This window comes from Vibrio chemaguriensis, assembly GCF_012275705.1.
GTDB lineage: Bacteria > Pseudomonadota > Gammaproteobacteria > Enterobacterales > Vibrionaceae > Vibrio > Vibrio diabolicus.
On sequence record NZ_SHOE01000004.1, the window covers coordinates 173,015 to 230,685 of the forward strand.

Annotated in this window: 49 protein-coding genes and 1 pseudogene (2 of these 50 running past the window's edge); 23 read left to right on the forward strand and 27 right to left on the reverse strand. The window is 45.4% G+C overall.

The window, feature by feature from the left end:
- The 9 genes from EX191_RS06290 to katE2 form a co-directional block, all read left to right on the forward strand.
- Positions 1-209 carry the 3' end of a putative capsular polysaccharide synthesis family protein gene (locus EX191_RS06290; RefSeq protein ID WP_006742218.1) on the forward strand. It extends 625 nt beyond the left edge of the window, so 209 of the gene's 834 nt are visible here — the last part of the coding sequence; its start codon lies off the left edge, out of view; it ends in the stop codon at positions 207-209.
- On the forward strand, positions 206-1,237 hold the full coding sequence (locus EX191_RS06295) for a glycosyltransferase family 4 protein (protein WP_193447364.1): 1,032 nt from the start codon (positions 206-208) through the stop codon (positions 1,235-1,237). Before EX191_RS06290 ends, EX191_RS06295 begins: the two co-directional genes overlap by 4 nt.
- An 8-nt stretch (positions 1,238-1,245) precedes the next feature.
- Entirely contained in the window at positions 1,246-2,553 is a 1,308-nt protein-coding gene (locus EX191_RS06300) for an oligosaccharide flippase family protein (RefSeq protein ID WP_193447365.1), read from the forward strand.
- 2 nt (positions 2,554-2,555) lie between these two features.
- Entirely contained in the window at positions 2,556-2,954 is a 399-nt protein-coding gene (locus tag EX191_RS06305) for a VanZ family protein (protein ID WP_193447366.1), read from the forward strand.
- A 64-nt stretch (positions 2,955-3,018) separates the two neighbouring features.
- On the forward strand, positions 3,019-3,339 hold the full coding sequence (gene yqfB, locus EX191_RS06310; RefSeq protein ID WP_047008452.1) for a N(4)-acetylcytidine aminohydrolase: 321 nt from the start codon (positions 3,019-3,021) through the stop codon (positions 3,337-3,339).
- Between the two features lie 50 nt (positions 3,340-3,389).
- Entirely contained in the window at positions 3,390-3,989 is a 600-nt protein-coding gene (locus EX191_RS06315) for a TetR/AcrR family transcriptional regulator (RefSeq protein WP_193447367.1), read from the forward strand.
- A 149-nt stretch (positions 3,990-4,138) separates the two neighbouring features.
- Positions 4,139-5,173, forward strand: coding sequence for an NADP-dependent oxidoreductase (locus tag EX191_RS06320; protein ID WP_006742222.1), 1,035 nt, complete (start codon positions 4,139-4,141; stop codon positions 5,171-5,173).
- A 15-nt stretch (positions 5,174-5,188) separates the two neighbouring features.
- Entirely contained in the window at positions 5,189-5,806 is a 618-nt protein-coding gene (locus EX191_RS06325; protein WP_006742223.1) for a glutathione S-transferase family protein, read from the forward strand.
- Positions 5,807-6,095: 289 nt separating this feature from the next.
- Positions 6,096-7,535 carry a catalase KatE2 gene (gene katE2, locus EX191_RS06330; protein ID WP_193447368.1) on the forward strand — a complete coding sequence of 480 codons (1,440 nt, stop codon included), beginning with the start codon at positions 6,096-6,098 and terminating at the stop codon, positions 7,533-7,535.
- 166 nt (positions 7,536-7,701) lie between these two features.
- Here the strand turns inward: katE2 and EX191_RS06335 are convergent, their stop codons facing one another.
- Both EX191_RS06335 and EX191_RS06340 read right to left on the reverse strand, forming a co-directional pair.
- Entirely contained in the window at positions 7,702-8,580 is an 879-nt protein-coding gene (locus EX191_RS06335) for an NAD(P)-dependent oxidoreductase (protein ID WP_193447369.1), read from the reverse strand.
- A gap of 180 nt (positions 8,581-8,760) precedes the next feature.
- On the reverse strand, positions 8,761-10,632 hold the full coding sequence (locus EX191_RS06340; protein ID WP_193447370.1) for a fructose-specific PTS transporter subunit EIIC: 1,872 nt from the start codon (positions 10,630-10,632) through the stop codon (positions 8,761-8,763).
- A 267-nt stretch (positions 10,633-10,899) separates the two neighbouring features.
- Here EX191_RS06340 and EX191_RS06345 point away from each other — a divergent pair, with 267 nt between their 5' ends.
- Both EX191_RS06345 and EX191_RS06350 read left to right on the forward strand, forming a co-directional pair.
- Positions 10,900-11,202 carry a PTS fructose transporter subunit IIB gene (locus tag EX191_RS06345; RefSeq protein WP_005463048.1) on the forward strand — a complete coding sequence of 101 codons (303 nt, stop codon included), beginning with the start codon at positions 10,900-10,902 and terminating at the stop codon, positions 11,200-11,202.
- Between the two features lie 8 nt (positions 11,203-11,210).
- Complete coding sequence (locus EX191_RS06350) at positions 11,211-11,987, forward strand: PTS sugar transporter subunit IIA (protein ID WP_193447371.1); 777 nt, start codon at positions 11,211-11,213, stop codon at positions 11,985-11,987.
- A gap of 34 nt (positions 11,988-12,021) precedes the next feature.
- On the opposite strand, the gene EX191_RS06355 is transcribed toward EX191_RS06350, so the two are convergent.
- Positions 12,022-12,864: a helix-turn-helix transcriptional regulator gene (locus EX191_RS06355; RefSeq protein WP_193447372.1), complete on the reverse strand. Its 843-nt coding sequence runs from the start codon at positions 12,862-12,864 to the stop codon at positions 12,022-12,024.
- Between the two features lie 385 nt (positions 12,865-13,249).
- On the opposite strand from EX191_RS06355, the gene EX191_RS06360 reads away from it, so the two are divergent.
- Complete coding sequence (locus tag EX191_RS06360; protein WP_193447373.1) at positions 13,250-15,157, forward strand: PTS fructose transporter subunit IIABC; 1,908 nt, start codon at positions 13,250-13,252, stop codon at positions 15,155-15,157.
- Positions 15,158-15,248: 91 nt separating this feature from the next.
- Positions 15,249-16,466: a mannose-6-phosphate isomerase, class I gene (gene manA / locus EX191_RS06365; protein ID WP_414718285.1), complete on the forward strand. Its 1,218-nt coding sequence runs from the start codon at positions 15,249-15,251 to the stop codon at positions 16,464-16,466.
- 129 nt (positions 16,467-16,595) lie between these two features.
- Here manA and EX191_RS06370 read toward each other — a convergent pair whose 3' ends face one another.
- From EX191_RS06370 to norV, 3 genes are read right to left on the reverse strand one after another with little or no spacing between them, the layout of a single operon-like run.
- Entirely contained in the window at positions 16,596-16,934 is a 339-nt protein-coding gene (locus tag EX191_RS06370) for a TehB family protein (RefSeq protein ID WP_006742231.1), read from the reverse strand.
- Between the two features lie 44 nt (positions 16,935-16,978).
- Positions 16,979-18,127 carry an NADH:flavorubredoxin reductase NorW gene (gene norW / locus EX191_RS06375; protein WP_193447375.1) on the reverse strand — a complete coding sequence of 383 codons (1,149 nt, stop codon included), beginning with the start codon at positions 18,125-18,127 and terminating at the stop codon, positions 16,979-16,981.
- 9 nt (positions 18,128-18,136) lie between these two features.
- Complete coding sequence (gene norV, locus EX191_RS06380; protein ID WP_193447376.1) at positions 18,137-19,639, reverse strand: anaerobic nitric oxide reductase flavorubredoxin; 1,503 nt, start codon at positions 19,637-19,639, stop codon at positions 18,137-18,139.
- A 190-nt stretch (positions 19,640-19,829) separates the two neighbouring features.
- Between norV and norR the strand changes: the two genes are divergently transcribed.
- From norR to azu, 3 genes are all read left to right on the forward strand, one after another.
- Positions 19,830-21,362 carry a nitric oxide reductase transcriptional regulator NorR gene (norR, locus tag EX191_RS06385; RefSeq protein ID WP_193447377.1) on the forward strand — a complete coding sequence of 511 codons (1,533 nt, stop codon included), beginning with the start codon at positions 19,830-19,832 and terminating at the stop codon, positions 21,360-21,362.
- 88 nt (positions 21,363-21,450) lie between these two features.
- The gene (locus EX191_RS06390; RefSeq protein WP_193447378.1) at positions 21,451-22,101 is read left to right on the forward strand and encodes an HAD family hydrolase; all 651 of its coding nucleotides are present in this window, start codon (positions 21,451-21,453) and stop codon (positions 22,099-22,101) included.
- A gap of 362 nt (positions 22,102-22,463) precedes the next feature.
- Positions 22,464-22,916 carry an azurin gene (gene azu, locus EX191_RS06395; RefSeq protein ID WP_005392455.1) on the forward strand — a complete coding sequence of 151 codons (453 nt, stop codon included), beginning with the start codon at positions 22,464-22,466 and terminating at the stop codon, positions 22,914-22,916.
- A 67-nt stretch (positions 22,917-22,983) separates the two neighbouring features.
- Here the strand turns inward: azu and EX191_RS06400 are convergent, their stop codons facing one another.
- The 7 genes from EX191_RS06400 to EX191_RS06425 all read right to left on the reverse strand — a co-directional run bounded on the left by EX191_RS06400 (position 22,984) and on the right by EX191_RS06425 (position 31,310).
- Positions 22,984-25,029 carry an EAL domain-containing protein gene (locus tag EX191_RS06400; protein WP_193447379.1) on the reverse strand — a complete coding sequence of 682 codons (2,046 nt, stop codon included), beginning with the start codon at positions 25,027-25,029 and terminating at the stop codon, positions 22,984-22,986.
- 402 nt (positions 25,030-25,431) lie between these two features.
- On the reverse strand, positions 25,432-25,782 hold the full coding sequence (locus EX191_RS06405; protein ID WP_193447380.1) for an ethanolamine utilization protein EutQ: 351 nt from the start codon (positions 25,780-25,782) through the stop codon (positions 25,432-25,434).
- Positions 25,779-27,095, reverse strand: coding sequence for an NAD(P)/FAD-dependent oxidoreductase (locus EX191_RS06410; RefSeq protein ID WP_074189840.1), 1,317 nt, complete (start codon positions 27,093-27,095; stop codon positions 25,779-25,781). Before EX191_RS06410 ends, EX191_RS06405 begins: the two co-directional genes overlap by 4 nt.
- Before the next feature lie 12 nt (positions 27,096-27,107).
- Positions 27,108-27,671, reverse strand: coding sequence for an FAD-dependent oxidoreductase (locus tag EX191_RS23105; protein ID WP_341480768.1), 564 nt, complete (start codon positions 27,669-27,671; stop codon positions 27,108-27,110).
- A gap of 31 nt (positions 27,672-27,702) precedes the next feature.
- Complete coding sequence (locus tag EX191_RS22885) at positions 27,703-28,542, reverse strand: FAD-dependent oxidoreductase (protein WP_479688054.1); 840 nt, start codon at positions 28,540-28,542, stop codon at positions 27,703-27,705.
- Positions 28,543-28,684: 142 nt separating this feature from the next.
- Complete coding sequence (locus EX191_RS06420) at positions 28,685-30,121, reverse strand: aldehyde dehydrogenase family protein (protein ID WP_134646016.1); 1,437 nt, start codon at positions 30,119-30,121, stop codon at positions 28,685-28,687.
- Position 30,122: 1 nt separating this feature from the next.
- Positions 30,123-31,310, reverse strand: coding sequence for an aromatic ring-hydroxylating oxygenase subunit alpha (locus tag EX191_RS06425; RefSeq protein ID WP_104973070.1), 1,188 nt, complete (start codon positions 31,308-31,310; stop codon positions 30,123-30,125).
- Between the two features lie 319 nt (positions 31,311-31,629).
- Here EX191_RS06425 and EX191_RS06430 point away from each other — a divergent pair, with 319 nt between their 5' ends.
- Entirely contained in the window at positions 31,630-33,366 is a 1,737-nt protein-coding gene (locus EX191_RS06430; RefSeq protein ID WP_074189837.1) for a BCCT family transporter, read from the forward strand.
- A gap of 95 nt (positions 33,367-33,461) precedes the next feature.
- Here the strand turns inward: EX191_RS06430 and EX191_RS06435 are convergent, their stop codons facing one another.
- From EX191_RS06435 to EX191_RS06460, 6 genes are all read right to left on the reverse strand, one after another.
- The gene (locus tag EX191_RS06435; RefSeq protein WP_005392445.1) at positions 33,462-34,388 is read right to left on the reverse strand and encodes a LysR substrate-binding domain-containing protein; all 927 of its coding nucleotides are present in this window, start codon (positions 34,386-34,388) and stop codon (positions 33,462-33,464) included.
- A gap of 248 nt (positions 34,389-34,636) precedes the next feature.
- Complete coding sequence (locus tag EX191_RS06440; protein ID WP_193447381.1) at positions 34,637-36,001, reverse strand: TrkH family potassium uptake protein; 1,365 nt, start codon at positions 35,999-36,001, stop codon at positions 34,637-34,639.
- Position 36,002: 1 nt separating this feature from the next.
- Positions 36,003-36,656: a potassium channel family protein gene (locus EX191_RS06445; RefSeq protein ID WP_193447382.1), complete on the reverse strand. Its 654-nt coding sequence runs from the start codon at positions 36,654-36,656 to the stop codon at positions 36,003-36,005.
- A gap of 151 nt (positions 36,657-36,807) precedes the next feature.
- On the reverse strand, positions 36,808-37,506 hold the full coding sequence (locus tag EX191_RS06450; protein WP_053394728.1) for a response regulator transcription factor: 699 nt from the start codon (positions 37,504-37,506) through the stop codon (positions 36,808-36,810).
- Positions 37,503-38,537 carry a sensor histidine kinase gene (locus EX191_RS06455; protein ID WP_193447391.1) on the reverse strand — a complete coding sequence of 345 codons (1,035 nt, stop codon included), beginning with the start codon at positions 38,535-38,537 and terminating at the stop codon, positions 37,503-37,505. The genes EX191_RS06450 and EX191_RS06455 overlap by 4 nt, the downstream gene beginning before the upstream one ends.
- A 236-nt stretch (positions 38,538-38,773) precedes the next feature.
- Positions 38,774-40,627 (reverse strand): ABC transporter ATP-binding protein, encoded by a 1,854-nt coding sequence (locus EX191_RS06460; RefSeq protein ID WP_193447383.1) that lies wholly within the window; start codon positions 40,625-40,627, stop codon positions 38,774-38,776.
- 145 nt (positions 40,628-40,772) lie between these two features.
- Here EX191_RS06460 and EX191_RS06465 point away from each other — a divergent pair, with 145 nt between their 5' ends.
- Genes EX191_RS06465 through fhuB form a run of 4 tightly spaced genes read left to right on the forward strand, consistent with a single transcriptional unit; the run spans position 40,773 to position 46,600 of the window.
- Positions 40,773-42,878: a TonB-dependent siderophore receptor gene (locus EX191_RS06465; RefSeq protein WP_193447384.1), complete on the forward strand. Its 2,106-nt coding sequence runs from the start codon at positions 40,773-40,775 to the stop codon at positions 42,876-42,878.
- Between the two features lie 52 nt (positions 42,879-42,930).
- Positions 42,931-43,716, forward strand: coding sequence for an ABC transporter ATP-binding protein (locus tag EX191_RS06470; RefSeq protein WP_193447385.1), 786 nt, complete (start codon positions 42,931-42,933; stop codon positions 43,714-43,716).
- Positions 43,707-44,636: an iron-siderophore ABC transporter substrate-binding protein gene (locus EX191_RS06475; RefSeq protein WP_193447386.1), complete on the forward strand. Its 930-nt coding sequence runs from the start codon at positions 43,707-43,709 to the stop codon at positions 44,634-44,636. The genes EX191_RS06470 and EX191_RS06475 overlap by 10 nt, the downstream gene beginning before the upstream one ends.
- Positions 44,633-46,600 (forward strand): Fe(3+)-hydroxamate ABC transporter permease FhuB, encoded by a 1,968-nt coding sequence (fhuB, locus tag EX191_RS06480; protein ID WP_193447387.1) that lies wholly within the window; start codon positions 44,633-44,635, stop codon positions 46,598-46,600. Before EX191_RS06475 ends, fhuB begins: the two co-directional genes overlap by 4 nt.
- Before the next feature lie 99 nt (positions 46,601-46,699).
- Here the strand turns inward: fhuB and EX191_RS06485 are convergent, their stop codons facing one another.
- From EX191_RS06485 to EX191_RS06520, 8 genes and pseudogenes are all read right to left on the reverse strand, one after another.
- Complete coding sequence (locus EX191_RS06485; RefSeq protein ID WP_139059203.1) at positions 46,700-47,548, reverse strand: mechanosensitive ion channel family protein; 849 nt, start codon at positions 47,546-47,548, stop codon at positions 46,700-46,702.
- A 96-nt stretch (positions 47,549-47,644) separates the two neighbouring features.
- Entirely contained in the window at positions 47,645-48,985 is a 1,341-nt protein-coding gene (locus tag EX191_RS06490) for an HlyD family type I secretion periplasmic adaptor subunit (RefSeq protein WP_047008476.1), read from the reverse strand.
- A pseudogene (locus EX191_RS06495) lies at positions 48,960-50,679 on the reverse strand (type I secretion system permease/ATPase). The gene EX191_RS06490 and the pseudogene EX191_RS06495 overlap by 26 nt, the downstream one beginning before the upstream one ends.
- Before the next feature lie 152 nt (positions 50,680-50,831).
- Complete coding sequence (locus tag EX191_RS06500; RefSeq protein ID WP_005392412.1) at positions 50,832-51,422, reverse strand: calcium-binding protein; 591 nt, start codon at positions 51,420-51,422, stop codon at positions 50,832-50,834.
- Positions 51,423-51,629: 207 nt separating this feature from the next.
- Positions 51,630-52,286 (reverse strand): LuxR C-terminal-related transcriptional regulator, encoded by a 657-nt coding sequence (locus tag EX191_RS06505; protein ID WP_080619247.1) that lies wholly within the window; start codon positions 52,284-52,286, stop codon positions 51,630-51,632.
- 228 nt (positions 52,287-52,514) lie between these two features.
- Positions 52,515-53,183 (reverse strand): LuxR C-terminal-related transcriptional regulator, encoded by a 669-nt coding sequence (locus tag EX191_RS06510; protein ID WP_150917684.1) that lies wholly within the window; start codon positions 53,181-53,183, stop codon positions 52,515-52,517.
- Positions 53,184-53,431: 248 nt separating this feature from the next.
- Positions 53,432-53,632 (reverse strand): restriction endonuclease subunit S domain-containing protein, encoded by a 201-nt coding sequence (locus EX191_RS06515; RefSeq protein WP_047008479.1) that lies wholly within the window; start codon positions 53,630-53,632, stop codon positions 53,432-53,434.
- Between the two features lie 56 nt (positions 53,633-53,688).
- Positions 53,689-55,605 (reverse strand): methyl-accepting chemotaxis protein, encoded by a 1,917-nt coding sequence (locus tag EX191_RS06520; RefSeq protein ID WP_193447389.1) that lies wholly within the window; start codon positions 55,603-55,605, stop codon positions 53,689-53,691.
- A gap of 310 nt (positions 55,606-55,915) precedes the next feature.
- Here EX191_RS06520 and EX191_RS06525 point away from each other — a divergent pair, with 310 nt between their 5' ends.
- Together EX191_RS06525 and EX191_RS06530 are read left to right on the forward strand one after the other, a co-directional pair.
- Positions 55,916-56,872, forward strand: coding sequence for an AAA family ATPase (locus tag EX191_RS06525; RefSeq protein ID WP_182034045.1), 957 nt, complete (start codon positions 55,916-55,918; stop codon positions 56,870-56,872).
- 14 nt (positions 56,873-56,886) lie between these two features.
- On the forward strand, positions 56,887-57,671 hold the 5' portion of the coding sequence (locus EX191_RS06530) for a DUF58 domain-containing protein (RefSeq protein WP_053808320.1). It continues 142 nt past the right edge of the window; the window shows 785 of its 927 coding nt (coding positions 1-785); it begins with the start codon at positions 56,887-56,889; the stop codon falls past the right edge of the window.

Genomic DNA, 57,671 nt, shown 5'->3' on the forward strand with positions numbered 1-57,671 from the left:
TCGGGCTGCAAGACTTCGTGCTGAAAAACAGCAATGAAGCGAAAAACAAGTGGTACTCCAATATCCACCAGCACTTTAAGCATCACTACGACTTTTCAAAGCTGTTCTATATGTACGATCTTCCCTTATATCGCCACGTTTATTCAGAACAAGAACGTGATGCTTTCAAGCATAAATGGATGCAGACAGCAGGAACAAAATCATCATGAAAAAAGTGCTCCATATTACAGAAGCCTTCGGAGGTGGCGTTCAAACCGCCCTCTATAGTTATGCTCACTCCTCTCGAGATGAGCCCTATCAACATTTCTTGCTAGCCAGAGCTCGAGAAAACGACTTAACCAATGAAAACAACCATCATATTTTCACACAGACCAAATGGGTGGAAGGCGGCTTACTTCAATTTGTTCGCGATGCAAACCACATGATTGCATCACTTGCGCCTGACGTTGTGCATTTGCACTCGAGTAAAGCGGGATTTCTCGGGCGATTTCTAAAACTTGGCAAGGCGCGCTTGGTTTACACTCCGCACTGTTATGCTTTCGAACGTGAAGATATCTCCGAATTCGCGCGCCAGCTCTATAAAGCGCTAGAGAAAGTAAAACTAAGCAAAATTGATGTGGTGGCAGGCTGTAGCCAACGAGAATGTGACCTAGCCATTAGCATTGGTGCGAAACGTGCCGAGCTGCTCAACAACTACGTGTCCTATCAAAGTGAAGAGCGTTTATTGCGAAACAGACAAGAAGCGCTGCGACTTGTTGTGCTTGGTCGTGTCGCGCCCCAAAAGGATCCGCAATTTCTCATCGACACATTGCAACACCTTAATCGATATGCGCTTAACCGCCCATTAGATATCACTTGGATAGGTGGCGGTGACCACACACTCGAACAAAAATTGCGTACAGAAAATGTGGATGTGACTGGCATGTTGCCTCGTGATGAAGTGGTTAAAAAGCTCAAGGGTTCAGACCTTTACTTACATACTGCAGCATGGGAAGGGATGCCGTTAACTATTCTAGAAGCAGCCAAATTACATCTTCCTATGGTAATTCGAACTATCGGCGCGACCAAAGATCTCAACTACCCATTTTTAGCGCTAACACCTGAAGAAATGGCCAAGCAGATCGCGCACTGTGTCAATTATTATGATGAAATTGATTTTTGCCAATATACAACAGCGTTAAACGACGCCTTCAGTGAAGAAAAACAGCGCCTCGCACTCAATAATATTTACGGTTAAATACCTCTATGTTTCACACTATTCAACAAAAATTACTGTTGATGCCCAGCGGTAAAAAAAGCTTGCTATCTACTGGATTGAAAACCGCAATCACGCGTGTGTTGAGTGCGCTATTTGCTTTTTTACTGACACTGATTGTATCGAAGGCCAGTGACGCTTCGACTTCCGGTCAATTTTTCTTTTTATTCAACCTAGTCTCACTACTCGCGATCGTTTCTCAGCTAGGTTTTGATGTCTCATTAGTTCGCTACAATGCGATCGCCTTTAACAACAAAGAGACACTTCAACAAAGCCACAACTATAAAACGGCACTTTATCGAAGTATGGCGTTTTGCTTGCTAGCCATGGCCGTTTTGTTGGTAGGATTTAATCTGTTTCCTGAACAGCTAAACCAGACCCAATCGCCAATGCATGCGATTACTTTAGGCTTGTTCTGCATACCGTTTTTGGTGCTTGCACAGACCAACAGTCGTGTGCTTCAAGCATGTAGAAAGGTCGTGTCATCACTGTTTGCTTTACAGCTTGGCGTGAGTATGTTGATGGTCTTTTTTGTCTTTGGCTTGGACTATATCGGTCAGCAAAATATCAACAATCTGATGACCGCACTGCTTCTGGCGAGTGTGGGCGTCGCGGTAATATCCAGTGTTAATTGGCTAGGTTCAGGTCAGTATCAGACATCAGCTTTCGTACCAAACAAAAAAATGGTCGCTTCTGCCAAGCAAGTCTGGATTGGCAGTATCTTCACGAACGTCCTTCAATGGGGAAGCCTTGTCATTGCGGGCTTTTTTATCTCAACAGCGGAACTCGGTTTATTAGCCGCAGCTCAACGTACATCACTGCTGATTGGCTTTGTGCTGATTACCATTAACTTTGTGGTCGCTCCTATGTTTGCCTCTCTCTACAAAGAACGTCAAATGATCAAACTGCAAAGCCTTAGCCGTTTAGCTTGCCGGGCCAACGTTGGTTTGGCCATTGTGCCCGTGATTATTTGCACTCTATTCCCAGAGTTTGTGATGCGGTTTTTTGGTGAAGAGTTTCTTGCTGCTGCGCCACTGTTAGTCGTCCTGTCTTTAGGGCAGTTAGTCAATGTTGCGACTGGCTCTGTAGGATTTTTATTACTCATGAGCGGTCACGAAAGAACCATGAAATACATTACAATTTCCTCCGGCACAATTTCTATCTGCTTGCTCATTGCGCTTTGCCAAACGTTCGGTGTTATTGGTGCAGCATGGGCGATGGCAATTGGCATGGCAATTCAGAATCTAGCAGCGTTGTACTTTGTAAAACGTTACTTAGGCTTCTTTCCAATAGGTTAATTATGGTTTCAATACTGACACGGATAAGTTTTGTTTTCGTTCTGACGCTTACGGCTTCACTCTCTTTGTGGAAAAGCTCTGACTTACACCATGCCACTTACCTGCAAATGGAAACCTACTTAGGTGGATCGAGTACGCTTCACTTTACTTTCAGTTTATTGATCGGCTTTTTATCGGTCTTCACCTTCCCCTCTTTAGTAAGTTCAAGTAAAGCCGACGTGTTTGGCACCCGCCTTTTGCTACTGCTGTTGGCTATCGTTTCAATGGAAGAAATAAGTCAACTTTTTATTCCAAGTCGCTCGTTTAGTTTTGATGATCTCAGCACCAACTGGATAGGCATTATCTCGGGTTACTTTAGTGCCAAGTTGATTCGCGTCCTGCGCACTCGCTCGTTCTCTTGAAATAAGCACCTCAAGGTTATTTGGGTATATAATTACGCCAAACAATCAGACTAACGAGTACATCATGTCATCTCACCCAACCAAAATTACTTTTTTTGAATTCTTAACCCCGTTGATCACATCAGGCAAAAAAACGATTACGATTCGAGATGAATCAGAAAGCCACTACGTTCCAAATACAGAAGTCGAAGTTTTTACCTTAGAAACGGATCGTAAAGTCTGCGATATCAAAATACGCTCTGTAGAACCACTCAACTTTGAAGATATCAATGAGTTTCATGCTGAACAAGAAGCCATCGAACTACCAAAACTCAAGCAGTTAATTCGAGAAATCTACCCAAATACCGACACGCTATTTGTGATTGAGTACGAGCTAATCAAATAACCCACAACAAAAACTAGACGACTGGTCTAATTCATTCTATAGTACGCTTCATGAACGCAAAGACGAACGACACACGCCAACATATTCTCGACGTCGGATACGAGTTAATCGTAAACCGAGGGTTTACGATTGTTGGCCTTTCAGAGCTTTTAAAAAAGGCCGCGGTGCCGAAAGGCTCGTTTTATCATTACTTCAAATCCAAAGAACAATTTGGTGAAGCGATGATTCAAGACTACTTTACTAAGTATTTTGAGCGTTTAAACGCACGCTTTACCAATACCGATCTGAATGGCTACCAACGCCTAATGAGCTACTTTGAAGAAATGGTCAAAGTAGAAGACGACGTATGTAATGCGAACAAATGTTTGTTGGTCAAGTTAAGTGCGGAAGTCTCCGATCTCTCAGAGTCCATGCGTCTAGCGTTACGCCAAGGTGCAGACAAAACCATTCAAGCAATGGCGGATTGCATTGACGTAGGCATTCAAGATGGCTCTATCCCAAATGGTGACAGTGCTTTATTGGCAAGGCAGATATACTACCTTTGGAACGGCGCAAGCTTGCTGAACAAACTGTATCAAGATCAGGCAGCATTAACGCAAAGTCTGACCTATACTCAACATCTACTGCAAAACACGCGAACTTGCCCATAGTAGGTAGCGTAAAAGTAAGATGAACACCCTACATGTGTTTCACAGTTGGTAATAACTCCTGTGATTGCACAATACACCTTCCCGCTCTATGAGCGGGATATTTTGAAATCAAAACTAGACGACCGGTCTAATCAATAAGTGAGATAAATATGACTAACGCAACAAATCGCAGAATCGTACTCGCGTCACGTCCCCACGGTGCCCCAACAAAAGAAAACTTTCGTCTAGAAGAAGTGGCGAAACCGACTCCTCAAGATGGTGAGATGCTACTGAGAACCGTTTACTTATCTCTCGACCCATACATGCGCGGTCGCATGAGCGATGCCGAGTCATACGCCGATCCTGTTGCGGTTGATGACGTAATGATCGCTGGCACAGTTTGTCAGGTAGAAGCATCGAACCACCCAGATTATGAAGCGGGTGAATGGGTTCTTGCATACACTGTTGGCTGGCAAGACTACGCCATCTCAACTGGTGAGATGGTGATTAAACTTGGCAAAGAACCACAAAACCCATCATACGCTCTAGGTGTTGCTGGCATGCCAGGTTTTACCGCGTATATGGGCTTGCTCGATATCGGTCAGCCAAAACCAGGTGAAACCATTGTGGTAGCGGCCGCGACAGGCCCTGTGGGCGCGACCGTTGGTCAAATTGGCAAAATCAAAGGTTGCCGAGTTGTTGGTATTGCAGGCGGAGAAGAAAAGTGCCGTTACGCCAAAGAAGTCCTTGGCTTCGATGAATGTATTGATCACAAAGCTGACGACTTTGCAGAGCAGTTGAAAAACGCCTGTGACCAAGGTATCGATGTTTACTTCGAAAACGTAGGTGGCAAAGTATTCGAAGCTGTAATGCCACTTCTGAATACCAGCGCACGTATCCCACTTTGTGGTTTGATTTCTCAGTACAACGCAACAGAACTGCCTGAAGGTACCGACCATCTTCCATTATTAATGGGTAAGCTGCTGACTAAACGAATCAAGGTGCAAGGCTTCATCATTTTTGATGACTACGGACATCGTTACGGTGAATTTGCGCAAGATATTAATCAATGGTTGGCAGAAGGAAAGATCCAATACCGTGAACATCTAGTACAAGGACTGGAGAATGCACCAGAAGCATTTATCGGTCTGTTGGAAGGTAAGAACTTCGGCAAGCTTGTAGTACAGATTAACGACCCATTATAAGGAAGGGATAAATAAATGATTAAACTTCACCATCTCAATCAGTCTCGCTCAAAGCGCATCATTTGGTTACTTGAAGAGCTAAATGTGGATTACGAAATCGTGCCTTATGTTCGTGACAAAGTGACTTTCATGGCACCGCCTGAGCTAAAGAGCGTTCATCCGCTCGGTAAATCGCCCCTGCTTGAAGATGATGGCGAGTTCATCATTGAATCAGGCGCGATGACCGAATATTTGATTGAGAAGTACAGTGATGGTGCGTTGGCTCCTGAGCGTGGGACGAAGGCGCACACTGAGTACCTACAATGGATGCACTTTGCTGAAAGTTCAGCAATCTTACCAATGTTGTTAAAAATCTTTATTAGCAAAGAGCCAAACGAAACTCAATTTCTATCAGGCTATGCTGACAAAGAAGCGATGAACGTTCTGGGTTATTTCGAGCAATCGCTAGAAGGCAAAACTTACCTAGTAGAAGAACGTTTAACTGGCGCAGACATCATGATGTCATTTATTGTCGAGCTCGTGCATAAGTTCGGTTTGGCTGGTCACTTCCCGAATATTGAGCGCTATGGAAAACAACTCGCAACGCATCCAGCGTTTGAAAAAGCTGAGCAAATTGAAGTGAAGTACTCCTAATCATTCCGCCCCTTTGATGTTCAGTAAAGCGATATCAAAGGGGCGATTTCCGACATTAGCCTTGTCAACAAAGCGCAGTTCATGCAAATGCCAGCGTGCTCTTTTTACCCTTTTCGCCAATACGTTAATAAACCAATCATAAAAATCAGCTAAGAATTTGATTCTAAGTTACTTTTCATCATCGTTACCACCTATTGAATTGATAAGCAGTATCAGTTTTTGCTTCCAGCTTTTCCGTAATAATCTTCTCTTCAGTTGCTAAGGTATTGATCCCTGGAGGGGAAGAAAAATGACAAATAAGAAATTAACCACCGCCGCAGGCTGTCCTGTCGCCCATAATCAAAATGTGATGACTGCAGGTCCTCGTGGTCCCCAACTACTGCAAGACGTTTGGTTCCTTGAAAAACTGGCACACTTTGACCGCGAAGTGATTCCTGAGCGTCGTATGCACGCCAAAGGCTCAGGCGCTTACGGCACCTTTACTGTGACTCATGACATCACCAAATACACTCGCGCGAAGATCTTCTCGGAGATTGGTAAAAAGACCGAACTATTTGCTCGCTTTACCACCGTTGCGGGGGAGCGCGGTGCCGCCGATGCAGAGCGCGACATCCGTGGTTTTGCGCTAAAGTTTTACACCGAAGAAGGCAACTGGGACTTGGTTGGTAACAACACGCCAGTGTTCTTCCTCCGTGATCCACTAAAATTTCCAGATCTAAACCACGCGGTGAAACGCGATCCACGCACCAACATGCGCAGCTCGACAAACAACTGGGATTTTTGGACATCACTACCAGAAGCATTCCACCAAGTTACGATCGTTATGAGTGATCGTGGTATTCCAGCGTCTTACCGTCATATGCACGGCTTCGGTAGCCACACATTCAGCTTTATCAACGCAGAAAACGAACGTTACTGGGTGAAATTCCACTTTAAAACTCAGCAAGGCATCAAAAACCTGACTGACCAAGAAGCAGAAGCGATCGTAGGTAAAGACCGCGAAAGCCATCACCGTGACCTTTACGAAGCGATTGAGCGTCAAGACTTCCCTAAATGGAAGATGTACGTACAGATCATGCATGAGCTAGAAGCGGATGAAGTGAACTTTAACCCGTTCGATCTAACAAAAGTATGGTCACAAAAAGATTATCCATTGATCCCAGTAGGCGAGTTTGAACTGAACCGTAACCCAGAAAATTTCTATGCGGAAGTTGAGCAATCCGCGTTTAACCCGGCAGCTATCGTTCCTGGAATTGGCTTCTCGCCAGACAAAATGCTGCAAGGCCGTCTGTTTGCATACGGAGACGCGCAGCGTTACCGCCTAGGTGTAAACCATCACCAAATTCCAGTTAACGCGCCTCGTTGTCCGGTACACAGCTACCACCGCGATGGCGCAATGCGCGTTGATGGCAACTTTGGTTCAACACTAGGTTACGAGCCAAACTACAAACAAGAATGGGCAGAGCAACCAGATTACTCTGAGCCACCTCTACGCATCAACGGCAATGCTGATCATTACGATCACCGTGTAGACGAAGACTACTTCAGCCAAGCGGGTGACCTATTCCGTCTTATGAGCGAAGAACAGCGTCAAACTCTATTCGACAACACCGCTCGTGCAATGGATGGTGTGCCAGACTTCATCAAAGAACGTCACGTTAACCACGCCTACCAAGCGGACGAAGCTTACGGCAAAGGCCTTGAGATTGCGCTAGGCTTAAACAAGTAAACGGACACTGCACCAGCAAATGCTGTGATAAGAAGACATAAAAAAGGAGGTGCCCCAAAGCACCTCCTCATTCAAGTTCGTTAATCACACACTAATGCTCAAGGGGAACGATCATGATCAACTTAAATTTCTTCAAGCTCTTTGATACTAAAGAACTGTTTATCTACTACTGATTCTTAGCAACGGCTTTAATCAGAACAGACGTATCCATGCGGCCTAAACCATCGCGTTGAAGGTCTGCGTATTGCTCATCCACTTTCTTAGTCAGTGGGAGCTCTAGACCCACTCGCTCTGCTTCTTGCAGACAGAAGCCTAAGTCTTTGCGCATCCAATCAATCGCGAAGCCAAAATCAAACTTATCTTGCGCCATTGTCTTGGCGCGGTTTTCCATTTGCCATGACCCTGCAGCACCGTGCTTGAGTGTTTCAACTACTTGTTCAATATCCAAACCGGATTTCTGCGCGAGTAACAACGCTTCGCTCAAGCCTTGAAGCACACCACCAATACAGATTTGGTTTACCATTTTACAACGTTGACCTTGGCCATTTTCACCCAGAAGCGTCATTTGCTTTGCATATACGTCCATCACTGGAGACACACGATCAAAAATGTTCTGCTCGCCACCACACATGATGGTTAGTACACCATTTTCTGCGCCTGCTTGACCACCAGATACCGGAGCATCAATGAAGTGATTGCCATATTTGGTACAAGCATCGGCCAATTCAACGGCTAAATCAGCGGAAGTCGTGGTGTGATCAACCAGTACCGCGCCTGCTTTTAGACCGACTAGAATCCCTTCTTCACCGTATACAACGCTGCGCACGTCATCGTCATTACCGACACAAGTAAATACGATATCGCAACCTTCTGCCGCTTCTCGCGGTGTCTCACACGCAATGCCGTTGTATTCTGCAGCCCATTTATCAGCTTTGGCTTTAGTGCGGTTGTATACTTTGGTTTCATACCCCGCTTTGCTCAAATAGCCCGCCATTGGGTAACCCATAACACCCAAACCAATAAATGCTACTCGTTGTTTTTCCATTGCACGCTTCCCTTAGTTCACCTGACTGAAATGTTTTGTAACATGCTACTAAAGAATTGAAAACATTACTCGTGATTTATCCTTCACTCGCGGCACAAATAAAAGCGAACCGCGATGTCGGAGTAAATACCAAAAGCATTCATCAGGGTCATCGAGGCGACATTTCTCAGAAGTTAAATGTTAAGACACTCTACGAGCTTGCAACAAAGCCGTGGCGTTCAACATGGCATCCTTGGTACTGACATCCAAGACTTGGATTTTTCGAAAACGTTCCGGTTCTTTAATCGCCACATCGTGAGCAAAAATCACAAACTTCGCTTTCTCGATGTCTTTCTCGGTAATTCGGTTGATGATGCCATTCGCGCCTTGGGTTTCGACTTTAATCTTAATGCCGAGTGCACACGCTGCTTTTTCCAATGACTTAGCCGCTAAGAACGTATGTGCCACTCCTGATGGACAAGATGTGACCGCCAAAACATCCGCCTCACCTTCGCCTTGAACGGAACCATATACTTGAGAATGACCAGTGTAGCTTTCATCTTCGGTGACGGTTTTCTTTAGTGCAATCACGATCAACGCCGTGGTAACAGAGCCCGCAATCGTGCCGATGATGTAACCAATTTTTCCATCCACAACAGGGAGAACAATCCAACCGCCCCACGGTGCATGGTTCATTACGTGGAACATAAAGCCAATCACGTTACCAACGATGCCACCCGCCACAATAGCGGGTAACACTCGCGCAGGGTCACCAGCGGCAAAAGGAATCGCACCTTCGCTAATACCGATCATCCCCATAATACCTGCGGCTTTCCCCGCTTCGCGTTCATCTCGCTTGAATTTACTCGGCGCCAAAAACGTGGCTAGTGCCATACCCAATGGCGGCGTACAAATCGCAATACCGACCCCGCCCATCAGCCATGGTTGCGTGTTCACTTGGGTTTGAGCAAACAACGTCGCCACTTTGTTGATTGGGCCGCCCATATCAAACGCGGTCATTGCCCCAAGCACAGTTCCGAGCATCACTTTGCCTGACCCCGCCATGCCCGTCAGCACCTCGTTCATGGTGGTCATTGCGCTGGCTATCGGAGCACCTATCACCCACATCACCGCGCCGCAAGTAACAAACGTACCGACTAGCGGATAAATAAAAATCGAGCCAAGCGAACTCATGCTGTCTGGTAGCTGAATTTTCTTTAATAGCCAAACGACAAAGCCAGCAAAAAAGCCGACCACAATCGCACCTAAAAAACCCGTATTGTAATGACTGACCGCAATCCAAGATCCAATCATACCCGGCGCAAGGCCCGGCTTGTCGGCAATGGAATAAGCAATGTAACCACCAAGCACGGCAGTAAACAATGTCAGGCCAGCAATCCCCATTTGGGCAATATCGGCCAAAATGCCCTCTTGTGGTACACCACCGTGACCAGAGATCATCACCGACAACGACAACAACACACCGCCCGCAACGATAAACGGGATCATGTGGGATGTGCCAAACAGCAGGTGCTCTTTAATGCGACCAAGTTTTTGCGCCCAAGGGCTTAGGGGTTCTGATGTAAATTCTAAAGAAGTTGGGAGAAATTCATTGGATTGAGTTTGAATATCAGTCAGCATCTCAAGCGCTTCTTCTCGCGATTGAGCCAACTTGAGCTTTTCAACAAAGCCGTCTTCGATAATTTTGGTGGAAATTTGTGCCAATACTTCAATGTGATGATGATCATCACCATCTGGAGACGCCAGCATGAAAAACACATCGGACAGCTCGCCATCTTCGGCGCCATAATCAATCCCATTACGGCTGATCCCGACCGCGACAGCTGGTTGCGCTACAGCATCACTTTTGGCATGAGGGATCGCAATACCATCATCAAATCCTGTGTTACCGATCTCTTCTCGTTTCCAGATATCTGCCAAGAACTGGCTTTGACTATTGAGCTTGCCGGCGGCCTCTAGCATCTCGACCAGCTCTTTGAGCGCTTCATCTTTGGTTTGAGCTTTTAGATCTAAACATATCGTTTCCAGCTCAATTAGGTTTGTGATGTCCATTGTTTTACCTTCCAATATTCACGCTCGAATATATACCCAAGTGAGTTTGAGATATAGGATCCCCTGGCTCGTATGCGTTCCTACTCATTTGACTTGGGCATAGATTAACCAGTGCCTACCCTTTGATATATAGGACTAAAAGTGCATTAACTGGATTAATGTAACATGAGATTCAAACTGTGATAGAGCTCTTGCGTTAATCCAGCTCAAATCAATTCAATCTGCGGTGGCTGTGCTAATATCCACAAAAAATAAAATGGATAGAACATGAAAATCGTAGCGGTGACAGCATGCCCTACAGGCATCGCTCATACTTATATGGCAGCAGATGCACTAATGAAAGCTGCGCCAAAACATAACGTGCAAATTAAAGTAGAAACGCAAGGTGCGATGGGGATAGAAAATCAGCTCACTCCTCACGATATCGCTCAAGCGGATCGGGTTTTGATCGTGTCGGATATTGAGATAGAACAACCTGGCCGATTCGAAGGGACGCGTAAAATTCAAATCCCCATTGAAGAGGTTTTGCTGAACGTCGACAAAGTATTCCTCGTTCACTGCCGCGACTAAATTTGCAGATGAACGAATACCAAATCACCTTTTTCGTCGATAATGCAAATGCCAGTGCGCACCTTGCTCAGCCACTCAATCGAGTGGCAAAAAAGTTCAAAAGTACCTTACATATCATTAATGTAACGCAAAATCGTGTTGCGGAACTCACAAAGTCCGTGGCGACTTTGCAAGCAGGTCTACAACAAGGTGATTTGTGTCAAATCACAGCGATTGGCATTGACGCAGAGCTGGCCTGCTTCGTCATCAAAGACATGATTGCTGAACACTTTACGGTGGTGGGATCTCATATCAACTATGAGTTTTCTAGCCAACTGGCCGAGCGTTTACCGCAAATTTGCCCACCTTGTGAAATCAAATGGCAATACGCCAAAGCGCATACCGAGCTCACCAAGTTTGAATGCCTTAAAGGATTAGCTCAGCTGATCCACCCCATTCATCCTGACGAGCTGATTCTTGCTTTTATTAAACGCGAAGAACGCTCATCAACTTGCGTGACTCCGGGGATCGCTCTACCACACGTGATGTTTTCAGGTGTTGACCATATTTCTATTGCTGTTATTGCGAATGAAAAGTCGATGGATTGGGCTTCGAAGATGGGTGATGTTCATCTGGCTATAGCACTGGTGATGCCAGAAAAGCCGACCCGAGAACAGATCATTGCGGCCACTAACCTCACAAGAAATCTGCTTACCGATCAAATGGCGGAACGCCTACTACTAACAAAAAGCAGCGTCGACTTACAAGCGCTGCTGATGTACGCCATGTCGAGGCTGCTCGCCTAAACTTATCTATGACTTACGCACTTAGAGTGAAGGCTTAAATCGAACCGCGATATTCCGTCGGCGTTCTACCTGTACGGTTCTTAAATACTCGGCAGAAATAGTTCACGTCTTTAAATCCACAGCGCACTGACACGTCATTGAGTTTGAAGTTGTATTTCTTGAGCATAAACTTCGCGCGATCCACGCGTACCCAAGTAATGTAGTCTGCCAAGGTCATGTGCCCCTGCTGACGGAACAAGCGCGACAAATGGTTCGAGGAAATACTGAATCTCGACGCAATGCTGTCACGCGTGATTGGGCGATGGAAGTTCTCTTGAATGTAGATGCAGATCCCTTGATAGAGATCTTGCACACGGCTATGTGACTGCTGCTCGACTGGCGCATCCAACATCGTCTTCGAGTATTGCAGCAATGCTTGCAGTAAAAGCTCATCCATTGGTTTTTTAGTGTTCTCACGAGCCAGTGAGCTCAGCGCTTCTAAGATGTTATCTATCGCAAATCCTGAACGCGTTTGGATGCTATGCTTTTGAATATCGTAAAAGTTTGCCTCACCTTTGTGTTTACTCACCAAACTTAACCCAAGTTGTCGACGCCCAAACAAAATACTTAACACTGAGCAATTGGTATCCCAGTCTGGTTTATTCCAACAGTTAGGTGGAATAAATATCGCATCACCTTTTTTAGCAACGATGTGCGTTACTTTTCGATCATGGCTTTCCATTTCATTAATATATTCCCCATCCAGAACTAACTCTAGGCGAGGAAAATTAACTTGATAGCTAAATTCAGGCGGCGTATGAAAATCTCCTGCAAACCAAATATTATGAAATGGCTCTCTTTCATTTAATACCGCTGAAATTAAATCATGAAAAATCATTGTCTCACACTCTATATATGCATCAATGATGCTATTTACTATAGATATACACCGGACTGGACTTTTGTGCTATTGAGCAAAATCACACTTCCATTTTAATGTTACAAAAATCCAGTTAACGCATCAAATTTCCAGTAACAAAAACTCTATCAACAACACTCAACCCCTTTTCAAGTGGGAGCGAGGCCACATTTCACTTATCGTTTAGCTTCTTATCCATCATGTTACAGATATGCAGCTAGATTTGTCCAGTGAACGATCTAAATCACACTATAGTTAGTCGGTTACAATCCTCCAGTAAATGCATTTTTTCTTCACTACAGTCTTTTTCTCACTAATTTAAAAATATCCCTGAAATAAAAATTATATTTATAGGGGTTCTACAATGATCACCAAACTAATAAATGAAGACTTAATTAAGCTTGATCTTAAAGCGTCTTCAAAAGAAGACGTATTTAAAGAACTGGTTGCCGTTCTTCATGCCCAAGGTCGTATTTCTGACCAAACACAATTTCTTGCAGATATAAAAGCACGTGAAGAATTAGGAAATACTGGATTTGAAGATGGCGTGGCAATTCCACACGCGAAAAGCGCCGCTGTGATTGAACCAGCGGTTGTGATCGGCGTAAGCAAATCAGGTATCGAATACGGCGCGGAAGACGGCTTGCCTTCAAAACTGTTCTTCATGATAGCTTCTCCAGACGGTGGCGATAACCACCATATCGAAGTACTTGCAGAACTGTCTTCAAAATTGATTGAAGATGGTTTCATCGATGCGTTCTTAGGCGCAGCAAACAGCCAAGACGCACTGGCACTCCTTCTTGCTAAAGAAGAGCCGCAACCAGTGGCGGACGCTCCAGCAAACCAAGGTTTCGTCATTGGTGTTACCGGTTGTCCTGCGGGCGTTGCGCACACCTACTTAGCAGCAGAAGCACTGGAGAAAGGTGCTGCGGCGATGGGTTACGAAATCAAGGTTGAAACGAATGGTTCAATCGGTGTGAAAAACAGCCCAACCGCAGAAGAAATCGAGCGTGCAGATGCCATCATTGTCGCCTGTGACAAACAAGTCGACATGAACCGCTTCGCGGGCAAACGCGTGGTTAAAACCAACGTAAAAGCCCCAATCCGCGATGCTCAAGGACTGATTAATGAAGCGTTAAACGCACCGACCTACCAAGCTGAGTCCAATGGCAATACGCAAGCATCGGTTGCCGACAAAGCTTCTCAAGCTCGTTCTGACTTATATCGCTACTTGATGAATGGCGTATCACACATGATCCCATTCGTCGTAACTGGTGGTCTGTTGATTGCCCTTGCTCTTGCTGTAGGCGGTCAGCCGAGTGAAGCAGGCATGGCGATTCCTGAAGGCAGCATGTGGAACCAAATCCTCAACGTCGGTGTGGTTGCCTTTACGCTGATGATCCCAATCCTTGCCGGTTACATTGCTTACGCGATTGCTGACCGTCCTGCTCTTGCTCCTGGCTTGATCGGTGGTTGGATTGCAAACAACGGTTCTTTCTACGGCGCAGACGCTGGTACAGGCTTTATCGGTGCCATCATCGCAGGTCTGCTTGTGGGTTACTTCGTGAAGTGGATTACGTCGATTAACTACCACAAGTTCATCCAACCTTTGGTGCCAATCATGATCGCACCAATCACAGGTTCGCTATTCATCGCTGGTCTATTCATCTTCGTTATCGGCGCGCCAATCGCAAGCCTAATGGACGGTCTGACTGCGCTACTCACTAGCATGAGTACAGGTAACGTCGTTCTATTGGGTATCGTACTTGGTGGTATGGCTGGCTTCGATATGGGTGGTCCATTCAACAAGGTCGCATTCCTATTCTCTGTGGGCATGATTGCGAGCGGTCAAACTCAATTCATGGGTGCGATGGCGTGTGCAATCCCTGTTGCTCCTCTAGGCATGGCACTGGCAACGGCGCTTGGTCGTAAGTTCGACCTGTTCGAAGAATCAGAAACCGAAGCGGGTAAAGCCGCAGGTGCAATGGGTCTGGTGGGTATCTCTGAAGGTGCGATTCCGTTCGCAGCGCAAGATCCAATGTCAGTGATTCCTGCAAACGTACTTGGCTCAATGGTGGCGGCAGTAATGGCGTTCTCATTCGGCATCACCAACAGCGTTGCTCACGGCGGTCCCGTGGTCGCTTTACTTGGCGCGATGAACCACCCAGTCCTTGCTCTGATTTGTATGGCAGCTGGCGCAACGGTTACCGCAGTAACGTGTGTAACGTTGAAGAAAGTACGTAAAGCAAAAATGATGCAAGCAGCTGCTTAATCCCCCCTCCCCCAAATGGCTCCTATGGCTTGGGCAATGTCGCTCAAGCCATGATTTTCTCGCATGGTGACACTCTATGTCTGATTTAACGATGTCCGATACACAAACGATTCAAACTCAAGCTACGCATCCGACGTTCTTCCTGATGAACAACGTGATTCAAAACTACGCTTGGGGCAGTACTACTTCTGTTAACCAACTGTTTGGCATTGAAAACCCAACGGGCGAACCGCAAGCAGAAGTATGGATGGGTGCGCATCCAAACGGTTGCTCAGTGGTGATGGTAAACGGCGAGGAGACCAAACTCTCTTCACTGATTGCTCAAGACATGAATGCTTTTCTGAGTGAAGAAGTCGCAAACCGTTTTGGTGAACTTCCGTACCTGTTTAAAGTGCTTGCCGCTGAGAAAGCGCTGTCGATTCAGGTGCACCCAAACAAGCAACAAGCAGAACTGGGGTTTGCACTGGAAGAAAAACAAGGCATTCCCCTGACCGCTGCAAACCGTAACTACAAAGATCCAAACCACAAACCAGAATTGGTTTACGCGCTAACCGAATACCAAGCGATGAATGGCTTCCGCCCAACAAGTGAAGTCATCAGCTTCTTCTCTGAGTTGGCTATTCCTGAGCTGCAAGGCTTGGTGGATGACCTTATCGACAATCAAACTTCAAAAGGATTGGCGAGCTTCTTCTCCGGTCTATTGTCACTGGAAGGCGAACAGAAAGAGATGGCGTTGACGGTGCTATTGGCACAAGCTCGCATCACCGACTTACCTCTGTTCAACCTGATCTTGGAGTTAGAAACGCAATACCCGGGCGACATTGGTTTGTTTGCGCCCTTGCTACTCAACGTTATCACGCTGAAACCAGGCGAAGCGATGTTCTTGGATGCAGAAACGCCACACGCGTACTTGAAAGGGACGGGGCTTGAGATCATGGCGAACTCAGACAACGTACTACGCGCAGGTTTAACACCGAAGTATATGGACGTAAAAGAACTCGTTGCATGCACACGCTTCGAAGAAAAACCATTCGACAGCCTATTGCTCGCACCAAATGAAATCGACGACATATTGGAATACCCAGTTCCCGTCGACGATTTCAAATTCGCGATTGTAAAACAAGCCAACCAACGAACGCTTGATGTAAGAACCGCAGAAATCCTGTTGCCGCTAGATTCCCCGTTCGTGATTACACACGCAAATGGTGAAACATGTGTAGTAGATAAAGGCCAATCTGTTTTCATTCCGGCTTACGCAAAACAATACACCTTGAATTGCGAAGGTCGTGTGGCGCGGGCTTACAGTTAATATCGCTGATTAAGTTCACATGTCGTTACTGCCAATAAGCAAAAAAGAGCAGAGAAACGTCTCTGCTCTTTTACTTAATATGCGCTTTTCCCGATAAATTCACTCAATAATCAAATTGTCTAGAAAGGTTTACTGCTTAGCGTGGAACATCGCTTGTCCACTTTTATCTTTATTCGACCAAAAGTTAATATTGAACTGTGCATCATCGCTCATTTCAATACGATGCCAATACTGTGGCGGGCTTGTCGCGAACTGACCTGCGTTGATCACGACGACCATTTCAGGCTCTGTCGCGAATTCATCTGCAAAACCATAATAGGTGACTTGCCCCTCCATTACGCATAACTGCCCAAACACGCCTTCGGCTGTGTTGTGATGAGTTAGAAGAGCAGGAGGCACACTGCCTTTGGTGAAAAATGGCGTCGAACGTTGAACCGTCCAGTCTTTCGGAATACGAAGATGTGACATGGTTATACCCTCTTTGAATATAAAATTGTGCTGCTTGAAGCGAGTTACGATTGCGCGACTTGAGACAGTTCACGCAGTAACGGAAAAGCCTGAGCCACTTGCTCACCCGTCACAACAAACCCTGTCAATATGCTTTGTTCATTTTCAGCTTTTGCCACGATGCCAGATTGAGAAATCTGCACATTCCAATTCGCGACAGCACCGAAGTCCCCGGCAAGCTGAATTGGGTAACTCGGCGTTTTGACTTTTACCATCATTGGCGGCAACTTCAATTGCGCTTCCTGCCCAAGCAACAGCTTACCTAAAACATTAGCGCTCAACACGATTGGCTGAAGGTATGGAAGCATACGCCCTTGTATCTCGGCGCAATCGCCCAGAGCGAATACATTGTTCGCAGAAGTCTGCAGCTTAGCGTCGACAGCAATGCCTTTCCCAACCTCTAATCCACAAGCATTCGCTAATTGAGTGTTTGAACGTAAGCCCGCGGCAGAAATCACTACATCAATCTCGCTCACTTCACCGCTGTTCAAAATCGCTACCAACGAATCGGCGGTACGATTCACCTCAACAACCCCATTTCCCAACGCCAGTTGAATGCCTTGTTGCTTAAGTTGGCTTTCCAGAGGCAACGCAACAAACTCAGGAATAAGATTGGCAAGCAAGCGTTGGTTTGATTCAACCACCGTAACGGCTTTACCGCTGCTCGCAATATCCATTGCAATCTCAACGCCAATCAAACCACCACCGATAACCATTACGCGCTTTGCTTGACTGATTCTCTCTTCTGCGAGCTGATACTCTTGTAACGAATTGAGCGTTAGGACATCGCCAGAAGCATCACCTCGCATTGGAGGAACAAAAGCTTTCGCGCCCGTTGCAAAAACCAGTTTGGAGTACGCATAAACTTGTCCATCTGCTACCACTTGTTGGGCTTGCGTATCCACACTCTCAATTTTAGTGTGGGTTAATAACTCGATATGGTGCTCTTGGGCAAACGCTTCTCCCGTTGTTACTACCAGATCCCTCGCGGTCTGTTTTCTACTGAACACATGGCTCAAATCGGGCTTGTTATACTCCGCACCGTCATCAGCGGTGAATACTTGAATTGACACCTGTGCATCCATTCGACGCACAGTTTTAACCAGTTGATAGGCAGCAAAGCCACTGCCTATGATTACAATTGGTGCTTGCATCACAGCTCCTTACCCCTTGAACTCAACAAATACATCTTTACCCAAGTGACACTCAGGGCAAAGGAAGTAATCCGGAACGTCTGACCACGTGGTACCCGGTTCAATTCCTTGGTTAGGCTCACCCTGAGCAGGGTCATACACCCAGTTACAAACGGTGCAAATCATGCACTGGCAATCTGATGGATGTGCTTCTGAGCTTGGATTAATAAGCTCCCTTTCGACCACTGCTGGCGTTTCTACTTGTACAACGGGCTGTGATCGAACTTGCGGTGCAGACGCAGCCATCATCGGAGCCGTAACAGGACTTGTTAGTGGATGTTTCGCCCACAGTTTCGCGATGCTCTTGCCATGTTCACGACACTCACGCATCGCTTTACCATCTGGTCGCCATTTGGTTTTCAGGCTGACTGCTGTTTCAAAACCCGCATCGGTCAACCGTGCGTGGATACGGTCTACCGCACCACCATTCCAACCGTAGCTACCAAAGGCAGCGGCTTTTTTCGCTTTAAAGCGCAGACCGGTAATTTCTTCTAGCATGCCTGCGATCTTCGGCATCATGACGTTATTCATGGTAGATGAACCAACCAATATGCCTTTTGAGCGGAACACATTGGCGAGAATTTCATTCTTATCGTGCTTAGACACATTGAAGACTTTAACTGCGACACCCGGGTCAACATCGTGGATGCCCTGTGCAATCGCGTCCGCCATCATTCGGGTATTGTTCGACATAGAATCGTAGAAGATGGTAATACGATCTTCTTGGTAGTTATCCGCCCATTCCAAATATTGCTCGATGATTTGAACTGGGTTATCGCGCCATACAATACCGTGTGAAGTTGCAATCATGTCGACAGGCAAATTAAAGCTCAACACTTCTTTGATTTTAGCGGTTACCAAGCTGCTGAATGGCGTTAGGATGTTTGAGTAGTAACGCAGACACTGTTCCATCAACTCATTTTGGTCCACCTCATCGTTGAACAAACGCTCATCGCAGTAGTGCTGACCAAATGCGTCATTACTGAATAGCACCGCATCGCCCGTTAGGTATGTCATCATACTGTCTGGCCAGTGCAACATCGGCGCTTCTACAAATACCAATTGTTTACCGTTACCAATATCGATGCTGTCACCCGTTTTTACCGTTTTAAAGTTCCATTCGGGATGATGGTGATGACCAACAATCGAATCAATCGCCGCTTCTGTACAGTAAATTGGCGTGTTCGGAATCTTCTCCATCAATGCAGACAATGCGCCTGAGTGATCTTCCTCTGCATGGTTCACGACGATAAAATCGATCGTCTTAAGATCGATTTCCATTTCTAGGTTCTGGATAAATTGCTGGCTGAATCGATGATCGACCGTATCGATCAGTATGGTTTTCTCTTCACGAATTAGATAACTGTTGTAACTGGTGCCTTTTGTCATTTTGTATTCTGTACCATGGAAATCTTGAACTTCCCAATCGCGTTGACCTACCCAGTGGATGTTGTTTTTTACGTGAATTGTCATAATTACTACCTTGAATGACGGGATAAACAAAAATAATTTCTTCTTGTACTGCACTGGGCATGCCAACTTTTAATTGCCATATATTTCAATAATTTAATTAAAATAAAACTTTAAAAACTGTCATTTAGACACAGTTGAAAATTGTCATTAAGACACTACAATAGTCATATTGACACAATTGGTATTGGCTATGACTTCTTTAATCGCGCAATGGCTACACATCACGCAAGACCTAAATTCAGCGCTCACTCGGCAAGCTCGATTTGATACCTTATTAACAACGATTCGCGAGATATTAAAATGTGATGCTTCTGCTCTTCTTTTGTATGAAGATCAGCACTTTAAGCCGCTGGCTATCAATGGCTTAGCAAAGGAAGTATTGGGACGCCGTTTTTCTATAAACCAACACCCGAGATTGGAAGCCATTGCACGCGCTGGCGATATCGTACGGTTTCCATCGAATAGCGACTTACCCGATCCCTATGACGGGTTAATTCCGAACCACGACGACAAGCTGCACGTCCATTCATGTATTGGTCTCCCTTTGCTGATCGACGATCAATTGATTGGCGCGATCACTATTGATGCCTTCGACCCGAACCAGTTCGATGGTTTACTCAATCAAGAACTACGCTTTGTCAGTGCGTTAGCCGCGGGTGGCTTGCACACTGCGCTACTACTGGAGCAGTTAGAAACACAAGCAAGCTTGCCACGTGAGTCTTACACTGAGAAACGCACGCTAAGCAACGAAATCATTGGCAAATCTGCTGGGATGAAAGCACTTCAAGAGCAAATCGATGCGGTGGCAGATACCGAGCTATCGGTGTTGGTAATGGGTGAAACAGGGGTTGGTAAAGAGCTCGTCGCAAACGCAATTCATCATCGCTCTCACCGAGCCAATAATACCTTGGTGTACTTAAACTGTGCCGCGTTACCTGAGTCTGTCGCAGAGAGTGAACTTTTTGGTCATATCAAAGGTGCTTTTACTGGTGCTATCAGTAATCGGAAAGGTAAGTTCGAGCAAGCCGACGGCGGCACACTATTCTTGGATGAAGTTGGCGAACTTTCTCTGGAGTTACAAGCCAAGCTACTTCGCGCATTGCAATATGGCGATATCCAGCGTGTTGGGGATGACCGACATATTCGAGTCAACACACGCATTGTGGCGGCAACGAACCGTGTTCTGCATGAAGAAGTAAAAGCTGGCCGTTTCAGAGCAGATTTGTACCACCGTTTGAGTGTATTCCCTCTTCATGTTCCCCCACTTCGTGAACGTGAAGACGATGTCGTGCTACTGGCTGGTTTCTTTGCAGAGCAACTACGCAGCAAGTTGGGGCTGAACAGTGTTCGACTCTCTCCCACTCTAGTTCAAGCACTTAAAGATTACTCTTGGCCGGGCAACGTGCGTGAACTGGAACACGTCATCAAACGAGCGGGCGTGCTTGCCAAAGCTAGAACTCAATCGCTGGATATCGAATTGGTGGAACAAGATTTCGATATCAAAGCGTCGAACAATCAGCCCACCACTGAAGAGTCAGGTATACCTAGCTCTTCATTTGAACTGTCAGACGCTGGTTTAAAGCAAGCCACTGACACCTTCCAAAAAGCCATGATTCTAAAAGCACTAGAGCAGAATCAAGGAAACTGGGCTGCAACAGCACGTCAGTTAGAACTCGATAATGGTAATTTACACCGCTTAGCCAAACGGCTAGGTATAAAGTAAAAAAGGATACGGACGGTTTGAATTCCGCAAGAAAATCTATCTCGCTTATGTCAAAATGCACCATCACAATCGAAAAGTCTGTAATGTAATGAACTACCAAGCTGCTATTTTTGATATGGATGGTTTGCTCCTTGATACTGAGCGCGTCTGTATGCGTATTTTCCAAGAAGCATGTGAAGTCCAAAACCTTCCGTTTTATGAAGATGTTTATCTGTCGATCATTGGTCGCAATGCGGCAGGTATTGAAGCAATTTTCCGCAAAGCCTACGGAGAGAACCTAGACCGCCTGCATCATGAATGGCGTACTCGTTACAATGCTGTCGTCAAACACCAAGCCATCCCAGTGAAAAATGGTGTTGTTGAGCTGCTAGAATGGCTGAAAGCACAAGGCTTACCAATCGCAGTAGCAACTTCTACGGCAAAGGAGGTAGCGAAAATCAAACTGGAATTAGCGGGTTTGAGTAAGTACTTCGACAACCTCACCACAGGCTGCGAGGTAAACCACGGTAAACCCGATCCAGAAATCTATTTGCTGGCAGCGAATCGTCTGGATGTAGAACCAAGCCAATGTTTGGCCTTTGAAGATTCCAATAACGGTGTTCGCGCAGCCGTGGCAGCGAATATGGTTACTTATCAGATTCCGGATTTAGTTGAACCGTGCGAAGAGGTAAAACAATTTGGTCATTCCATCGTGCCGTCATTACATGAAGCGTTAGATACGTTGAAGCAAAATCGCTAAACGTCAACTGCCGCTCTAACTGTTAAAGCTCAGCAATTTGGCTGAGCTTTTTTATACTTGAGCCTCTCCTCTCACCTTCTCTAATCTACTTCTAATGAATGCCAAGATACTGCTCCAAAGGCTTAATAAGATAGACCTTATCTCTGTACGGGGCGTATTCCTTTCTTTTTTGATTTACCTCACGCCATCGCATGAAATAGGGTCTATGAGTGATCAAATAGTGGAACTAACCAGTACAACTTTGCAACAAAACGTCAATATACCGCTTGAAGCACGTTTTTCGAGTGAAAATTGGCTGATAATGAGAACTATTGGATGAGATTAATCCAAGTCAGCCCAAAATATAAAATGGAGAGTGTTATATGTCTTTACGTTTATTAGCAGCAACCTTCGCATTAGTAGGAATGAGCTTTGGTGCCCAAGCCAGTGCCGAGTGTGAAGTGTCCCTAGATGCTAACGATATGATGCAGTTTTCTACTAAAACACTGAGCGTTCCAGCCACTTGTAAAGAAGTAAAACTGACGCTAAACCACACAGGTAAAATGCCTGCACAATCAATGGGTCACAACGTTGTTATCGCAGATACCGCTAATCTACAAGCAGTAGGTACGGACGGCATGGCAGCAGGTGCAGAAAACAATTACGTGAAGCCAAATGACGACCGTGTATACGCTCACACAAAAGTGATTGGCGGCGGTGAAAGCACCAGCATTACTTTCAGCACTGAAAAAATGAAAGCTGGCGGCGACTACTCATTCTTCTGCTCGTTCCCTGGTCACTGGGCGATCATGCAGGGTAAATTTGAGTTCAAATAAGAGCTAACTAAGTCAAAACAAGACTCATTATAGGGAAGCCATCGCTTCCCTTTTTATTGCACCTTAGTTAAGCACGTCGATGGATAATCTCATCCAAAGGTACAGGCCTTGCTAAGTAAAACCCTTGAACTTTATCAACCCCACTTGACCGCACAAAGTCATAGTCAGACTGCGTTTCCACCCCTTCCGCTACGACCTCGCAATTTGCAATATGTCCTAACTTAGCAACCAATCGATACAGTTGCCGTCCACGATGATCGTTAGCGTCCAATAGCAGCGATCTGTCTAGCTTAATCTTGTTAAATGGATACTTGAACAAATGAGGAAACGATGCGTAGCCCGTACCAAAATCATCCATTGTGATACGAACTCCCATACTCTGTAGAGCTTTCATGGTGTTAGTTAAAGAAACTTCATTGTCTAATACGGCTTCTTCAGTAATTTCAATTTCAAGCCATTCAGCCGGGATTCCAAAATAGACCAACCTGCCTTGTAAATGCTGAACAAAATCCACTTGTTGAATGGTAGCAACAGAAACATTAATGGCCACTCTTCGCTGATCAGATAATCCCATTTCCTTCATATCCGACAACACCTTTTCGAGAACTAGTTTATCGAGCAGTGGCATGGCATCTAACCGGTGAAAATCTTCAATAAACGTTGGTGAAAGTAAGTTTCCATCTTCATCTTTATATCGAATAAGCGCTTCGTAAGAATACTGTTCCGCATCCTTTGTTGAATGCTGCTTTTGATAAAACATCACCAACTCGCCTTCACGAAGAATGGAAGTTAAACGCTTCTGCGCGGATGACTTGCTGATACTCGATGTGTTCGCATCTTTCACACTACTGAGTAGTGATTTAAATAGGGATTGTTCTAAACCATTGTAAGTATTACTTACACCAAGTTGCCCCACATATTTGCCTGCATAGGCTAGATAAAAAGGTCGATAAATTAGTACACCAATCGCAATCACCACCAGTTGAAGTATCGCCCCCTGAACCTGATGCCCCATTGCAACATAACCACTCAACAGAGGCGGTGTCATCCAGTTCACAATATTTTCAACAGGCGCAATTAAGCCGGAAGCAATCGCACAGTAGGTGATGATAAAACTTACCAGCGGTACTAATACAAATGGGACGACCAGAATAGGGTTAAAGATGATAGGCAAGCCAAATAGCAGCACTTCATTGATGTTGAACATCACCAATGGTGCTGCCGCTAATGCCAGTAAAATATGATTGCGCTCTTTAGCGAACAATAACAGACACAGGAGTAAACTAATGCTATTCCCTGACCCGCCCATGGATAAAAATGCGTCGTAAAAACCTTGGCTAATGACGTTAAGCGACGCTTCGCCTGTTTGCCAAGCAGCCATGTTGGCTTCGGTCGCAGCGTATATTTGCTGCTTGATGGCAAACAACATGTTATGACCATTAATGCCCGCCGCTCCTAATAAGCTCAAGATGGATTGATAAAATAATCCTCCTGTGAACGTCAGCGGATCAAAGTTAAGTCCAGCCACTGTTGTAGTAAAAGCATCCATCACCGCTGCGGTGACATGAGATAAGCTAACCGCAAATAAAACGAATACGAAAAAATGTAAGACATCTTTAAAAAGACGAGAAGAGAAGTCCATTGCTTGAGGATCAAGCAGCTCAATTCGGAAACTTTTACAATAAACGTATGACACCGTTGCACTGAAGAGTGCTAATAAAGGGTTATTCGGCAACATGTAATTACTAGAAAGGCTGTCATTCTCTATTGAAATTAAATAGAACATGACCAACGAATAAATGATGATAATCGCGCTCGACACATTCACTTTATGCGATAAATAGTAACCAGCCACAATGCAAAACGCTGTGGGATATAAGTTGATTAAAATATCAGAAAGATGGAACAATAACTGAGAAACCTCTGACACCCCTAGGATTCTAGAAGCGTGACCAAGAAAGATAGCAAGTGCGTTAGATAGCGTCAGCGGTAACAGCAATAAGGCAATAGATGCGAGATCAGTAAGATAAGATTTAGATCCAAATCGCCATTTATCTGTAAATACCGTTAGACGATGAAAGGGGTCAAATACGCGTTCACGACGAGTGTGCATGGTGAGTTCTTATATTAAGTAATAATCATCGGCTGCGAAATAGGCAGCCGTAAATGCAACGGCCAGACTCAGTAACGTATTATTTGGTGGATAATTTTTAGTGTTTCTATTGGCTAAAACAATAGTTTGAATTGCCAGTCACAGCGCAAAGGTGTCGCAAGTGCAATTTAACGATTATATACCCCTTGATCCAATGAGATTATTATCCTTAACGATAAAAGCCATACCAAGCATCTCGATATGGCTATCGTTAAAACTGATGTATATACCCAAATGACTTCAAGAAGGAGGCTTCGGTGACACGCCCTTGACGGGCGAGTTGATTTGGCTCACATACACTGTGAACGTTTTTTGATTTAGCACGAGTAGAACTTCAAGTCGTTGTCTCGTCTGTAAAACAAATCATTCAATCCCGTGTAGCTCTTTCCAGTTTCCTGGATGAACCACGTAGCCGAATAGAGCATGCCCACCATAAACCAATTCGGTTCCTTCCGGGATCCACAGCATTTGACCTGGGTGAACAAGATGTGTTTCACCGTTTGCGGTCAGCTCGAAACAGCCTTCAATCACAAAAATAACCTCATCATAAAGCACCGTCCAAGCCACTTGAGCGCTTTCCCATTTAGCAAAGCCTACGCCAATGTTTGGTGAAATTTCCGGGCTTAACGCTCGGGCTACGTACGCCATTCCCGGCGTATCACCACGAACATTAAAATCTAGGTTTTTACTATCAACGAGTTTGACTTGCTTCATAATTCACTCCGGCTTTGCCATTTTGCTAATTGGATACGCGTTTTTACTCCCATGCCTAAAAAAGGCTCTGGCGGATTCAAACAAGGCATTCCTGTCACTTGCTGTATGTCATCCAATGATTTAGATGTCGCACCTACGACATAGTCAGCTAACAGCGTTCCAGAAATGGTTCCCCACGCAGCACCAACACCATTGTCACAAGCGCTGGCATAAACACCTTCATCTAATTGACCAAAAAAGTTAGTAAAGTTACGAGAGATGGCATATACCCCACCCCATGTGTGAGTAAATGGTACGTCGGCCAGCTCGGGGTAACGCGCCAAAAAGACTTGACGATGATCGTCTCGGATTTGCTCTCTGACTTTATCGTTCATGCTTGAGCCATACTTCGGCACGTGTTTGTATGTATTGCGGATCAAAATACGTCGATCGGCGGTCATACGTAACGTCGTTCCCGCATGATCAGCTGGGGTTAGGCCCCAATTCAGCTCTCCTCCGTATCGCTGCATTTCTGCGTCAGTCAATGGACGCGTCCAGCTTGCAAACGTCATCACTGGGAGTAATCTGTTTTTAAGATAACCAAACTCACGAGTAAAAATGCTGGTGCCAAGTAACAGTTCAGTGGTTTCAACAGAACCGCTATCTCCATGTAATACCCAGTAACCGTTTTCTTTACTGAGTTTGCGGATTGGCGAGTTTTCTAATACCTCGACGTTCTCTGGAAGGCTTTCCCCTAGCCCACGCACCAGAGCAGCAGGTTGCATTAAATAACCACCTGGCGTGTAAATTGCGCGGCTGTAGTAATTTGTCCCTAAGACTTTCGCCAGCTCACTGCCATTAACATGGAAGTATGGTTCGCCAAGGTCTTTCATTAGGTGCTCAAAGTGATCGAGATACGCTTCACCGCGTGCCCCTACGGCTCCTTGATATTTGCCCTTTGCTGACCACTGACAAGAAATACTGTGCTTCGACACTAAAGTGTCTAGCTGAGCAATCGCAGAACGGTTGAGCGATAATAACTTTTGTTTGTGCTCAGGATCGGGATGCTCAAGTGAAAACTTATGAGGCAAATCGATCACAAAGCCCGAATTTCTCCCTGACGCCCCTTGGCCGATACGTTGCGCATCAATCAGTATAATTCGTGCGTTAGGCTGAAGCTCAGCTAAACGCCTTGCCATAGCTAGTCCAGCGAAACCGGCGCCTAGCACGGCATAGTCAGCAGTTTGTTTACCTTTTAACGCTGGTTTTTCTGCAATACTTGGCAACGCATGGTACCAACCACATGTTGCATCATCATTGGGTAAATGAATCATCTTCTTTCTCCGTTACGCTGCTGACAGTTTCAATGACAATTGATCTAGCCAAGGACCACGTAATGACTGTACTTTTCTTCCTAGCAACGCAAAGCCAAGCATCGTTCCTTCAGGAGAATAAAACGCAGCGGTCAATTCATCTGCCTGACTCTCGATATACCATTGTCCCAGTTCGTTCGGGGCGACCGGGAAAATAGTGAGTGGAAGAATCGGCGTTTTCACAATCACTGGTGTTGGCGTTAAAGAGGTAGGCGTAATATCACCTAGCAAGCTTTTCGCCACGGAAGGAATCATTTGATTAATCGGCGCAATATACGGCTGCCAACCTTGCTCCGTTTCAACACAGTCGCCTAGCGAGTAAATATTCTCATCACTCGTCTGGCCGAATTGATTCACTTTAATGCCGCGGCCCACTTCTAGCCCTGCTTGCTCAGCCAGCGATACATTTGGCTTGAGTCCAACCGCGCTTAGCACTAGGTCTGCCTCAATTTTCTTGCCACTGTTTAGATGCAAAACCGCGCTTGATTCGGACCTTGGCTCGATTCTGGCGATACTGTCTTGTAGAGCCCATTGCACGCCTCGATCTGCAAGTACGCTTTGTAATGATTCACCCCAACTGTTGCGGGATCAAACGCTCCATTGGCCATTGACCTAACCCGATAACTGTCACTTCATAACCGCTTTCGATCAGGTCATTCGCGAACTCACAGCCAATTAAGCCATCGCCGAGGATCGCGATGCGTTTTTTGTCTTGCAGCTCCGCTCTGAAACGGCGGTAATCAACTAAGTCGTTCACACTCATAACACAAGAGCGATCTCCCTCAATTGGGATTTCAATCGGTGATGCACCTGTTGCCAGTACCAAACGACTGTAGGCGTATTTCCCGATAGAGGTGTGTAGCGTTGAATTAGCACGATCGATCTTTTCAACGCGGGTATGCGGGTAAACGCGGATATTGAGACGGCTTTCCCACTCCAACGCGCTTTCACTTTGTAGCGCGTCGCCGTCTTTATTCATGACCAGTGCATTAGACAATGCAGGCTTGCTGTACAGTGCGCCATCATCAGCGGTAAAGACAGTGATCAGAACCGTTTCAGATTGCGCTCTAAGTGCCGCTGCCAACTGGTAACCACTGTGGCCACTACCGATGATAACAATAGGGTCAGCTGAAAATATAGGCTGAGTGACTTCAGATGGAAGTGGCTGAGTCGCATTTGGCTGAACAGACGATCCTACCGACACCGAAGACACTGCCGCGACCTCTTCTACTGGCTCATCGTCGGTAATTTCGATCATTTCAAAATCGGCCTTACCCACTAAACAGTCGGGGCATAACCAATCATCCGGCACATCTTCCCATGCTGTTCCTGGTGCAATGCCATCGGATGGCCAACCTTGTGCTTCATCATAGATTAAGCCGCAAATAATACAGAGCCACTTTCTCATCACTTTTACTCCAACTACCTTGTTCAGAATTTCCGTGTTTACAAACCACTGTCAGATTTGTAGCGATTCCATCAACCTCGCCCTAGCTTGTGGTCTGAAATCCAAGCCGGTGCGAGGTGATGAAAATCAAGTTACACGGTAGCTATACGTTGCTGTCTTGCTGCAAACGAATGGCAATATTGCGTGTCTGGACATAGCTATAAATCGCTTCTTGTCCTTTTTCTCGCCCAAAACCGGACAAGCCCACGCCACCAAATGGTGTTTCGATACCACCAGCAAACCATTCATTGATGAACACTTGCCCACCACGCAGTTGCTGCGCCACACGCAATGTTTGGTTTAGGCTTTCACCAAAGACACCAGCGACCAGGCCAAAATCGGTGCCATTCGCGATTTCGATTGCTTCTTGCTCAGTTTCAAACGGTGTAATCACCAACACAGGACCAAACACTTCTTCTTGTGCAATGCGCATATCTGGCGTGGCTTCAATCACTGTTGGAGCGACAAAATAGCCCGATAAATCAGGTGCGTAGCCACCGGTTAGGATATTCGCGCCGTCGGCTTTTGCTTGCTCTATCATTTCAAGCACGCGCGCTTGTTGATCAGCGGATACCAACGGTGTGATGTCTGGCTGGCTTTCACCTTGACCAATGGTTAGGCCTTGCGCCATTTTCACTACCGCCGCTTTTACTTCTTCATAACGCTCTTTTTGAATTAGCAAACGAGACATTGCCGAACACACTTGACCAGCGTTAAAGAAAATACCGACTTGAACGCTTTGTAAAAGCGTTTCAAGACTCACATCTTTCAGTGCGATAGCGGCCGATTTACCACCCAGCTCCATCACAGATGGTGTGGCGCGTTGTGCAGAATCTTTCAGGATGCGTTGACCTGTCGGTACCGAACCCGTAAAGACGATTTGATCAACGTCTTGATGCTGCACCAAATGACTGCCAACCACAGAGCCTTTGCCACATAGCAGGTTAATCGTGCCTTTCGGGAAGCCCGCTTTTTCAATCGCTTTAATCAACAACGTCATGGCAAGTGGGGAAATCTCCGGCGATTTGATCACCACTGCATTACCAGCAGCTAATGCAGGTGCCAATGAGCGTGCACAAATAGAGACAGGGAAATTCCACGGCACAATCTGCACTGACACGCCAAACGGCACATATTGAGTGAAGTCGACATAGTCTTTACCCAACGGAATTGACGTGCCTTCCAGCTTGTCGGCCATGCCTGCGTAGTATTCAAAGTAACGTGCCGACTCTAAAAACTCATCTTTGGCATCTTGCAAAGATTTCCCATTTTCACGACAGGCAACTAACCCACCTTCATCAACCATTTCACGAATAGCTGCGGCGGCTTTTAACATCCACTCGGTTCTGACGGCTGGACGAACGTCCGAAAGAAGGCCTTGATTGACCACTCGGCGTGCCGCTGCCATTGCGCGATCGGCATCGGTGATAGTGGCTTCTGCAATCGTCGCATACGCTTCGGCTGTGCCAGGATTCATGACGGTCAGCGCTTGCTCTGAATCGCACCACTCACCATCAATATAATTAAGGTAATGCATCATCTTACTGCTCCAGTGCCGCTTTCACTTGCTTTGCCAACCAGGTTTGGAAGAAATGCGTCGGAACATCCATTTCTGGTGAGAACACGCCACCACTAAAGCCAGGTGAGTAACGACCTTCCTGCATACCTTCGACCGCTCCAATATCTTCGCCGAACACGACTCGCCACGACTCAACGGTAGCAGTACGACACGCAGCAAACTCATCTTTCGTTGCTTCATCACCCACATAGAAAACACGTAGGTGCTCAACACTCTTATTCGCAGTGATTGGTTCAATCATCATTGCAAAGGCATGATCGGCTTGAATACCAAGCAACACGTTTGGAAAGAGTGCAACGTATTCTGCATGACGCAGCTTATCTTCTGGCCAGCTTGGAAATTTAGGTAAGTGTGTTCCTGCTGTATCTGAAAGGTTGTACGCGAGACTACCTTGACCAGCAAAGCGCTCTGCAAACATGATGTTGTAGTGATCCTCTAGGCGAGAATAACTGTTCAAACTCGGATGCACCCAAGGTAAGTGGTAAGCCTCACAGTAGTTTTCTACGGCAAGCTTCCAGTTACTTTTCACTTCGATCTCTAAGTTGCCACCCATGTTCACGCGGCGAAGAAGACCTAACCCATCTTCACCTAAGAACTGCTGCCAACGTTGCTCTAGCGGCGCGATATGATTTTCAAAGCTTTCTGCATTGCCCGATAAGTTAACGAATACCATGTCCATCCAAACGGCTGAACGAAGTGGCTTAAGGCCGTGTTTTTCACACTTAAATCGATCATCTTTGTGTTTTGCGATACCACCGATGTGTGGTGTGCCTTTTAGATTGCCGTCAAGATCGTACGTCCATGAATGGTAAGGACAGCGAATCATGCCTTGAACTTCGCCTGCCTCATGCACCAGCTTCATACCACGATGACTACATACGTTGTGGAAGACTTGGACTTCACCTTGACGATTTCTCATCATGAGTAGTGGAAGATTCATGAAATCAAGTGGCATCACATAGCCATTTTTAAGCAGGTCTGATGCAAAACCAATGCATACCCAAGTGTTACCAAACACCTGATCACGCTCAAAAGTAAAATACTCTTCGCTGGTGTAGGCCTGATTCGGCATTCCAGTTGCTTCACTGATTGGGTTCAGTACATTATCAACAAGTTCAACAGGAATAATGGTTTGGTTGACATTGCTCATATTCTTATCTCCGAGAGTCGAGTTGCATCCAGTGCGTACAACATCGTGTTGTGTTAGTGGAGATGATTTTGATTAACAACCCAGCAACAAACAAACGACTTTTTCGCCGGGTTTGGATGAGTTTTTGTCATTCGTGCATTGATCTCAAACAACAAAATAACCTTTTAATTAACAAGGTTCTTCTTGTCATGATTAATACTCATTAACCGATGAGTATTAATCAGTTGAAACACAAAAGCCCTCTCTCTACTCTCTTTCGAAAATTAACAATAACGCAACAAACAATAACGCTAAAACAAACGCACTGTGAGGGATGCCTATGAGAGCAACATCTGGGATATTGAAAGGACTCAATCCGACTGTGACAATCGCATCAAAGATCGTCGTTATCGGTTTTGTACTTTTCTGCGCCATTCTCGCCAACCAAGCGGGCCAATACTTCGAAACGATTTCCGGCATTTTGCTGCAGAATATGAAGTGGTTTTACATCGGACTTGTTTCACTCGTTGTCGGTTTTCTTCTTTACCTTATGGTTAGTCGATATGGACATATTCGTTTGAGTAAAGATGACGAAAAACCAGAGTTTAGTTATTTGTCTTGGGTATCCATGCTTTTTTCCGGAGGCATGGGGATAGGCTTAATTTTCTGGTCGGTCGCCGAACCGATGTGGCATTACGCTGACAACCCATTTACTCAAGGCCTGACCAATGAAGCCGCAACAACATCAATGAAACTGACATTCTTTCACTGGGGTCTACATCCTTGGTCTGTCTTTATTATTGTTGCACTCGCATTAGCCTACTTTTCCTACCGTAAAGATCTGCCTTTTACCCTACGCTCTATCTTGTACCCTTTGATTGGCGATCGTATTTATGGGCCTATCGGGCACACGGTTGATATCCTAACAGTCGCGGTGACTGCTTTCGGTATCTCTCAAACCTTGGGGATGGGAGTTATCCAAATAAACTCTGGTTTGAATCAAGCCTTTGGTCTAGACATTAGTTTGGGGATTCAACTCTTTATTATCGTTTCCCTTTGTACTTGTGCGGTTGCGTCGGTGCTATCTGGTGTAGGGAAAGGTATTCGCCGTTTATCAGAATGGAACATGCTGCTTTCACTCGCACTCGTGCTGGTCGTACTTTATATTGGCCCAACTCGCTATATCTTAAATACGCTACTTGAAAGCACGGGGCTTTATGCACAAAACATTGTCGGTATGAGCTTATGGAGCGATGCACAGAATGACTCTGGCTGGCAAAACTGGTGGACGGCTTATTACTGGCCTTGGTGGATGACTTGGGCACCTTTCGTTGGCATGTTTGTAGCTCGTATTTCTAAAGGGCGCACAATACGTGAGCTTATCGGCGGTGCTCTCATCGTACCCACGCTGATCACGTTTTTATGGATTTCAGTATTTGGTGGCGCAGCGTTGAAGGTAGAGCAAGACGCTCGTGTTGCTCATCAAGAGCAAGTCACTGCGGCACAAGAAGCAAAACAAACACCACCTGCAGATTTTTCTGGCGGCCCGATTCTTGAAGCGACTAAAGCCGATACGACACGCGCTTTGTTTACGCTATTCGACAATCTAGATACAGGTATGTTTGGTAAACTACTTAGCGTACTTGCGTGTTTATTACTCGGTACTTATTTCATTACCTCCGCTGACTCAGGTACCTTAGTTCTATGTACCCTCGATGCCGCTGGACACAGTGAACCTCCCACGTCTATACGCGTATTGTGGGGGATCATGATCGCCGCCATTGCGGGAGTGCTTCTATATGCAGGAGGGTTAAAAGCAATGCAAACGGCCTCCATTATTGCCGGTTTCCCTATCGCGATTTTTATCGCGGTGATGAGCTTAACGCTGTTCCATAGTATTCGACGCGAACCTAAGCCATGGGCAATGCTTCCTGAGCATGTTCACCCAGAGCAAGAGAAACTTGATGGTCCTGTTGAACCGCTTGTTGAAAGCAAAACTGTGGCTTCCGAGCCTATCGCTTCAACATCCTCGCTGAAAGATGATTCCACACTCAATCAAGGACCAGCACTCACTTAGTGCGTCATTTCATCCAATCAATTCAAACAAAGCGGGAACTGATATTCCCGCTTTTTTAACATGACCAAACTCTGTTCTTTTCTCTGCTTATTGATTTAGGCTAGGCCTCGGTCACCCACTTCATCTGGCAACTGATGCAAAAGCCATTCTCTAAAACGTTTGACGCTTGCTGGGATTAAACCTCTATTTTTAGGTTCAAGCATAGAAAAATTAGAGGGAGTTGAAAGAACGTGTTCGACTGGCCTAACCAAAGCACCGCTTTGTAAATAGTCGTCCACTAATGAGCCCCAAGCTAATGCGATGCCCTGACCATTAATTGCCGCTTGTAACAGCATTGGATAGTTATTGATGTTCATGCGATTACGAGGCGAAATATTTGGCAACCCCACACTTGCAAACCACTGCTCCCAATTCACCCAGTCTCTTTGAGACTCTTCCAGATAGAGTAACGTTTTATTGAAGATTTCTTCTGGCTCACTAGGCTGGCCGATTTTCTCTAAATAAAGCGGGCTACACACAGGGAATACTTCTTCCGAAAATAGCGTTGTCACATCCATTTCCGCAGGTGGAGTGCGACAATAAAACAAGGCGATATCGCAATCTAATCGGCGTAAGTCCAACACATTATCTGAGGCCAATATCCTTATATCGATGTCATCATGTTCATTTTGAAATTGAGCAACCTTAGGCAACAACCACAAGGCTGCCATTGCATTTGTCGTCGCAACCGTGATCTTTTGTTCGCCCTGCCATTTCTTCACTTCACCCGTGATTTGAGCAATATCGAGCAAAGATTGGCTGACAGCTTGATAATATTGAAGACCTGTAGGCGTTAAGTTAATGCTTCGATTGGCTCGCGTGAACATAGCCTTGCCTAAGTATTCTTCTAATTGTCTAATTTGGCGACTGATAGCACCTTGGGTCACGTTTAGCTCATCAGCGGCTAACGTAAAACTCAAGTGCCGCGCCGATGCTTCAAACGCAACGAGGCTATTTAAAGGTGGGAGGGGTTTGATTTTCATGTATCTTCCAGTAAGGCAGTATTGTAATTATTTTTATTCCCGGCAATCTTATGTTGCACGTGGATAATGCCATTCTGGACAACACCTCAAAAACGACAATTTATAAATGATAAAAAATAGAGATGAATCATAAATTGTTGTGAGAGAGGCAACCGTATACAGTTTCGTGGCTACAACGAGCACAAAAAAGAGGAGCAGTTACTCCTCTTATGCCTAGCCTTTTGGTCATTTTCTCCGAGTTAGCCCATTTACCCTATTGCCAGTTTAGTACTCGCGTAACGCGCTTTTTTCTTTCTTGGGCTGGCTAAGAAGTACGCCAAAGTAAGTGGGCCTAATCGTCCCATAAACATCATGAAGATGATCACTAACTCACCCGGTTCGGACAAACTGCCCGTTAAGCCTCGCGATAACCCAACCGTACCCAGCGCTGAGACCGCTTCAAACATAATGTCTAACATAGACGCTTTCTCTGTCAGTAACAGCATGAAGATGGCAAACCAAGTCACGCCCACCGAGATCAGAGTCAGCGCCAATGCCTTGCTGATGGTCTCTTTGGGAATCTCGCGTTGAAACGCATAGGTTGCTTCATCGCGACGCAAATAGCTGTAAGTTGCCAAGACTAACACCATAAATGTCACAACTTTAATGCCACTTGCCGTGCTCAATGATCCACCGCCGATAAACATCAACACCAGAATGATCGCCGTTGTGGCATCTTCCAACTGATCGATAGCTAAAGTATTGAACCCCGCCGTTCTTGGCGTCACCGCTTGAAACCACGATGCCCACCATTTCCCTGCTTCGCTCAAAGGGGCAAGCGTGTTGGGGTTATCATATTCAACCAGGTAAATGGCGATAAGTGCCACCACGTTAATGATCACCGTGCCTAAGATCATCATTCGACTGTAAACGGTGAGTCGGTGCCAACGGCGATTGCGTTTTAAGTCAATCCAAACCGAGAAGCCTAAACCACCAACAATGAACAAACTGGTAATGGTGAAGTTAACGACCGGGTCGTCCACGTAAGGCATTAAGCTATCGGCACTCAACGCAAAACCTGCATTGTTAAACGCACTGATGGTGTAGAAGAAACCATGGAACAAACTGGTTTTCCAGCCCAGCTCTTCACTCCAATAAACGCTCAAAATAGTAAAACCAATAAGTTCAACGAGCAGAGCGAACATCAATACAGATTTAGCGGTGGCAATGAGTGTCGACGAGTCAGTTTGGTTAAATGCCTCTCTCGCGACGGCTCGCTCCAAAAAGCCAATTTTTCCGCCCAGAGCCAGCAAGGTCACGATGGCAAACGTCATCAAACCTAGGCCACCACATTGAATCAGGAAGGCAATAACCACTTGCCCAAAAGGCGTAAACGCCGTGCCCGTGTCTACCACAACTAATCCCGTCACCGTAATGGCCGATGTTGCTGTAAACAGGCTTTGAATCCAAGTGATGGGCTCTGTGGTGGCAATCGGCAGTTTGAGTAAAACTGTGCCGAGCATGACCAAGCACGCAAAGCTGAGGCTAAGTATCAGCGGCGGTGCGCCCAACAATTTTTTGCCCGCTTTGGGTTTTCGCTCGATCGGGATAATAGAGGGATGCCACAAAACCATGTTACACCAACCTCGGAGCGACGTATTTCAGCTCAGCGCGACTACCACAAAGCAACAGCGTGTCGAACTCATTAAGCACAAACTCATCATTGATATTGGTGTAGACGGCTTCTTCGCGCTTCACCAAGATAGGCTGAATGTTGTAACTGCCTCGGCTGATCAACTTAGAAAGCGGCGTATCGTGCAGATTGGATTTAACGTGGATTTCCACCACATACAAACCATGCCCCATTTCCAAATAGTTGTTCACCATCGGATAGTTGAGTGCCTGCGCGACTCTTACGCCCATCTCCTCTTCCGGATGAATAATGCGTTGTACACCCAGCTTAGACACGATGGTGTGGTGCGCTTTGGTGCTAGCTTTGACCCAAATGGATTTCACACCCAGATTTCTAAGCGCCAGCGTACACAACAAACTGGCTTCCATGTCTTCGCCAATCGCCACCAACACCACATCACTGTTCGCTAGCGCTAATTCTCTGAGTGCACCTTCGTCTGTCGCGTCACATATGACCGCTTGCGTTAACTCTTCGACGTATTTTTCGACAATTTTCGGGTCGCTATCCACCCCCGTTACCGTGTGTCCAAGATGAATAAGTTCTAAGCTGGCAGCAACGCCAAATCGCCCTAAACCAATTACTGTAAAGTGAGCCATATCAATCCCTAACTGTGTTTTATGTATAGAAAATGCTAATGCGTTAAGGGCTAGACTGATTTTCCGTCACGGAAAATAGGCAACACGAGTCCTGTTCGAGTGCCGATAACCAGCACTAAACCTTGGCATTAACGTTGATTAAATTTGGAATTTAGTGGTGCTTGGACGTCTCAAGCACTAAACGATAACCCAGCCCCGGCTCGGTTTTTAATAGCCGCTGTTCGTCAGCACTATCGTTCAGTTTTTTGCGTAGTTGACTCACTAACACGCGTAAGTAGTGAGTATCTTCGACATGACTTTTTCCCCAAATCACCGCTAGCAAATGAGTTTGCTCAATGAGTTTTCCCGGCTTGAGAATCAACTGTTCAATGAATGAAAACTCTTTCTTGGTGAGTGGAATTTCCCTCTGATCCAACCAAAATTGGTGAGTACTTTTGATGATTTTGACTCGGCCAGCCACCAGCTCATCAGCGATGGATTGCTCATCAACCAAATCTCGAACCAGCACTTTGATGCGCGCGATGAGCTCTTTTACGCCAAAAGGCTTGCTCAAGTAATCATTCGCGCCCGCTTCTAAAAGGCGGATTTTTTCCTCTTCTTGATCGCGAGCTGTCAGCACTAGCACTGGCGTTTTATACGTCTGACGAAGTGTATTGAGAAACTCCGTCCCATCGCCGTCGGGCAAGCCTAAATCAAGCAGAATAACGTGCGGTGAATGCGCTTCGAAACACGCTTTGGCTTCTGCAATGGTACTCGCGCCAATGTAATCAAACCCTTCAGCAGACAGCGAAATTCGAATAAAGGTATGAATGCGAGGCTCATCGTCCACGACTAAAACTTTGTAACTCACGCCTGCTCTGCTCCTTGATTGAGTGGAAGTCGAATGCGGATCAGCGTCCCTTCTGATACTGGCATAGATTGAATCTCTCCTTGGTGTGCGGTGATGATGCCTTTGGCAACCGCGAGTCCCATTCCGGTGCCTGAATCGGCCGATTTGTTGTTCGCGCCGGAATAGAAAAGGCTGAATATTTTTTCCGCATCTTCAGCTTTGATGCCAATCCCCATGTCCCGAACATCAATCACGCACGACGAACCCTGCTTAGAAAGAGAAACCTCAACAGATTCATTCTCTGGCGAAAATCGCATGGCATTATCCAACACATTGAAGATCGCTTGTTCGATAAGCGAACGACTTACTGATAAATAACCAACGGAATCATCCATATTCATGGATACTTTCTCGGTGTAATTCGGCAAACGAGAAACCGCATCCCGCACAATATCCGCAATCAGCTCATCTTTTTTAGTAATTTTTAATGTGCCATGCTGGAGCTTAGTCGCCTGTAAGAGGTTCTCGATATATTGATGCAAGCGGTGGCTTTCTGAAGTCGCACTGTCGAGCAATTCTTTGCGCTCTAAGTCTTTGAGCTTGGGCATGTACTCGTTGAGTGTGGTCAGTGTTCCAATAATGGTTGCTAGCGGCGTGCGTAGGTCATGGGACACCGATAGCAGGATGCTATTTTGCAGCTTGGTTTGTTTTAACTCGCCCTGCTGGCGACGATAAAGATCCGCAAAGGTGCTGGTGATAAATGCCACCACCATAAACACGACTAGATTAAAAATGTCTTCCGGACGAAACATCTGCAAAGAGTAACGAGGCGTCGTGAAAAAGAAGTTGAAGCTCAACGCTTCGATCACCGCCGCCGCATAAGCGAATCGCGAGTTGCATTGAAACGCCACCACCACAACTGCTAACTGCAAAATCAGCAGGACCGCAGCTGTAGAGCCAAACAATTGGTCCAACAGCCATGAGGCCACAACCGCGCCAACAATCACGATGGCAGAAAAGAGAAATGTGTTATCTCGCCAATGAGCAAACATAAAGTACATCAACCAAAATTCGATGCAGAAACTTTAGCAAAAGCCCATTCGGAGTTCGCGTAAAAAAAGCGTAAAAAATGCAAGAACGACAGTGAGTTATAGACATAACCATCATTAAGTTGGCCTAACTTAATGAATAATCACAAGTAAACGTCACCCATTGACGCCTACTAACTCGGTATAAACGGCAGACATAAAAAAGAGGAGCATTTGCTCCTCTTTCGTGTAGCGTCATATTAGATGACTTGCCGTTGAGCATCACCTTGCTCAGACAAAAAGCCGCCGGTTTGATGCTTCCACAACTGAGCGTAAACACCACCCAATTGCAGCAGCTCGTAATGCGAGCCTTGCTCAATGATTTTGCCGTCATCCATCACAATCAAACGATCCATCGCGGCAATCGTTGATAAACGGTGAGCAATCGCAATCACAGTTTTTCCTTCCATCAGAACTTCAAGGTTTTCTTGAATTGCCGATTCTACTTCTGAATCAAGTGCAGACGTTGCTTCATCCATGATCAAAATTGGCGCGTTTTTCAGCAGCACGCGAGCAATCGCCACACGTTGACGCTGACCACCAGACAGCTTCACACCGCGTTCACCCACTTCAACGTCATAGCCAACGTTACCTTGCTCGTCTCGTAGAGATTGAATGAAATCATGGGCATGTGCTTTCTCAGCAGCTGCGATAACGGCATCCATTGAAGCATCTGGATCACCGTAAAGAATGTTCTCTTTAATTGAACGATGCAGCAAAGAGGTGTCTTGCGTGATCATACCAATGTGTTGGCGCAGCGACTCTTGTTCGACTTGAGAAATGTCCTGTCCATCAATACAAATTTTACCCGTATTTACGTCGTAGAAACGCAGCAACAAGTTAACCAACGTAGATTTACCCGCCCCTGAACGACCGACAATGCCGACTTTTTCGCCCGGTTTGATGGTCAGATTCAAGTTCTCAAATACCGCCTTTTCATCACTGTAGTTAAAACCTACGTGATCAAAGCAGATCTCACCTTGCGAGATTTGCAGAGGCTTGGCATTTGGTATGTCTTTTACTTCGACGTCGTTTGAAATCGTATTAATACCGTCCACTACCGTACCGATGTTTTCAAACAGTGCACTAACTTCCCACATGATCCACTTCGACATTCCTTGTACGCGCAACGCAATACTAATGGCAATCGCAATAGCACCAATTGTTACAGCGTGATCTAGCCATAGATAAACCGAAATGGCACTGATAGACATCAGCAGTAAATAGTTGATGGCATCGACACTAAACAGCAAACAAGTCACCATGCGCATTTGGCGGTAAACCGTCACCAAAAATTGCTTCATGCTGCTTTCTGCGTATTCCAACTCTCGTTGCGAGTGCGCGAATAGTTTTATGGTAGAAATGTTGGTGTAAGAATCGACAATGCGCCCAGTCATTACAGAACGAGCATCCGCTTGCTCTGTCGCTACTTGTTTCATTTTAGGGATAAAGTAGAACTGGATAACCGCGTACATCCCTATCCAAATCACAATAGGCAACATCAGCAAACCATCGGCCTCGCCCATCATCCAAAGCATCGAAAGAAAATAAACGCTGATATAAACCAGTACATCCACCAACTTCATGACCGTTTCTCGTACCGCTAACGCACTTTGCATCACTTTGGTCGCAACTCGGCCTGCAAAGTCACGTTGGAAAAATCCAACCGCTTGTTTTAGCAAGTAACGGTGAATCAACCAACGGATAGACATCGGGTAGTTACCCAATAACGTTTGGTGCATCACCATTGAGTGGACAAAACCGAGAGCTGGCATCACAACCGCCACTAAGAACAGCATCATTAGCATGCGATCACCCTGGTCTTGCCAGAATGTTGCGCGATCTTGATTAGAGAGAATATCGACGAGCTCACCCATATAACGCAACAGCGTCACCTCAGTAATGGCAATAAGCGCACTGAACACAGCCATGACAAGTAAAGGGGCTTCAAAGCCACGAGTGTAAAAGCGACAGAAGCCAAAAAGTGTCTTCGGTGGCTTTTCGGTTTCCATCTGGGGAAAGGGTTGGGTCAGTTTTTCAAACCAATTGAACATAACAACGACTTTAAGTACCGCGAATGAATTTGCGAACGTTTTACTATCTTTTGATACAAAAGTCAGTAAAATACCGAAACAAAAGTTCAAATGATAATAATTACAATTAAGCTTAGCGTTAATCATAATTGTCGGGAATATATTTATGACAAAGAATAACTTACTGACCATCGCGATCCGTAACGCATTGGTCTGTGCTTTGGCACCAACAGCAGCAGTGGTTGCATTCACAGCACAAGCTCAAGAAGACGTTGTACAAGATGACATTATTGCAATGGAGACCATTACGGTCACCGCACAAGCACTTAAAGTAGAAACCCCTGCGGCAGAAACGCCGCGCAGCGTATCTATCATTTCTGAAGATGAACTTCGTGTTCGTGCACCGCAAAAATTGGACGAAGCATTACGCTACACATCTGGTGTAACCGCTCAACCTTATGGTGCCGACAACGACACCGATTGGTTCAAAGTTCGTGGATTTGATGCAGCGACTTACCTAAACGGCAACCGCCTATTCCGCGATGGTTACTACACATGGTTAGTCGAACCTTACGGCCTAGAAAGTGTGGAAGTGGTTAAAGGCCCATCAGCTATTCTGTTTGGTGAATCGGCACCAGGCGGTATCGTGAATGCAGTACAGAAAAAACCAACGTTTACGCCTCAAGGCGAAGTAAAAGTCGAAGTGGGCAACAACCAACACCAGTCTGTGGGTTTTGACATTGCTGACGAAGCAAACGACGCAGGCACCGTGCGCTATCGTTTGGTTGGCTTGATGACAAGCCAAGACGGTGAACTGGACGGCACCAATAACGAGCGTTTCTACCTAGCGCCAAGTGTCGAGTTCGACATTTCTGACCGTACAATGCTGACCGTTTTGGCTACTTACCTTCGTGATGACGGTGTACCAACCAACCCATTCTTCCCAGCAGCGGGCACTTTGGTTGGTTCTAACTTTGGCAAAATCGATCCTTCGACTAACCTTGGTCAGCCAAACTACGATAAATACGAACGCACGCAGTTCTCTCTAGGTTACTTACTAGAGCACGACATCAATGACACGTGGTCATTCTCGCAAAACCTCAACTACGGTTCGAATGAGTTGTACTTGCGCAGCTCTTACGCATTCTCAAACAACGATCCGGCGAAAGAAGAATTAACGCAAGGCATCGTATTCCGTGACGGCAAAAACCAGAGCATCACGTTCGATAACAATGCTGTCGGCAACTGGATGACAGATAACGCAGAACACACAGTGCTTGTCGGTATGGATCTGCAATTCCACAAAACCGATGGCGACGAGCAGGACAACTACGCGTTTGGCACCATCAACCCGTGGAACCCAGTTTACGGCAACTTCACCCCTCTTGATCCTGCCAACAACGTGAAACGTGAGATTGAGAAATCTCAAGCAAGTGTCTACTCACAATACCAATTGAAACTGCATGAACAGTGGATTGGTAACATCGGTGCTCGTTACGACTGGGTGAAAACAGAAAACTCTGGCAAAGGCGCAGGCGTTGATCAAAACGAATCTCGTGATGATGGTCAGTTGTCTCTCAGCGCGGGTGTTATGTTCCTTGCAAACAATGGTCTGTCACCTTACGCAAACTACTCTCAGTCGTTTGAAGTGATCAGTACAATTGATACAGCAACCAATGAACTATACAAACCGCTGGAAGGCGAGCAAGTAGAAGTGGGTGTGAAGTATGAGCCAAACTTTATGGATGGCTTTATCAACCTTGCATGGTTCGACATCACGCAAAAGAACGCGTTGGTCACCAACCCATCAACATGGATTGCGACACAAACGGGTGAAGTGACTTCTCAAGGTATTGAGCTTGAAAGCACAACACAGCTAACCGACGATCTAAAACTGATGGCAAGCTACACCTACACCAAAGCGAAAACAGATGAGAGCTTTGGCCAAGGTAAAAAACAAGCCGCACTTATTCCTGAACACCAAGCTTCAGCATGGGTAGACTACAGCGCCTACAGCCTGATTCCAGGCCTCAATATCGGTACTGGTGTGCGCTACGTAGGTGAGTCAAAAGATAACCCTAAGAGCTCGAACCTAACTGTTCCTTCAGTCACTCTTTGGGATGCGTCAGTCACTTACGACATCACTTCACAGTGGCAAGCACAGCTAAACGTGAACAACATTCTGGATAAAGAGTTTGTTTCAGGTTGCGATTACTGGTGTTACTACGGCCAGTCTCGCTCTGTCATGCTAAACGCAAACTACCGCTGGTAATTGAACTTTCTACTCCCCTCTCTTGAGGGGAGTTTTCTCCTAAGAGTCATCCATGTTTCAACTGTCTAATATTGAGATCGTTCGAGGTGGACGTCAGATCCTCGGCATCGACCAACTTAACATCCCAACGAATGAACTAACTGTCGTTTTGGGCCATAACGGTTCAGGCAAATCGACACTGGTGAACCTGCTTTCTGGTCAAATGTCACCAGATAAAGGCACGGTAACACTAAACGACACTTCCCTTTCGTCACTCAAAACCAAAGAGCTGGCAAAGCAGATCGCCTATTTGCCACAAAAGCTGCCCTCCTCGGCTGGTTTAACGGTAGAAGAGCTAGTGCGCTTGGGCCGCTTTCCGTGGCGTGGCGCACTTGGTCGTTGGAAACCTGAAGACAAACAGATTATCGCTGAAGCCATGGCTCGCACTGGCGTTGCTCCGTTTGCTCAAGCATTAGCGGACGATTTATCGGGCGGTGAGCGCCAACGCGCTTGGGTGTCGATGCTGTTGGCTCAACAATCACCGATTTTGATCTTAGACGAACCGACCTCCGCGCTCGATGTTCACCATCAATTTCAACTGATGGCGCTACTGGCAGAGCTGAATCGAACCGAGAACGTAGGCATTATCGTGATCCTTCACGACTTGAACTTAGCACTGCGCTATGCAACCCACATTGTTGCGCTCAAGAAAGGTCAAATTGCGTTCGAAGGCAACGCCGACATGTTGCTAGATGAGGAGCGCCTTTCTGAGTTGTATGAGTCACCGATTAAGCTCATTGATCATCCAACTCCAGCCAACACATTGGCGAGCCAAAAGGTGGCTGTTGTATGCGCATAATAGCTCGTTTACTTACTGTGGTTACACAATCTGCTTTTCTGTTGGCATTTTTTATGACTAATGCAAATGCAGTCATCACCGTTACCGATGAATATGGTGAGCATAGTTTTGAGCAAGCGCCACAACGCGTTGTTGCCTTAAACTGGGACATCTTAGAACAAGTTTTGGCGCTAAACGTAGAACCAATCGCAGCCCCAAATTTACCAGGCTACCGCCAATGGGTCGTCAATCCAACTGCACCAGAGTCAATTGAAGATATTGGAACCCGTGCAGAGCCCAACTTAGAAAAAATCGCCAGCTTGAAGCCAGATGTCATCCTTGCTGCGTCTCCACAGCAAGACTTGATTCCGTTACTCAAACAAATTGCTCCGGTTATATATTTACCTAATTTTTCTGAAAATGAGGCTGCGGCCGAGACTGCTATTCGTCACTTTCGTACGCTCGGCAAGCTATTCAATAAAGAGGCTCTTGCTGAACAGAAACTGGCAGAATTAGATGCTTCATTTGCGCAGATGCGCCAGCGAATTCGCCACTATTACTCTGAACCACTCAGTGTTCTTGTGATGCGATTTTCAACCCCGAATACTGTATTACTTGCAACCGAAAACTCCACCACTGACTACGTGGTCAGAAAACTGGGATTACAGGCTCCAATTAAAGAGGCCCCACGTGCGTGGGGGGTAAAGCAAGATCGGATTAATCGACTTCAAAACCTTCACAACAGCTATGTTCTCTACGTACAACCTTTCCCAGAAGAACGCAAACTGAAAGATTCGCCACTTTGGCAAGCGATGCCGTTTGTAAAGAAGCAGCGGGAAAATTCAGTCAGAGCAGTGTGGGCGTATGGCGGTGCTATGTCTTTGCAATACACCGCTGAAGCGATTACCGACAGTCTAATAGAGTTGGCACCAAAGCAATGAGAACGAAACATTATATTGGTTATCTGGCGCTGATTACGTTACTTAGCGTCTTTAGTCTACAAATTGACACTAATTTATCACTCTTCGAACAGTGGCAATTATTAACAAAACCAGAGGTAGCGAGCGAATTTCGTGACGTATTTTTTACGCAAGCTCAGCTTCCTAGGTTAAGTATTACTCTGCTTGTTGGTGCCATGCTTGGTCTCACTGGCAGCTTAATGCAGCAATTAACGCAGAATAACCTCACCTCTCCTTTGACTCTTGGCACCTCTTCTGGGGCTTGGCTTGCATTAGTCGTGGTAAACATTTGGTTTGTTGATTGGGTAGCCGACTACTCTGCATTAGCCGCAATGGCGGGGGCTTTAGTGGCGTTTGGCCTGATCGTATCTATTGCCGGTGTGCGTAATATGACGGGTTTGCCGTTGGTCGTTTCGGGGATGGTGATCAATATCTTGCTCGGTTCTATCGCCACAGCCATTATTATTTTAAACGCTCAGTTTGCACAGAATATTTTTATGTGGGGAGCAGGAGACCTTTCTCAATACAGCTGGGATTGGTTTGAGTGGTTATTGCCTCGCTGCGCTATCGCAATCGTAATTTTGATCGTCGCACCACGTATTCTGACTCTAATGAAACTAGGGCAAGAAGGCGCAGCAGCCCGAGGCTTAGCGGTATTACCTGCTTTTGGCACGTTAATGGTGATGGGTATTTGGCTGGTATCAGCCTCAATCACCGCCATTGGTATCATCAGTTTCATCGGATTACTGACCCCCAATATTGCCAGAGCGATGGGGGCAAGAACGCCGCGCGACGAATTGATCAGCAGCATGCTAATGGGCGCAATGCTATTAATCATCACCGACTCTGCCGCCATCTCGCTAAGCTTATGGTTAGAGGAAACCATTCCTAGCGGCGTAGCGGCTGCAGCTATTGGCGCTCCCGCTTTAATTTGGTTTACTCGTAAAAAGCTGACGGCAACCGATCAACTTAACCTTTCAATGAGCCAAGGAAAAACGGCGCTTTCTAAACGCGCGGTATGCAGCATTGCGCTATTCAGTCTGGTTGGGGTTCTAGCTTACTCATTCGTTACCCATGGTATAAACGGGATCCAATGGTCCGTGCCAGGGGAGTTTCAATGGCAATTGCGCTGGCCGCGAATGTTAACCGCACTTTCTGTCGGTATTGCTCTATCCGTTGCAGGAATCATTTTGCAACGCATTGTTTACAACCCTCTGGCCAGCCCAGATATTCTCGGTGTGTCTTCCGGAGCCACGTTTGCCATTATTACGACAGGAGTCATCGCTGGGTCACTTCTCTCCGCATTTAACTGGGGTATCGCTTTTTTCGGAAGTATGTCCGTATTGATGTTATTGCTGATTATCGGTAAACGAAGCCATTTTAATCCATCTAACTTCGTGTTGTCCGGCATAGCACTAACGGCACTATTAGAAGCCCTTGTTCAATTTTCGCTAGCTCAAGGTTCTGGTGACAGTTACAAAATTTTATTGTGGCTAACTGGTTCAATTTATCGAGTCACAGCCGACACCGCACTGATGCTATGTTTGGCAATAATGGTTCTGCTTACCGCTGTATTCGCGGTTTCTCGCTGGCTAACATTAATTTCCATCGGACGACAATTCTCAAATGCACGAGGACTTAACCCCACCGTAGCCAATACGCTAATGCTCACCATCGTTGCTTTATTATGCGCCTTTTCTACCGCTACAGTTGGTCCGATATCTTTTGTTGGCTTGGTCGCTCCCCATATGGCGATGATGTTAGGAGCAAGAAAAGTGAAAGAGCAACTAAGTGTCGGAGCCTTAATTGGTGCAACCCTAATGTTGTGGGCAGATTGGCTGGGACAAATCGCTATTTATCCAAGTCAGGTCGCAGCTGGCACATTGGTCGCTATTTTAGGCAGTACTTACTTTCTGTTTTTAATGCTGAAAAGTAAATTCAGCTAAGTATTCAGGGAATATAGTTAGAGCTGGAAATACCGTTAGAAAAACAAACCCCGCTATGTTTGATAGCGGGGTTTGTTTTAACTGGCGTACGACACTTCTCTATTTTTCAATCACCACAGGAAAGCGCTGCTCATAAAGTTCCATAAAGTCTTTACGAATCAAATGCTCCAAGTGGTTAGCTTTATCGGTCGGGCAGAAAATCATAACATGCAAAATCTGCTCACCATTGATATTACTAGAAATATGCATATGTGGCTCTGCACCGGGAAGATCGACCCCCGCGTGTTTTTCAATCATCGCATTGTAGCGATGCGCAACATCACTGAAGTAGCTACAATGCTCTTCAATCTTGTCGGTCAAGATTGGTAACAGAGGATACAAATTAACGAAGTCTTTCACCACGATAGAGAAATTGTGGTAGACGTAGCGCTTCATAAAATTGAGGTTCTTTACTGGGTAAGTAAAAAACATACTATTGGGTAAGGTCGCGGTTTTTCCGGTGTAGTGATATTGCCCATGGTGCAGGTCGATCTCTTGAATCACCGTCGCCATCATATTGTGCTCGATCACTTCGCCGCACAGTTTACCGACCTCAATCCAGTCACCGACACGAAAAGAACGTGAGCTTGCTCTTTGAATCGAGCCTGTAAAACACAAAATTATCTCTTTGGATGCCACAACAATGGCAACCGCTATCGCCGTGACACTTAGAGCAAACTCGTTTATTTCTGATTGCCATAAAATAAATAAAATCAGTAATGTAACGGCAAAGGTGCCGTTCTTAGTTCTGGACATCCAGCTGCGCTGATCTTCAGAAAGAAAGGCATGGTCACCACGAATCATCGATAAAATGGTACGACGAATTAACCACATAATCACAAAGATCAGTGCGGTAAAAATCAGTTTATGAGTGAGAAGAAAATCGACGACTAACTGCACTTTCTCCATTCCACGGCTCCCTTAGAATTAAAATACGGCCTAGTAACGGGTAACCATAACAAATTATTTTGTCAGTTGTCCGTGTTCACTCAAGTACTTTTGAGATTACTCCTCTCTAAAGGCGCGATTCATGCTTTCAGTGATTGGCTTTATTAAATAACTTAAAGGCGTTCGCGGTTCAGATAAAATAAGCACTTCCGCGTTCATTCCTGAAGTTAAGCGGTGTTTGGCTACATCTTCTTGCGAAATTGCAATTCTAGCGAGGTAAAAATCCTCTTGGTTTTCTTGTGAAAGCTTATCCGCAGAAATCGTTAACACCGTGCCGTCTAATGGTGCCAACGTTCTAGCATTCAGAGCGGTCAGACGAACATGCGCCTGCTGACCTGGGTTAACTAAATCGATATCCTGAGGATTCACGCGAGCCTCGACTAACAACTTATCGTCTTGAGGAACCAACTCTAATAGCGTTTCACCCGAACCAATCACACCTTTTTCGGTAAACACCTGCATGTTGACCACACGGCCTGCAATAGGTGCATTGATGGTTGTTCTCGCTACAATATCTTGGGCTGAGCGATACTCTTCACGAATGGCGACGATTTCCTTTTTGGTGTTTCGTAGCTCCTCGACAATCTCATTCAGTCTTTCAAGCTTCAACTCTTCAATTTGCGCTTGGTTTTCATCCAACCTTTTGCTGACTGTGAGTGATTGTCTGTCTAACTGACTTAAGGTACTCCGCACTTCCGCCGCAAGACGTTTGAGTTGAAGTAAGGTGGATTTACCCGAAAAGCCTTTTTGAACTAGAGCTTGGTTACTGTCTATTTCTTCGGCGATAAAATTGAGTCTTTCTCTCTCAATTACCTTGGTTTGCTGGAGGTTTTCCAGCTCCAAATTTGCCCCAGAAATACTCTGCTCAATGATGCTCAGCTTACTATCAAAGAATCGCTTTCTCGCTTCAAAGATCTTGTTTTGAACCAGTTGAGCTTCTTGGACGATATCGACGCGAGGAATACTTTCAAGATCATCAGACCATACGATCGTTGGCAATTCATCTAGCTCAGCACTTAGACGGTTTTCCTTCGCTAGAGTATGAATAAACTGACCACTTAATGAATCCAACTTCGCCATAGCTTGTCGCTTAGAGAGTTGAATTAATAATTGACCTTTTTCAACCAAGTCTCCCTCCTGCACGTACAGCTTTTCAATAATGCCGCCTTCTAGATGTTGAATTTCTTGTCGCTTAGTGAGAACAGACAAATCGCCATAAGCAATCGCAGCACTCTCTAATTTCGCTGTCGCAGCCCAGTAGCCTAGACCGCCAAGAAAAACACTTAGCGTCACCACACCAAGTAAAATTGGCTTTCGAAAGCTTAGTTTCGCTTGCGGACTAAAACGATAAACGGTTTCAGACGGATGCTGATTAACGGCTGGCAGTTGATTGCTCATTTCTTACCCTTGGAATATCTGTTCTTTCTTCGCCCATCAAGCGTTTTAATACTTCATCTTTATCACCGTATAATTTGACTCGACCTTCAGCTAAATACAGCAATCTATCCATTTGTCGTAATGTACTCGGATTATGGGCAATGACGATAATCGTTGATCCTTGCGCCTTTAAATGGGCAATCAAACGTTGATATGCAGCCTCTCCTTCACCATCAAGGTTGGCATTAGCTTCATCGAAAATCACAATAGATGGATCGCCATAAACGGCTCTTGCAAGTGCGATTCTCTGCCTTTCTCCTCCAGATAAACCACGGCCATTTTCGCCAATAACGAAATCATAGCCTTTGTTTTTCTTGAGTATTAATTCATGACATCCTGCTAGTTGCGCCGCCTTGATGACTTTAGCGGGGTCTTCCTCTTTGAAGCGCGCGATGTTCTCCCGAATTGTGCCAGGAAACAACTCTACTTCTTGAGCGAGATAACCAAAATGGGCGCCGCGGTCTTCCGATGCCCAAGTAGACACTTCCATACCATCAAGCGTAACCTTACCCGCTAGTGGCTTGATCGTACCTAATAACAACCGAGCAAACGTCGATTTACCAGTACCAGAAGGGCCAATAACTCCGACAGCGACTCCGGGAGGAATAGATAAGTTGATCGATGAGAGTACAGGGTCTGCTGTGCCAGGATGGCGATAAGCAAGTCCAGTAAGTTCATAGTGTCCTTTTGGCTTTGGCAGTGGCATATTCGATTCATCTTGGCGCACGATTGCGTCGATTTCTTTAAGTCGTTTATACGCGCCTTTAGCAGACATAGCACTTCGCCATGTACCAATCGCCTGCTCCATCGGCGAGAGTGCCCGACTCATTAAAATGGAACTCGCGATCATCGCTCCCGCAGTAATCTCATGTTGGATCACTAACCATGCTCCGCCTCCCAACAAGAAGATCTGTAGTGAACCACGTACAAACTTAGAAAAGTTAGCCATGTAAATGGACTTACCTGCCACTCGCTCTTCGAGCATATTGACTTCATTCACGCGCGACTGCCATTTCTCTAAAAACGCGTTCATCATCCCCATCGCAAGAATTGAATTGGCATTTTGCGTGGCTAGCTCGGCGTTGTTGATATGAGAGATCGCCCTAACTTCACTCTCTTGCATGGTTTTACGCGTCATTAGCTCATTGAGTAGCCCGAGACTAAACAATACGATAGACCCGAGTAACGCGATGTGACCCAATACTGGGTGCAATAAATATACAAACAAAATAAACAGCGGTGTCCAAGGCGCATCCAATAGTGGATAGGGTGCTTGGCTGCTCAAAAAGCTTTTGATGTTCTGAATGTCTCGCAGCGTTTGCGAGGTGTAACTCTTCCCTGTGTGCGATTGGTATTGAATGCTGCGCTTAAGCATAAAAGTGGACAGTTTGGTGTCCATCCAATAACCAAATGATTTACTCATTTGCGCGCGAGCGATATCAATAATCGACATGGTTAATAACGCGACAATCACGATAATAGTGAGCAAAAGTAGAGTATCGGTTGAATAGGAGGATATCACTCGGTTGTACACTTGAAGCATGTACAAGGGTATCGAGAGGACTAGTAAGTTGATAAAAAGGCTAAAAGCGATTAGCAAGCCCGCAAGCGTGCATAGTTTTTTGTCTCACTTCTTTGAAAACCGTTTTTTGCACGACTATTTCCGTTTAAATTGAAAATGTAGGCGCCAGCAAAAGCTAGCACCTAACTTAAGACAGCCTCAAATACACTCTAGAATGACCGAGTTAGTTCACCTCAGCGTGACAGAGCCACACAAACTAATCCCATTCTGAGTGATTTAGGTCATTTAAATTGCAAATAAATCCGCACCGTAAGTATTGATGTCAGTTTCGGTAACGCCAATGAGTTTCACGGTTAGATCAGCACCATCGGTAAACACGGCATTACCTACAGCATCATAGCTAAAGCTTAAATCACCGAAGTCTGTGACCGAGTCGCTAATAATGTGCAAAGAATCTTCACCAATGGTGAAATCCACAACTTTTGCTTCGCCATGGCCACCAAACTTATCCGTGAACACAAACTTATCGCCATTGCTGCCGCCAACTAGAACATTATCACCAGAACCAGCTACAAGAATATCTTCACCGACGCCGCCATTTAGTTTGTTGTCACCCAACAAACCCAAAAGCAAATCATTACCTGTACCACCGCCGAGGTAATCGTTTCCTGTACCAGCCCTTAGGATGTCATCACCAGCACCACCAGTTAGGCGATCATCACCGTCGCCGCCGATCACATAATCGTTACCGCCACCGCCAACAAACGAATCATTACCACCAAAACCAATAAACAAGTCATCGCCGCCATCGAAATCAGCAAATTGGTTATTTACACCTGCATCGCCTAGATACGTGTCATTGTCACTTGTGCTCATTTTTATTCCCTCTTGTCTTAATAATTGAATAGACCTTTTATTCTATGTCTGAGTAGATTTGTAACAGACATGAGAAGTCTAATAGTCAACCGAATAGGAATAAGTTTGAATATGGGATGATATTTCAGACTGACATTTTAATAATAAATATAAAACTTAGTACTTTATAGAGCATTTTCTTTTTATTACAGTAAGTTAATACTAGTACTACAGATTTCGCCTAGCCCAACTTGTTGCTTGCGTACGGTTCTTTACTTCTAACTTTCTAAAAATATTGTATAGATGTGATTTAATAGTATGCTCACTGATAAATAAAGAATCAGCAATTTCCATATTTGAGCCTCCTTCTTTCAACATTTTTAAAACTTGAATTTCACGCCGAGTAAGCTCTACCTCGATAGCAGGCTCGATAATGCTATTCGCTTCTTTTCCTCGATAATAATTAACCAGCTGATCCAGTAATCTTCGAGACAGCCAATTATCTCCTTTTATTATTGCTTTTAACCCCTGACACACCTTGTCCATGGAGTCTCCCGGACCGAATATACCCTTTACATGCGGCCATGAGGCGAGTTCTTCTGTGTCTAAGTCATAACCTAAATTAAGCATTATGGTTCCTAGCACTTTATTACTATCTTTTAAATAAACTAAAGTTTCGGATGGAATCTCAACTGAAAAATCAACAAGCAAAAAGTAGCGTTCCGGAATGAGTTCGTGATAACTAGGGTTTTTAGTATCTATGATCGTTATTTTAGTTTCTATATTTTTAGAAAGCATTTCCTTAAAGTTTTCACTCTGTAAACTTTGTTGAGTGAGCATTAGGACTTCAGGCTTTTCCATATACTGTTCCATAATGTTTCTCATACTTTCAGTGACTTAACATTCTTAAATTAGTCGTTAATCGTCCGCACTTAGTGTGATATGTAAGTGCTAGTCCACAGAGTAAAGTTATTTGCTACTTTTTTAAATTCCAAAGTTATTAAAAAGAGAATCAAAAAAAGTGTTTCTCATAAAAGAAACACTTTTAACACATTTAGGTCACAGTAATGATTAAGAATTCACTAAATTAAATAACGCAATATTTCAAGGACATTACACTGTTAACGAGTTATCCGAAATATTTTCTTTCGCCCAAATAAGTGCTTGGACTCTATTTTTTACTTCAATCTTCTTGAAAATATTGTGTAAATGAGTCTTTACCGTATTCTCGCTCACAAATAGTTGTTCGGCAATTTGTTGATTGGAAGCCCCCATAGAGAGAAAGGTAATTATTTGTTGCTCTCGTTTGGTCAAAATAGCGGGAACATTCTTATTTATAGGTTTGCAGTGGCGACGAAGGTGAGTAATGTATTGCTGAGAAAACTTACGGCTGAACCACATATCCCCCTGAAGTACCTTACCAATCCCAACTTGCAGCGTTTTTATATCATCAGAGGTATAGAAAATACCTGCTAGAGTACGCCAAGCAAAAAGATCTTCAGTCGAAATGGATTGATCACAATTAATTAAGATTTCGAGCGTATCTTTCTGTTGCGACTCTTTAAATTCCGAATAACGCCGAAAGATTTCATCAGTGATCACGCTGCAATCAACAATAATGGCTGACGCTAAAGGCGAATCTAACGCTCCGTGAATAAGAGAGTCTGGTGTGATTAGAGCAACACTAATACCGAGTTTGGTCTCCAATACATCTTTCAGCAGAGATGACTGCAGACTGCCCTCCGTGATTAAAATGACATTTCTTGTTTTTTGTTGCTCCATCCTGATCGCATTCCCTTGGTCGCTTTTATTGAAATACGCAATAGATTTAGATAGAGCAGTAGTATTGTCAAGTATGAAAATAACTAGTACTAATTAATAACTCATTGAAGTGTCAATAATTTTTAAGTGGCAAGTCTGTAAGAGGTATTAGCATTTTTCAGGCATTAAAAAAGGGAGCATACACTCCCTTTTTTGTATTTGAGTTGGTGATTTTGTCGCGCCCGTTAGAGCCGAAACCTCACCCTAGCTTAGTGAACTGGCACAGAGTTTTTTTGGTTAAATTTACCAAAGTGTTGCTCTAACACTTCTGCCGTCAACTTACCTTCTGCTTCCAGCTTTTTTAGCTCAGCGACGATCGCTTTTTGCTCTTCTAGCGACGGCAGTTTTACTTCTGGCTCCTGAGCGGCTTCCTGAGAAATCTGCTCTAGTTCTTTTTCGAAGTCATTCATAGTACTTACCTAAATTTAGTTAGTGAACTTTTAAACTTCGGCTATTCTATCCAACTCTATAGCTTGAAGCTACCAACCATCTTGTCCAGACGTGAAGAGAGCGCTTGAAGATCACGACTTGCATCCGCCAGCTCTTCTGCCGTTGCCGTTGTCATTTCATTGATCGCGTTGATTTCTTCAATGTTTTGGTTAATGGTATGCACCACAGTGGATTGCTCTTCCGTCGCCGTCGCAACTTGCGTATTACGATCAGAGATGTCTGTAATTCGCTCAGAAATATTGACTAACACTTCCACGGCTTCATCGGTTGAAGCAACCCCTTCAATAGTGACCGCTTTACCCGCTTCCATCGCACTTACTGCGTCTTGTGCGTCACTTTGAAGTTGGTTGATCATCCGTTGGATCTCTTCTGTTGAATCAGCCGTGCGTGACGCTAGGTTTCTGACCTCGTCAGCAACCACCGCAAAACCACGACCTTGCTCTCCAGCACGTGCAGCCTCAATCGCGGCGTTCAACGCAAGCAAGTTGGTTTGTTCTGATATGTCACGAATTACGCCCAGAATCGAGCCAATATCTTTAGTTGTCGATGCCAGCTGCGTGACGACAATATTGGTCGTTTCTACGTCATCAGCTAGGCGGCTAATCACCTCTTTGGCTTTCATAACCACTTCACGACCCGTTTGAGTATTATCAGAAGCCTGATTTGCCGTATCGGCAGCAGTAGCCGCGTTCGATGCAATTTCGCTGATGGTCGCACCCATCTGGTTAATCGCCGCAACAACTTGAATGGTTTGATCACGCTGCTCTTGGCTGTTGTCATGCGTGGATGTTGCTTTCGTCGAAACACTTTCTGCCGCTTGACTTAATGAGCCACTGGTTAAAGCAACTTCTTTCATTGTGGCGTGGATCTTCTCAATAAATCCGTTGAAGCCTTTTGAAAGCTGAGCAATTTCATCATTACCCTGAATTTCAATGCGCTGCGCCAAGTCGCCTTCACCTTGCCCAAGATCGGTAAAACGATCAGCAATCAGTCGAATTGGTTTAGTAATACTATTTGCCAACCATACGCCCATCAGAATGAATACAACGGCGACAATGATGGTCGTAAACAGCATTTTTTGCGCAGTAGCATTTAGGTCCGCGAAGACTTCATCGACAGGAACTACACCAATGACAAACCAATTCATTGAAGGAACATACAAACTGGAAACAAACGTGTCCTGCCCTTCAAATTCCACATTAATCAAATTGAAGCTGTTTTTATTCAGCAGTGCACTCGCATCATTACCAAATAGCTTGGTGATAGAAGTTTGGTTTTTACCTTGTTGACGATGTATTTGAATCTCACCCTGTTCGTTAGTGAGGAACACATAACCCGTATCTTCAATTTTAAACCCATTGAGCAGCGCAACCATGTCGTCCATCGACTTTGAAAGACCTGACATTGATGTACCATTTAAGTCTTGGTAGTTGGCAAACATTTTTACTTCGCCGTTTGCCTCTTGGAAAACGCTCACTGACGTTTCTTGACCAGAAGACGTAAAGCCAAAGAACCAAGCATCTTGAGTTCGATTAAGCTGACGCAAGAACCCGTTTTGATTCCAGTAATATGCCGTTTGACGATTGGCTACCGACGCATCATTAAGTCCGTACTGGGATTTAACGTTATTGAGCTGCTGAACTAACTGAACTTCTACCGACGGATCGCGGTCCGTATTAGATAGAGCTTCGACAATAAACTCGTTTGTTGCGAGCTGTTTTGCGGCTTGTTGCATCTCTACAACTTCGCGGTCAATTTCTGTATTGATTTGCTGCAGCATCGCAGGTAGTTCGATATCAATAAGACGGTGGCTCAACACATCTCTTGCATGACGCTGAGCCATAACACCAACGATAATTGTTGATGCTAAAACAGCAAACGTAATACCAAGTACAACCTTCTGTTTGATGCTCAAGGAATGAAGTTTCAACATATTCGGACCTTTTAAAAGAATCACTTATTATTGGCCCCATAAGGGGAATCTGGTGCATATCTCATGACACGCACATCACAGAAACTTTATCGGCTCACATATACAAAACTAGAGGCATTTCTCACTATATTATGAAAAATAAATGTAACGCTCTGTCAGATAAGAACTTTCAGTGATAGCAAGTACTTGCAATTCTCTGCAGCGTCCCAATATTGAAAAGATAAATTGCGAAAGCGCATTGGAACTTTTTCCATCTGGAAAATGACCAATACTCAACACAAAAATCAAATGGATATCGAGAGTCCAAAGCATGCATAAATCTAACTTCGAAACTCTTCAGCAATACCTAGAGTCGCAGATCATTGGTCAGCAAGATCTAGTCAAACAACTGCTTGTTGCCCTTTTGGCAGATGGACATATTTTGGTTGAGGGCCCTCCTGGGCTGGCAAAAACCCGTGCAGTAAAATCACTCTCAGATTGTGTTGAAGGCGACTTCCACCGAATTCAGTTTACCCCTGACTTGCTGCCAGCCGATTTAACCGGCACCGATATCTTCCGCCCCGAAACCGGAGAGTTCACTTTCCAATCTGGTCCTATCTTCAATTCTCTTATCCTTGCGGATGAGATAAACCGTGCACCGGCCAAAGTACAAGCAGCGATGCTTGAAGCAATGGCAGAGAAACAAGTCACAGCAGGTCGCCATACTTACCCGTTGCCAGAGTTGTTTTTGGTCATGGCGACTCAAAACCCGATTGAACAAGAAGGGACTTATCCACTACCTGAAGCGCAGCTAGATCGCTTTTTATTACATTTAGAAGTGGAATACCCAGATGCGGAACATGAGCTATCTATCTTGCGTATTAACCGCGGTGAAGCAAAAGGCGAAACTACCGTCGAGCGCCCAATGTTAAGCCAACAAGATATATTCACTGCGCGTAAAGAAGTGTTGGATATTCATATGGCCGAAACGATAGAGCAGTACATCGTCCGTTTAGTTATGGCAACACGTCAAGCCAGCGAATATGACACTGAGCTGGATAAGTGGTTGTCAATGGGCGTTAGTCCACGTGCCACCATCGCTCTGGATCGTTGTGCCCGTGCGCACGCTTGGCTTGCAGGTCGTGATTTTGTGTCCCCAGAAGATGTTCAAACCATGGCTTATCCGGTTTTGCGCCACCGTTTATTACTGAGTTACCACGCTCAAGCGGAAGGCATTACGGCAAACCAAGTCATTGATAAGCTGCTAAACCTCGTTGGCAGTGCATAAGACTAGGGAGTGATATGTCCACAACGCATCCACTGCCACCTCATGCGAATGGGGTGACATTAACCCTTGAAGAGCTGCTGCAATACCGCACTCAATCTGTACGTTGGTTGCCACCAGCACAAAGTATCTGGTCGCAAATGAGCGGTAACCATACCAGCCGCCAAAAAGGGCGAGGCATGGATTTTATGGAAGTACGCCAATACCAACCTGGCGATGATATCCGCAGTATTGATTGGCGGGTAACTGCTCGTACAGGGAAAGCGCACACAAAGTTATTTGCAGAAGACAAAGAGCAAGCTGTGATTCTTTACCTTGACCTGAGTTCTAGCCTGCATTTTGGGTCTAAGTATATGCTTAAGTCGGTTCAATTGGCTCACTTTGCCAGCGTGTTGATTTGGCTCACTTTGGCTAAAAAGGATCGCATCGGTGCGGTGATTGACGATGGACATCAATGTTTTGAGTTTCGCCCTTCCTCTCTACAAAAACAGGGGCTGCGGATTCTTAATGCTATCGTCGATACACATAACGCGCAGGTGGCTCGTACTGCCAACAACGAGGCTCGTACACTGCCGTATACTCAGGTGTTAGAAACACTTCATACACTGACACCTAAGGGCAGCGAACTGATTATGCTCAGCGACTTTGCCCACATAAGCGCAGCAGAGTTGACGCAGTTACGTCGACTAAAACAGCACAACAGTGTGAGGGCTATACAGTTTTATGACCCTTTAGAAAGAGGTGAAACAAACTTTAGAGGTCAAGTAAAAGCCTCAGATGGACAACGTAGTCAATGGTTCAA

Excerpts from the sequence above, each read along its gene's own strand:
- EX191_RS06295 (WP_193447364.1), top strand. The coding sequence starts at position 206 with ATGAAAAAAGTGCTCCATATTACAGAAGCCTTCGGAGGTGGCGTTCAA.
- EX191_RS06300 (WP_193447365.1), top strand. The coding sequence starts at position 1,246 with ATGTTTCACACTATTCAACAAAAATTACTGTTGATGCCCAGCGGTAAA.
- EX191_RS06305 (WP_193447366.1), top strand. The coding sequence starts at position 2,556 with ATGGTTTCAATACTGACACGGATAAGTTTTGTTTTCGTTCTGACGCTT.
- yqfB (WP_047008452.1), top strand. The coding sequence starts at position 3,019 with ATGTCATCTCACCCAACCAAAATTACTTTTTTTGAATTCTTAACCCCG.
- EX191_RS06315 (WP_193447367.1), top strand. The coding sequence starts at position 3,390 with ATGAACGCAAAGACGAACGACACACGCCAACATATTCTCGACGTCGGA.
- EX191_RS06320 (WP_006742222.1), top strand. The coding sequence starts at position 4,139 with ATGACTAACGCAACAAATCGCAGAATCGTACTCGCGTCACGTCCCCAC.
- EX191_RS06325 (WP_006742223.1), top strand. The coding sequence starts at position 5,189 with ATGATTAAACTTCACCATCTCAATCAGTCTCGCTCAAAGCGCATCATT.
- katE2 (WP_193447368.1), top strand. The coding sequence starts at position 6,096 with ATGACAAATAAGAAATTAACCACCGCCGCAGGCTGTCCTGTCGCCCAT.
- EX191_RS06335 (WP_193447369.1), bottom strand. The coding sequence starts at position 8,580 with ATGGAAAAACAACGAGTAGCATTTATTGGTTTGGGTGTTATGGGTTAC.
- EX191_RS06340 (WP_193447370.1), bottom strand. The coding sequence starts at position 10,632 with ATGGACATCACAAACCTAATTGAGCTGGAAACGATATGTTTAGATCTA.
- EX191_RS06345 (WP_005463048.1), top strand. The coding sequence starts at position 10,900 with ATGAAAATCGTAGCGGTGACAGCATGCCCTACAGGCATCGCTCATACT.
- EX191_RS06350 (WP_193447371.1), top strand. The coding sequence starts at position 11,211 with ATGAACGAATACCAAATCACCTTTTTCGTCGATAATGCAAATGCCAGT.
- EX191_RS06355 (WP_193447372.1), bottom strand. The coding sequence starts at position 12,864 with ATGATTTTTCATGATTTAATTTCAGCGGTATTAAATGAAAGAGAGCCA.
- EX191_RS06360 (WP_193447373.1), top strand. The coding sequence starts at position 13,250 with ATGATCACCAAACTAATAAATGAAGACTTAATTAAGCTTGATCTTAAA.
- manA (WP_414718285.1), top strand. The coding sequence starts at position 15,249 with ATGTCCGATACACAAACGATTCAAACTCAAGCTACGCATCCGACGTTC.
- EX191_RS06370 (WP_006742231.1), bottom strand. The coding sequence starts at position 16,934 with ATGTCACATCTTCGTATTCCGAAAGACTGGACGGTTCAACGTTCGACG.
- norW (WP_193447375.1), bottom strand. The coding sequence starts at position 18,127 with ATGCAAGCACCAATTGTAATCATAGGCAGTGGCTTTGCTGCCTATCAA.
- norV (WP_193447376.1), bottom strand. The coding sequence starts at position 19,639 with ATGACAATTCACGTAAAAAACAACATCCACTGGGTAGGTCAACGCGAT.
- norR (WP_193447377.1), top strand. The coding sequence starts at position 19,830 with ATGACTTCTTTAATCGCGCAATGGCTACACATCACGCAAGACCTAAAT.
- EX191_RS06390 (WP_193447378.1), top strand. The coding sequence starts at position 21,451 with ATGAACTACCAAGCTGCTATTTTTGATATGGATGGTTTGCTCCTTGAT.
- azu (WP_005392455.1), top strand. The coding sequence starts at position 22,464 with ATGTCTTTACGTTTATTAGCAGCAACCTTCGCATTAGTAGGAATGAGC.
- EX191_RS06400 (WP_193447379.1), bottom strand. The coding sequence starts at position 25,029 with ATGCACACTCGTCGTGAACGCGTATTTGACCCCTTTCATCGTCTAACG.
- EX191_RS06405 (WP_193447380.1), bottom strand. The coding sequence starts at position 25,782 with ATGAAGCAAGTCAAACTCGTTGATAGTAAAAACCTAGATTTTAATGTT.
- EX191_RS06410 (WP_074189840.1), bottom strand. The coding sequence starts at position 27,095 with ATGATTCATTTACCCAATGATGATGCAACATGTGGTTGGTACCATGCG.
- EX191_RS22885 (WP_479688054.1), bottom strand. The coding sequence starts at position 28,542 with ATGAGAAAGTGGCTCTGTATTATTTGCGGCTTAATCTATGATGAAGCA.
- EX191_RS06420 (WP_134646016.1), bottom strand. The coding sequence starts at position 30,121 with ATGATGCATTACCTTAATTATATTGATGGTGAGTGGTGCGATTCAGAG.
- EX191_RS06425 (WP_104973070.1), bottom strand. The coding sequence starts at position 31,310 with ATGAGCAATGTCAACCAAACCATTATTCCTGTTGAACTTGTTGATAAT.
- EX191_RS06430 (WP_074189837.1), top strand. The coding sequence starts at position 31,630 with ATGAGAGCAACATCTGGGATATTGAAAGGACTCAATCCGACTGTGACA.
- EX191_RS06435 (WP_005392445.1), bottom strand. The coding sequence starts at position 34,388 with ATGAAAATCAAACCCCTCCCACCTTTAAATAGCCTCGTTGCGTTTGAA.
- EX191_RS06440 (WP_193447381.1), bottom strand. The coding sequence starts at position 36,001 with ATGGTTTTGTGGCATCCCTCTATTATCCCGATCGAGCGAAAACCCAAA.
- EX191_RS06445 (WP_193447382.1), bottom strand. The coding sequence starts at position 36,656 with ATGGCTCACTTTACAGTAATTGGTTTAGGGCGATTTGGCGTTGCTGCC.
- EX191_RS06455 (WP_193447391.1), bottom strand. The coding sequence starts at position 38,537 with ATGTTTGCTCATTGGCGAGATAACACATTTCTCTTTTCTGCCATCGTG.
- EX191_RS06460 (WP_193447383.1), bottom strand. The coding sequence starts at position 40,627 with ATGTTCAATTGGTTTGAAAAACTGACCCAACCCTTTCCCCAGATGGAA.
- EX191_RS06465 (WP_193447384.1), top strand. The coding sequence starts at position 40,773 with ATGACAAAGAATAACTTACTGACCATCGCGATCCGTAACGCATTGGTC.
- EX191_RS06470 (WP_193447385.1), top strand. The coding sequence starts at position 42,931 with ATGTTTCAACTGTCTAATATTGAGATCGTTCGAGGTGGACGTCAGATC.
- EX191_RS06475 (WP_193447386.1), top strand. The coding sequence starts at position 43,707 with ATGCGCATAATAGCTCGTTTACTTACTGTGGTTACACAATCTGCTTTT.
- fhuB (WP_193447387.1), top strand. The coding sequence starts at position 44,633 with ATGAGAACGAAACATTATATTGGTTATCTGGCGCTGATTACGTTACTT.
- EX191_RS06485 (WP_139059203.1), bottom strand. The coding sequence starts at position 47,548 with ATGGAGAAAGTGCAGTTAGTCGTCGATTTTCTTCTCACTCATAAACTG.
- EX191_RS06490 (WP_047008476.1), bottom strand. The coding sequence starts at position 48,985 with ATGAGCAATCAACTGCCAGCCGTTAATCAGCATCCGTCTGAAACCGTT.
- EX191_RS06500 (WP_005392412.1), bottom strand. The coding sequence starts at position 51,422 with ATGAGCACAAGTGACAATGACACGTATCTAGGCGATGCAGGTGTAAAT.
- EX191_RS06505 (WP_080619247.1), bottom strand. The coding sequence starts at position 52,286 with ATGAGAAACATTATGGAACAGTATATGGAAAAGCCTGAAGTCCTAATG.
- EX191_RS06510 (WP_150917684.1), bottom strand. The coding sequence starts at position 53,183 with ATGGAGCAACAAAAAACAAGAAATGTCATTTTAATCACGGAGGGCAGT.
- EX191_RS06515 (WP_047008479.1), bottom strand. The coding sequence starts at position 53,632 with ATGAATGACTTCGAAAAAGAACTAGAGCAGATTTCTCAGGAAGCCGCT.
- EX191_RS06520 (WP_193447389.1), bottom strand. The coding sequence starts at position 55,605 with ATGTTGAAACTTCATTCCTTGAGCATCAAACAGAAGGTTGTACTTGGT.
- EX191_RS06525 (WP_182034045.1), top strand. The coding sequence starts at position 55,916 with ATGCATAAATCTAACTTCGAAACTCTTCAGCAATACCTAGAGTCGCAG.